This window comes from Methylobacterium sp. J-001 (assembly GCF_022829565.1).
In the GTDB taxonomy this organism is placed as follows: domain Bacteria; phylum Pseudomonadota; class Alphaproteobacteria; order Rhizobiales; family Beijerinckiaceae; genus Methylobacterium.
The window spans coordinates 168,516-209,181 of record NZ_JAKSYN010000115.1 but is presented as its reverse complement, the minus strand read 5'-3'; the positions used below and the strand labels follow the sequence as shown (position 1 = coordinate 209,181).

Genomic DNA, 40,666 nt, shown 5'->3' with positions numbered 1-40,666 from the left:
GATGCCGGGCGACAACGTGACCATGGACGTCACGCTGATCGTGCCGGTGGCCATGGAGGAGAAGCTGCGCTTCGCCATCCGCGAGGGCGGCCGCACCGTCGGTGCCGGCGTCGTCGCCGCCATCAACGACTAAGCCAGGACAGCATCCTTAGCAGGGCGCGGCGGGGATCCGTCCTCGCACTCCCCGCCGTCCCTCTCAAGGTTTCAGGATTATGAACGGTCAGAACATCCGCATCCGCCTCAAGGCGTTCGATCACCGCATCCTCGATGCGTCGACCAAGGAGATCGTCTCCACGGCCAAGCGCACCGGCGCGACCATCCGGGGTCCGATCCCGCTGCCGACGCATATCGCGAAGTTCACCGTGAACCGCTCGCCGCACATCGACAAGAAGTCGCGCGAGCAGTTCGAGATGCGCACGCACAAGCGAGTGCTCGATATCGTCGATCCGACGCCGCAGACCGTGGACGCGCTGATGAAGCTCGACCTCGCCGCCGGCGTGGACGTGGAGATCAAGCTCTAAGTCCCGCCGGGATTTAGAGCTTACCGTTTCATCGCGCGAGGGAGAGACCTATGCGCTCAGGCGTCATCGCACAGAAGGTCGGCATGACCCGCGTCTTCACAGACGCGGGGGAGCATGTCCCCGTCACAGTGCTTAAGATCGATCAATGCCAGGTGGTGGCCCACCGCACCGTTGAGAAGAACGGCTACGTCGCCCTCCAGGTCGGCGTCGGCAAGGCCAAGGTGAAGAACGTGTCAGCGGCCGAGCGCGGTCGCTTCGCGGTCGCCAAGGTCGAGCCGAAGAAGAAGCTCGCCGAGTTCCGCGTGTCCGAGGACGCGCTGATCCCGGTCGGCGCCGAGATCACGGCCGATCACTTCATCCCGGGCCAGTTCGTCGACGTGACGGGCACCACCACGGGTAAGGGCTTCGCCGGCGGTATCAAGCGCTGGAACTTCGGCGGTCTGCGCGCCACCCACGGCGTGTCGATCTCGCACCGTTCGATCGGTTCGACCGGCGGCCGTCAGGACCCGGGCAAGACCTTCAAGAACAAGAAGATGCCGGGTCACCTCGGTGTCGAGCGTGTCACCACGCAGAACCTGCGCGTCGTGCGCACCGATCCCGAGCGCGGCCTGATCCTGGTCGAGGGCGCGGTTCCGGGCGTCGCCGGCGGCTGGATCCAGATCCGCGATGCGGTGAAGCGCAAGCTTCCCGCCGACGTGCCGCTGCCGGGCAAGTTCCGCGAGAACGGCGCGTCCACCGAGTCCGCCCAGACTGCCCCCGAGGCCCCTGCGGCTGAGGAGACCGCCTGATGAAGCTCGATATCACCACTCTCGACGGCGCCGGCGCCGGCTCGGTCGAGCTGAACGAGGAAATCTTCGGCCTTGAGCCGCGGGCCGACCTCCTTCAGCGCATGGTCCGCTGGCAGCTCGCCAAGCGTCGCGCCGGCACCCACGCGGTGAAGAACCGCTCGGACGTGAACCGGACCCGCAAGAAGCTGTACAAGCAGAAGGGCACCGGCAACGCCCGTCACGGCGCCGCCTCGGCTCCGCAGTTCCGCGGTGGCGGACGCGCCTTCGGGCCGGTCGTGCGCGACCACGGCCACGACCTTCCGAAGAAGGTCCGTGCGCTGGCCCTGCGCCACGCCCTGTCGGCCAAGGCCAAGGCCTCGACCCTGATCGTCGTCGACGACATCAAGATCGAGGACCACAAGACCAAGGGTCTCATCGAGCGCTTCGGCAAGATGGGCCTCTCGAACGCGCTGATCATCGGCGGTGCCGAGGTCGACGTGAACTTCGGCCGCGCCGCGCGTGCCATCCCGCAGATCGACGTGCTTCCCGTTCAGGGCATCAACGTCTACGACATCCTGCGCCGTGACACGCTCGTCCTGACCAAGGCCGCCGTCGACGCGCTGGAGGAGCGTTTCAAATGAGTGCCGATCCGCGCCACTACGACATCATCGTCTCCCCGGTCATCACCGAGAAGGCGACGAACCTGACCGAGCAGAACAAGGTCGTCTTCCGGGTCGGCCCCAAGGCGACCAAGCCTCAGATCAAGGAGGCGGTCGAGAAGCTGTTCGACGTCAAGGTCACGGCGGTGAACACCATCGTGACCAAGGGTAAGAAGAAGATTTTCCGCGGTCTCCGCGGGCAGCGCTCCGACGTGAAGAAGGCGATCGTCACCCTGGCCGAGGGCCACACGATCGACGTCACGACCGGGCTCTGAGGACGGGTTTTAGGGATCCAAGCCGATGGCCTTGAAGACATTCAAACCGGTCACGCCGAGCCTGCGCCAGCTCGTGCTCGTCGACCGCCGTGAGCTCTACAAGGGCAAGCCGGTGAAGGCGCTGACGGAGGGCAAGAGCTCCTCCGGCGGCCGTAACAACCTGGGTCGCATCACGGTCCGCTTCCGCGGCGGTGGGCACAAGCGCGTGCTGCGCAACGTGGACTTCAAGCGCCGCGAGCAGCCGGGTGTCGCCGCGACCGTCGAGCGGATCGAGTACGATCCGAACCGCACGGCCTTCATCGCCCTGATCAACTTCCCCGACGGGAAGCAGAGCTACATCCTCGCTCCGCAGCGCCTGCAGCCGGGCGACAAGGTGGTGACCGGCGAGAGCGTCGACATCAAGCCGGGCAATGCCGGTCCGGTCGGCTCGATGCCGGTGGGCACGATCGTCCACAACGTCGAGCTGAAGATCGGCAAGGGCGGCGCGATCGCCCGCTCGGCCGGGAACTACGCCCAGATCGTCGGGCGCGACCAGGGCTACGTGACGCTGCGCCTGAATTCGGGCGAGCAGCGCCTCGTGCACGGCCAGTGCTTCGCGACCGTCGGTGCGGTGTCGAACCCGGACCACATGAACATTTCGCTCGGCAAGGCCGGGCGCAACCGGTGGCTCGGCAAGCGCCCGCATAACCGCGGCGTGGCCATGAACCCGGTGGATCACCCGCACGGCGGCGGCGAGGGCCGTACCTCGGGCGGCCGCAACCCGGTCACGCCGTGGGGCGTGCCCACCAAGGGGAAGAAGACCCGGTCCAACAAGCGGACCGACGTGTTCATCCTGTCCAGCCGCCACAACCGCAAGAAGTAATCGCTATGGCACGCTCTCTCTGGAAGGGGCCGTTCGTCGACGGCTACCTCTTCAAGAAGGCCGAAGCGGCGCGGGGCTCCTCGCGCTCAGAGGTCATCAAGATCTGGAGCCGCCGCTCCACGATCCTCCCGCAGTTCGTCGGGCTCACCTTCGGTGTGCACAACGGGCAGAAGCACATCCCGGTCTACGTCTCCGAGGAGATGGTGGGGCACAAGTTCGGCGAGTTCTCGCCGACCCGCACCTTCCACGGGCACGCGGCCGACAAGAAGGCGAAGAGGCGCTGAGATGGGCAAGCAAGCCACCCCCCGCGCGCTCCCCGAGAACGAGGCCAAGGCGGTCGCGCGCATGCTGCGCGTCAGCCCGCAGAAGCTGAACCTCGTGGCGCAGATGATCCGCGGCAAGAAGGTCGACACCGCGTTGGCCGACCTGCAGTTCTCGCGCAAGCGCATCTCGACCGAGGTCAAGAAGTGCCTCGAGAGCGCGATCGCCAACGCCGAGAACAACCACGACCTGGACGTCGACGATCTCGTCGTCTCTCAGGCGTTCGTGGGCAAGGCCCTCGTGCTCAAGCGCTTCCACGCCCGCGCCCGCGGCCGTGGTGCGCGCATCCTGAAGCCCTTCTCGAACCTGACCATCGTGGTTCGCGAAGTCCGCCAGGCCGAAGCGGCTTAAGGAGGATCTCATGGGCCAGAAAGTCAATCCGATCGGTCTCCGTCTCGGTATCAACCGGACCTGGGACTCCCGCTGGTTCGCCGGCAAGGGCGAGTATGCCAAGCTGATGCACGAGGACGTCGCGATCCGCGCCGCTCTCATGAAGCAGCTGAAGCAGGCCGCCGTCTCGAAGATCGTCATCGAGCGTCCGCACCGGAAGTGCCGCGTCACCATCCACTCGGGTCGCCCGGGCGTGGTGATCGGCAAGAAGGGTGCGGATATCGAGAAGCTCCGCAAGCTCGTCGGCACGATGACCAAGGCCGACGTGACGATCAATATCGTCGAGGTGCGCAAGCCCGAGATCGACGCCACCCTGGTGGCCGACTCGATCGCCCAGCAGCTCGAGCGCCGCGTCGCCTTCCGTCGCGCCATGAAGCGCGCCGTGCAGTCGGCGATGCGTCTGGGTGCCGAGGGCATCCGCATCAATTGCTCGGGCCGTCTCGGCGGGGCCGAGATCGCCCGCCAGGAATGGTACCGCGAGGGCCGCGTCCCGCTGCACACCCTCCGTGCGGATGTGGATTACGGAACCGCGACCGCATTCACGACCTACGGCACGTGCGGCATCAAGGTCTGGGTGTTCAAGGGCGAGATCCTCGAGCACGACCCGATGGCGCAGGACAAGAAGGCCCAGGAAGAGGGCGGCCGCTCCGGCGGGCGCCGTGAGCGCGATGGCGAGGGCGGCCGCGAGCGCGGACGCCGCGAGCGCGAGCACGCGTAAGGTAGGAAGCCATGCTGCAACCGAAAAAGACTCGCTTCCGTAAGCAGTTCAAGGGCCGCATCCACGGTGCGGCCAAGGGCGGCTTCGAGCTGAACTTCGGCCAGTTCGGCCTGAAGGCGGTGGAGCCCGAGCGCGTCACCGCCCGGCAGATCGAGGCGGCCCGCCGCGCGATCACCCGCGAGATGAAGCGTCAGGGCCGTGTCTGGATCCGGGTGTTCCCGGACGTGCCGGTCTCCTCGAAGCCGACCGAAGTCCGCATGGGCTCCGGTAAGGGCGCCCCGGATTACTGGGCTGCCCGCGTCCATCCGGGCCGGATCATGTTCGAGGTCGACGGCGTCGCCGAGGACATCGCCAAGGAGGCCCTGCGCCTCGGCGCCGCCAAGCTCCCGATCCGCACGCGGGTCGTCCAACGCATCGCCGACTGAACGGAGGCTATCGTGAAGTCGACCCAGAGAGTGTCTGATCTGAAGGCGTTGTCGCCGGATCAGCTGAATGACGAGTTGCTGAACCTCAAGAAGGAGCAGTTCAACCTGCGCTTCCAGGGGGCCACCGGCCAGCTCGAGAACGTCGCCCGCGTCCGTGAGGTCCGCCGCGACATCGCCCGCGTCCGCACCCTGCAGCGTTCGAAGACGCTGCAGGCGTCCAAGAGCTGACAGGGGCTTAGGAGAACACCATGCCGAAGCGCGTCCTGCAGGGCACCGTCGTCAGCGACAAGGGCGAGAAGACCATCGTGGTGAAGGTGGAGCGTCGCTTCACGCACCCGGTGATGAAGAAGACCGTGCGCCGCTCGAAGAACTACCATGCCCACGACGAGGCGAATGCCGCCAAGGTCGGGCAGACGGTGTTCATCGAGGAGTGCCGCCCCTTCTCGAAGACCAAGACCTGGAAGCTGGTCGAAGACCAGGCTGCTGCGGTCGCCGAGACCGGCGAAGCCGCCTGAGCTGTCTTCTCTCGACGGCCGCGGAGATGTCTGCGTCCGTCCGTTAGGCCAATCGGTCCTGTGCGGCGTGCCGGAGCGTGATGATCGTCACGATCTCCCGCCGCTCGTCGACCTGATAGTAGATCAGATACGACAGTCGGGGCACCGCGAAGACGCGCACCCCCGGTCGGACGCTTCGGCCCACGAAAGGCTGGCGCCTGAGAAGCCCGGTCGTATCGCGGATCGCACGCTCGATCTTGTTAGCGGCGCCCGGATTTCGCCCCCGGATATAGTCGGCGATCTCCGTTAGACGCCGGACCGCACGGCGCGCGTAGACCAGCTTCACGCTCTGAAACGGCGGAAGGCCGCCTCGACCTCCTCGGGCGACGCGATGTCTCCGTGAGTGATCTCGTCGAGGCCTTCCAGGACATCCTTCAGATGGTCGGGATCAATCTCGCTCGGCGCGCCAACCTGCGCCATGTCGAGCATGGCCTGTGCGATGGCATCCTGTGCCTTAGGCGCCATACGCCGGACTGTTGCGACGGCCTTTTCCAGAAGGTCGGTCACAGCCTGCTGCATCCTCAATAACGAACGGCCCCGGCGAATGCCTCGCCGGGGCCGTTGATTGTCGTCTGCGCGCGGAAGCGCGGCAAGGGTTGGAGCCGCGGGCGGCTTACGCCTCGCCCTCGTCCAGGTCGTCCTCGGTCGGCTTGGCGTTCTCAAGGATCTTCTCGGCGACGAGGCCGGAATTCTGGCGGATCGAGGCCTCGATCTTGCCGGCGATCTCGGGGTTGTCGCGCAGGAATCCCTTCGAGTTCTCGCGGCCCTGGCCCAGGCGCTGGCTGTTGTAGGAGAACCAGGCGCCGGACTTCTCGACGATGCCGGCCTTCACGCCGAGGTCGATCAGCTCGCCAACCTTCGACACGCCCTCGCCGAACATGATGTCGAACTCGACCTGCTTGAACGGCGGCGCGACCTTGTTCTTCACGACCTTGACGCGGACCTGGTTGCCGATCGCCTCGTCGCGGTCCTTCAGGGTCGAGATGCGGCGGATGTCGAGGCGCACCGAGGCGTAGAACTTCAGCGCGTTGCCGCCCGTGGTGGTCTCCGGGCTGCCGTACATCACGCCGATCTTCATCCGGATCTGGTTGATGAAGATCACCATGCAGTTCGAGCGCGAGATCGAACCGGTGAGCTTGCGCAGGGCCTGGCTCATCAGGCGGGCCTGAAGGCCGGGCTGGCTCTCGCCCATCTCGCCCTCGATCTCGGCCCGCGGGGTCAGCGCGGCGACCGAATCGACCACCAGCACGTCGATGGCGCCGGAGCGCACCAACGTGTCGGTGATCTCCAGGGCCTGCTCGCCGGTATCGGGCTGCGAGATCAGCAAATCGTCGAGATTGACCCCGAGCTTGCGGGCATAAATCGGATCGAGGGCGTGCTCGGCATCCACGAAGGCGCAGACGCCGCCCTTCTTCTGGGCCTCGGCGATGGTGTGCAGGGCCAGCGTGGTCTTGCCGGACGATTCGGGCCCGTAGATCTCCACGACCCGGCCCCGGGGCAGGCCGCCGACGCCGAGGGCGATGTCGAGCCCGATCGACCCGGTGGAGACCGTCTCGACCTCCTGCACCTTGTCGTTCTTGCCCAGCCGCATGATCGAGCCCTTGCCGAAGGCGCGCTCGATCTGGGACAGGGCGGCGTCGATCGCCTTGGACTTGTCCTTGTCCACCGGGGGCATGTCGACCACTTTCAATGCAGGCTGGGCCATCTGGCGGGCTCCTTATGAAGGTGTTGTGCGCAGTTCACAACGCGCGTGAGCACCCCGTTTGTGTACCTGTTTTGTTCTATTTTGACAAGGGCGCCGGATATGAGAACGCCGCCCCGAGGGGGCGGCGCGCAGGTTCTCCACCGGCATGATCGGCGGCGCGGTCAGTCGGCGGCCATCGTCTTCTTCACGGTCTCTACCAACTGCTTGAGGCTGAACGGCTTGGGCAGGAAGTTGAAGGCCTCGCCCTCGGGCAGGTTCTTGCGGAACGCGTCCTCGGCGTAGCCCGAGACGAAGATCACCTTCAGGTCCGGCTGGTGCTTGCGCACCTCGCGCAACAGGGTCGGGCCGTCCATCTCGGGCATCACCACATCGGAGACGACGAGGTCGATCGGCTGGCTGCCGTCGCGCACGATGGCGAGCGCCTCCAGGCCGGAGGCGGCCTCCAGCACCGTGTAGCCGCGGGCCGAGAGCGCCCGACTGTTGACCGCCCGGACGGGATCCTCGTCCTCGACCAGCAGGATCGTGCCCTGCCCGGTATGGTCGGCCGCGGGCTTGCGCGGGGCCGGCTTCGCGGATGCCTTCGACGTGCCGCTGCGTTCGGCGGCCTCACCCGTCCCGGCCGACTTGGCCGGCGCTTGGCCGGGCACCGGCATGTCGGCCCGGGGCAGGGCCGGGATCGCGGGCGCGGCTTCTTCCGGCTCCGCCACCGGGATGTGGCGGGGCAGGTAGATGCGGAAGGCCGTCCCCTCCCCGATCTTCGACTGCACGTCGATGGTGCCGCCGGATTGCTTGACGATGCCGAACACCGTCGAGAGGCCGAGGCCGGTGCCCTTGCCGATCTCCTTGGTGGTGAAGAACGGCTCGAAGATCTTCTCCATCAGCTCGGGCGGGATCCCCTGGCCGGTGTCGCGCACCTCGATCAGCACGTGGTCGCCCGCGGCCGCCCCGCCGCGTCCCTCCACGGCCGCCGTGGGCCCCGGATCGGTGACGTTCTCGGTGCGGATCATCAGCTTGCCGCCGTCCGGCATCGCGTCGCGGGCGTTGACCGCGAGATTCACGATCACCTGCTCGAACTGGTTGACGTCGGCCTTCACCGGCCAGACGTCGCGGCCGTGCTTCAGCTCCAGGGCGACGCGCTCGCCCAGCAGCCGCTTGAGCAGCAGGGTCAGCTCCGAGAGCCCCTCCCCGACATGCATCACCTCCGGGCGCAGGGTCTGGCGGCGGGAGAACGCCAGGAGCTGGCGGACGAGGCCCGCCGCCCGGTTGGCGTTCTGCTTGATCTGCATGATGTCCTGGAAGGCCGGATCGGTCGGCCGGTGGCTCGCCAGCAGCAGGTCCGAGTAGCCGATGATCGCCTGTAGGACGTTGTTGAAGTCGTGCGCGATGCCGCCGGCGAGCTGGCCCACCGCATTCATCTTCTGGGCCTGGGCGACCTGCTGCTCCAGCTGGCGCTGGGCCGTGGTGTCGAGGGCGTACAGGATGACGCGCTCGGCCTCGTCGGCCTTCTGGGTCGCGTCGCTGCTGTCGGCCGGGCTGAGCCAGAGCCGCGCCGAGCGGCCGCCGGGGCCGCTGAGCTGGACCTCGATCGGCTCCGGATCGGACAGGCCGCTGGCGGCCCGGGTAAGGCCCGCCTCCAGGGAGGCGCGGTCCACCACCGAATCGGCGACGTTGGGCTCGGCGCCCTGATGGCCCTCCCCCTCGGGGCCGCCCTCGTCGGCCTGGCGCGGCACCGTGCCGAACAGGCGGGTGAAGGAGGTGTTGGCCCGGGCGATCCGGCCCGACCGGTCGAGGGTCGCGATGGCGATCGGGGAATTATTGAGGAAGCGCGCGAGCCGCACTTCGGCGGCGCGCTGCGGCTCGTCGGTCTCGGCCCCGGCCGAACGGTTGATCACGAAGGTCCGCGATGAGCCGGGCTTGCCGTCCTTGCCGAAGGCGACCCGGTGGTAGAGCCGCACCGGCAGGGTGTGGCCGTTGCGGCGGCGCAGGTCGAGGTCGAACCGGTCGGTGCGGACCTCGCCGGGCAGGCCGGCGGTGCGCACCAGGACGTCGGCCTCCGGGGCGATCTCGGTGAGGTGCGGGCCGCCCGGGCCTACGCTGGCCAGATCGTAGCCGAGCCACGCCGCCAGCGTCGCGTTCATGTAGACGATCGCGCCGGCCGGATCGATCGACAGGAAACCCGCCGGGGCGTGGTCGAGATAGTCGATCGCGTGCTGGAGTTCCTGGAAGACGTTCTCCTGGCGCTCGCGCTCGGCGGTGATGTCGGCCACCGTCCAGAGCGAGGCGGCCCGCCGCGGGCGCGCTAAGGGACGCACCGAGACCCGGTACCAGCCGAAGCCGCGCTCGTGCGCCTGCGGCCCGAGCGGGGGCGACATCCGGATCTCCTCGGTATGCGCCCGTCCGTCGCGCGAGGCCTGCGACAGGCGGTAGACCGCCTCCGACACCTCCGGCGAGCCGACCAGGATGCGCTCCACCGGCACGAGGTTCGAGAAGGCGTCACCGCCGGCCACCCGCAGATAGGCCTCGTTGGCGTAGATCAGCCGGCCGCCATCCTCGACCACCAAAGCCCCGTCGGGGGAGGCATCGACGATGCCCTTGGTGATGTCGTCCCGGGTGGCGGTGCCGCTGAGCTGGAGCGCCCCGATGGCAAGCGCGAAGAGAAAGAACACGCCGGCCATCGCCAAGAGAGCGAGCAGCCAGACGATCAGCGATTGCGCCTGCTCGTTGGCCACGAAGGACAGGCCGATCGCGGCTCCGACCAGAAGGCCCGCGAGCACGAGCAGCAGCCCGACCCGGCCCGGCTGCTCCGAGCGGTCGATCGCGCCGTTCCCCTGAGAACCTGAGATCTGCGTGCCCGTCGCGGGCGCCGGAGGTCCAGTGACGTCGGCCATCGGCATCATTCCAGAACAATCACCCGGTTAGGCCCGCCGGCCATAGCAGGGCTCGGGCAGCACGGCATCACTCTCGTCGCGCCGGTCGTGTCGCGCCAAGCCTCGATGCAACCTCGCAAAAAAAGGTGGAGGAAGCGTGGCTTTTCTAGGCTTTGCCACGCGATCGGCGTGCTGAATACCAGCCCTCGCGCCTACGCCGCCCTCCGGCGCAGGCGCAGGACGAACCCGATGACTTCCGCCACCGCCCGGTAATGCTCGGCCGGGATCTCGCGGTCGATCTCCACGGTGGCGTGCAGGGCCCGGGCGAGCGGCGGGTTCTCGATCACCGCGACGCCGTGCTCGGCCGCCACGGTGCGGATGCGCAGGGCCAGGGCGTCGACGCCCTTGGCGACGCAGATCGGCGCCGCCATGCCGGCCTCGTAGCGGAGCGCCACCGCGTAGTGGGTCGGGTTGGTCACCACAACGGTGGCGGTCGGCACGGCGGTCATCATCCGCTTCTTCGCCCGGGCCATGCGGATCTGCTTCATGCGACCCTTGATCTCCGGGTTGCCGTCCGCCTCCTTCATCTCCTGCTTCATCTCCTCCTTCGACATGCGGTGGCGCTTGCGCCAGCGGAAGCGCGCGTAGAGCGCGTCGCCCAGCGTGATCGCCAGGTGCATGCACAGCATGCCGGCGAGCAGATGCAGGCTGAGGGAGAAGACTGCCGGCAGGCACCCGGCCGGATCGAGCCGCGCGAACACCTCCAGCCGGTCGCGGTCGTTCCACAGCAGCACGCCGCCGACGATGCCGACCGCGCCGATCTTGGCCAGCCCCTTGCCGAACTGGAACAGGGCCTCGATCCCCATCAGCCGCTTGACCCCGGCCATCGGCGAGATGCGGTCGAATTTCGGCATCAGGGTTTCGGTGGTGAGCACCAGCGGGTGCTGAAGGAGGCCGGCGGCGAGGCCGGCCGCCGCCGCCATCCCGACCGGCACCGCCACGGCCTCCAGCCACAGCCACAGGCCCCGGGTCGCCGCCTGCTTCATGCTGGTGGCGTCGTCCGGCAGGGTGTGGGCGTTGGCGAGGAAGGCCTTGAGGCCCTGGGTCAGGTTCTGGGCGATGGTGGGCGCCGCGATCAGTAGGGCCAGCGTGAAGGCGCCGAGGATCGCGAAGGTGTTGATCTCGGCGCTGGTCGCGACATCGCCGCGCTCGATCGCCTGGTCGAGGCGCCGCTGTGTCGGCTCTTCGGTCTTGTCTTCCTGCTCTGCGCCCTCGGCCATGGTGTTCGCTCGAGCTCAGTGCGCGTGAAGGCGGATCAGCGGCCGACGAACTCGCCGAGATACTGGCCGAGATCGTCCAGGAAGACGCCCATCATGACGCCGAGCGAGCCCATCAGGATCAGCATGCCGATGAGCACCGAGGCCGGGACCGCCAGGAAGAACACCTGCAATTGCGGCATCAGCCGCGACAGCACCCCGAGCCCGAGGTTGAACAGCAGCCCGAAGGCGATGAACGGCCCGGAGATCTGTACCGCCAGGGTGAAGCCCCGGGTCAGCGCCTTGAGCGCCAGCATCAGCGCGTCCGAGAAGGCCGGGACCCCGTCCGGGGGCAGCACCACGTAGCTCTGCGCCAGGCCCTCGATGGCGAGATGGTGCAGGTCGGCGGCGAAGATCAGCGTGATGCCGAGCAGCGACAGGAAGTTGCCCAGCGCCGCCTGCTGCCCGCCGTAGCTCGGGTCCACCGTCATGGCGTAGGCCAGGCCGAGCTGCTGCGAGATGATCAGCCCCGCGGTCTGCAGGGCGGCCAGCACCATCCGGACCGACAGGCCGAGAACCAGCCCGACGATCGTCTCCGCGAACAGGAGCCCGATCAGCCGGGGTCCGGCCAGGCCCTCGGTGCCGCCGAGCAGCGGGCGCACGGACGGGAACAGCACCAGCGTCGTCAGCAGCGCGAAGGCCAGCCGCATCCGCGGCGACACCATCTGCTCGCCGACGCCGGGCATCAGCATGATCAGCGTGCCGACCCGGGCGAAGGTGATCAGGTAGGCCGAGGCGATGCCGGGCAGGAGCAGGTTCATCGCCGCCCCTATGGCACGGGCGCGCGGCGCCTGTCGCGCAGGAGCCCGCCATCACCCACCCGTGGCGATGCGGGCGGCGATGCGGGTCATGTAGCCGGCCATGGCGTCGCCGATGAACGGCAGCATCAGCAGGAGCGCGGCGAACACCGCCACGATCTTGGGCACGTAGATCAGGGTCTGCTCCTGGACCTGCGTCAGCGCCTGGATCAGCGACACGATCAACCCGACCGCGAGCGCGACGAGCATCAGGGGCCCGGCGACCTTGAGGAAGACGAAGATGCCGTCGCGGGCGACGTCGAGGATGGCGAGGCCGGTCATGGGGCGCGTCTTGCTCAAAGAGTAGGCAGGTGCAGTCCGGAATCCTGCGAGAAATGCTCAGATCTGCATCCGCATGATCTCTTCGTAGGCAGAGATCATGCGGTCGCGCACCGCCACCATGGTCTGCAGGGCGGTCTCGCTCTCGGCCACCGCCGTGACCACGTCGACGACGTTGGCCTTCCCGGCGGCCGCCGAGATCGCCTGGCCGTCGGCCCGCCGCCCGGCATCCCCGACATTGTCCAGGGCGTTGCCGAGGAGTTGCATGAAGTTGCCGCCGGCCTCGCCGGTCGACTGGACCTTGGGCGCGGGCCGGCCGTTGGCCATGCCCTGGACGGCCGCGTAGGCGCCCGCTGCGAAATTGCTCGTCGCCATCGACTAGGCTTCCTTCGCGCTCACTTGAGGATCGACAGCGTTTGCGCGAGCATCTTGCGCGTGGACGTCACCATGTTGAGGTTCGCCTCGTAGGAGCGCTGGGCCTCGCGCAGGTCCATGTTCTCGATCAGCGCGTTGACGTTGGGCATCTGCACCTCGCCCCGGGCGTTGGCGGCGGGGTTTCCGGGCTCGTACTTGGTCCGGAACGGGGACGAGTCGCGCCCGACCCGCCCGGCTTCCACCAGCTTGGCCCCGGTCTCCGGGTCCATGTGGCTGGTGAAGGACGGGATCTTGCGGCGGTACGGCTCGGCCCCGGCCGAGGCCGGGGCGGAATCCGCGTTGGCGATATTCTCGGCGATGATCCGCATCCGGCCCGACTGCGCCTTGAGGCCGGCGGCCGCCACGGTGAGCGACTTGCTGAATTCCATGGCTCAGGGCCCCTTTTCCGCCGCGCGCTTCGCCGGCACGTCCGATCGATCGATGTCCGAAACAATCAGCTCTTGCCGATGGCGATCTTCAGGGTGGTCAGGCTGTGCTGGTAGAGCGAGGCGGCGAGCTGATAGTCCGACTGGTTGTCGCCGGCCTTCATCATCTCGTCCTCGAGATTGACCGCGTTGCCGCTCGGGCGGACCTCGAAGCCCTTGGCTCGCTTGGGATCGGCCCCGGCCTCGGACTGCCCGGGGGGCGCGATATGGGCGGAACTGGTCAGCGTCAGGCCGGGCGATGCGGTGACCGCGCTCCCGGTGGCCCGGTCGAAGCGCAGCTCCGCCAGGTCACGGGGCTTGAAGCCCGGCATGTCGGCATTGGCGACGTTCTCGGCGATCAGGCCCTGGCGCGCCTGCGCCCACTGCATCCGGGTGCGCAGCATCCCCAGGATGGGCAGGTCGGTCAGGGCCACGGTCGCCTCCGGTCTCGCGATGCCACGCGGGATCGGGCGGGCTCGGCAAAATCTGCCGCCTGCATAGTTAACGCACCGTTAAGTGCCGGCACCGCCGGCCCCTGCCCGGACCATCGTCGCGCGCGGGGCGGGTCACGTTCCTGGGGACAGCGGCGGGCGGTGCTTCACAACCTCTTGTCTTGATGGCGCTAAACTTAAGGGCCTGTTAACGAAGTCTTAACGTCGTTTGCCTTGCGGGGCCGCCGGCGTGGTATGAGCGAGGCTCGTGCCGGGCGCGGCCCTGCGGCGGCCGAAACGTGCGAGTGCGTAATCTTGCCATGGCTGCAATCCGTGTTCGGTTCTGAGGGCTCCCCCATCGTCCAGTATGTCGTGATCTTCGCCGTCATCTTCACGGCGTTGGCCGCGATCGTGTTCACGGTGCGGCGCCTGACCGGACGCAGCCTGGCCCTACCCGGGCGCACGCCCGCCCGCGGGCGCCAGCCCCGGCTCGGCATCGTGGACGTGTACGAGCTCGACCGAGCCCGGCAGCTGATCCTGCTGCGCCGGGACAATGTCGAGCACCTGCTGCTTGTGGGCGGCCCGAACGACGTCGTGGTCGAGCGCAACATCCAGCGCACGCAGCGTCCCCTCCCCGAGGCCGCCCTGCGCGCCGATACGGGGCCGGAGCCGATGGCCGAGCCGCTGCCGGATCCCCTGGCGCAGGGCGGACGCCTGACCGAGCCGCCCCGGGCGCTGGCCGAGATCGCCGGCCGCCGCTCGGAGCCGGTGTTCGATCCGGGCTTCGAGATGCCCGTCGTCGTGCCGCCGCCGGTCCCGCGCTCGGCCGCCGCGCCGCCGGTGAGTTTTCCCCTCGACGTCAGCCTGCTCGGCGGCGACGAGCCCGGCCAGGAGGTCTCGACCCCTGCGGTGCTGCAACCCCGCGCCGCGCCGCCTGCGCCGGCCCCTGCCCCGCCGCTGCGGGAGACGCTCTCGCCCCGTCGGATCCTGAGCCGCACCGCGCCGCCCCTGGCCGACCCGCGGCCCAATCCTGCCTCGGAGCGCAAGCCGGAGCCTGCGCCCGAGCGCGACGAGACCGTTCCGGTGGCGCCGAGCCTGACCGTCCCGTCCGAGCGCCGGTCCGTCGATCCGGTGGTGCTCTCCGACATGGCCCGGCAGCTCCAGGCCGCCCTGTCGCGCCCGTCCTCGGCGGTGACGCCCGCGCCGCCGCCCGCCCCCACGGCGGAGCCGGTGGATCCGGTGGCGGCGATGATGGCCGCTGCGCCTGCGCCCTCTCCGGTTCCCCCTGCCCCGCCCGAGCCGCCACCCGTTGCCGCGCCGGCGCTCGAGCCTCCGGCCCCCCGGCCCCCCGCGCCGCCTCCTGCAACGCCGGTCGCGCCCGTGCCCGCGCCTGCGCCCCCGGCTGAGCCGGCGCCCGCGCCGCGTGCGGAGACGAAGGCCGCCGGCAACCCGTTCTCGGTGGAGGAGATCGAGGCCGAGTTCGCGCGTCTGCTGGGCCGGCCTCTCGACAAGCGGACCTGACGTCGGGCGTTGACGGACGGTTAACCAGATGCCGGAAGGCTCGGGCCTCGAGGAGGACCCGATGCTCACCCTGGACGCACAGACCGCTCAGCGCAGCCGCGCCTACCGGGCATTCAAGCTCGACCGGGCCGGCCGCGTGTTCTCGGCCGAGGTCGTTCCGGCCGCGGACGACAGGCAGGCGCGCCGCCGCACCCGCGCCATGGTCGCGGATGCGGCGATCGAGCTGTGGGACCGGACCCGGTTCCTCGGCCGCTACGAGCCGGCGGCCCCCGACCGTGCCTGAGGGGCGAGCCCCTCAATCGTGCACGGTCTCGCGCATGGCCAGCACGGCGACGAAGCTCAGCACCGCCGCGGCCGCGAGATAGAATCCGACGAACCCGATGCCGCCATAGGATGCCAGCTCCTGGGCGATGTAGGGCGCCCCCGAGGCGCCCAGGATCCCGGCGAGGTTGTAGGTGACCGAAGCGCCCGTGTAGCGGACCCGGGTCGGGAACAGCTCGGGCAGCACGGCGCCCATGGGGCCGAACACCCAGCCCATCGCCAGCAGGCTGAGGCACAGGAAGCCCAGCACCGGCGGCCAGGTCCCGGCGGCGGCCGCGTTCCCCAGCATCGGCCCCATCAGGAAGCCGAGCGCGAACACCGCGGCCATGCCGGAGAGCAGCACGGGCTTGCGCCCGAACCGGTCGGCCGCCGCCCCGGAGATCACGGTCCCGAGGGCCATGAAGCAGACCGCGATGCACTCGAAGAGCAGGAAGGTCGGCCGGGTGTAGCCCAGCGTCCCGGTGCCGTAGCCCAGGGCGAAAACCGTCGAGAGGTAGAACACGGCGTAGACGGCCACCATGGCGAAGGTGCCGATCAGGACCGCGCGGCCGTGATGGGTCAGCATCGTGGCGAAGGGCACGCGCTCGGGCTTCGCCTCGGTCAGCGCCGCCTTGAAGGCGGGCGTCTCGGTGAGCTTGAGGCGCACGTAGAGCCCGACCCCGACCAGGGCGGCCGAGGCCAGGAACGGCAGGCGCCAGCCCCAGGCCTGGAAGCTCTCGGGCGAGAGGCCGAAGCTGAGGGCCAGGAAGCCGAGATTGGCCAGGATGAAGCCCACCGGTGCGCCGAGCTGCGGGAAGATGCCGTACCAGGCGCGCTTGCCCGGCGGCGCGTTCTCCACGGCCAGCAGGGCCGCCCCGCCCCACTCGCCGCCGAAGCCGATGCCCTGGCCGCAGCGCAGGACGCACAGGGCGGCGGGCGCCCACCAGCCGGCGGTGGCGTAGGTCGGCAGGCAGCCGATCAGGACGGTGGACAGGCCCATGATCAGCAGCGACGCCACCAGCGTCGCCTTGCGGCCGACCCGGTCGCCGAAATGCCCGAACAGGGCCGCCCCGACCGGCCGCGCGATGAACGCGATCGCGAAGGTCGCGAAGGCGCTGAGCTGCTGCACCCCGGGGGCGCCCGCCGGGAAGAAGACCGGGCCGATCACCAGGGCGGTGGCGGTGGCGTAGATGTAGAAATCGAAGAACTCGATCGCGGTGCCGACGAAGCTCGCGGCCAGGATGCGGCCGGGGCTGGCACTCGGTGCGGCGCCCCGCGGGCCCGCGGTCTCGACGGTTTGCAACATGATCTGTGGGACTCGGGCGGTACGGTGCCGCTTCAGGTGGAGCGCGGCGCTTTCGCACGGGCCGGCCCCCGCGGGAACCCCGAATCCGGCCCAGGGGCGGCGTAGCTGTGTGAGGGCTTCGCAGCGGCCTTGCGTTCGCCCGCCCCCTTCGCCAAGCTGATCGGCCTGTTTCTGTGAGGGATGCCGGCCGCGGCGCCCTCCCCCATCACTTGAGTACTGCGATGAGAGTCACCGTCGAGCGCGCGGCCCTGCTCAGGTCGCTCGGCCACGTGCACCGGGTCGTCGAGCGCCGCAACACGATTCCGATCCTGTCGAACGTGCTGCTGCGTTCGGACGGCTCGAGCCTGCAGCTGCGCGCGACCGATCTCGACATCGAGGTCACCGAGAGCGTGCCGGCCGACGTGGCCGATCCCGGCGCCACCACGGTCCCGGCGCACGTGATCTACGACATCGTGCGCAAGCTGCCCGACGGCGCCCAGGTCTCCCTCGAGACGGGCGGCGAATCCGGCCAGATGACGATCCGCTCGGGCCGGTCGCGCTTCGCGCTCGGCGCCCTGCCGGAGGGCGACTTCCCTGACCTCGCCGCCGGCGAGATGCCGCACGGCTTCGAGATCGCGAGCGCCGACCTCAAGCGCCTGATCGACAAGACGCAGTTCGCGATCTCCACCGAGGAGACGCGCTACTACCTCAACGGCATCTACCTGCACACGCTGGAGACCGAGAGCGGCCCCGTCATGCGCGCGGTCGCCACCGACGGCCACCGCCTCGCCCGGGTCGAGATCCCGGCTCCGCAGGGCAGCGTCGGCATGCCCGGCGTGATCGTGCCCCGCAAGGCGGTCGCCGAGATCCAGAAGCTCCTGGACGACGGCGGCGAGACCGTTGCGGTCGATCTCTCGCCCGCCAAGATCCGCCTGCGCTTCGCCGGCGGCCTGACGCTGATCTCGAAGCTGATCGACGGCACCTTCCCGGACTACCAGCGGGTGATCCCGGCCAACAACGACAAGCGCCTCACCGTCGAGCGCGACGTCTTCGCCAAGGCGGTGGACCGGGTCTCGACGATCTCGTCCGAGCGCGGCCGCGCCGTGAAGCTCGGCCTCACCGAGGGGCGTCTGGCGCTTTCGGTCAACAACCCGGATTCGGGCAGCGCCACGGAAGAGCTCGACGTCGATTACGAGGCGGCCGGCCTCGATATCGGCTTCAACGCCCGCTACCTGCTCGACATCACCGCCCAGCTCGAGGGCGACACCGCCCTGTTCAAGCTCGCCGACCCGGGCTCGCCGACCCTGATCCAGGATCGCGAGGGCGCGCCGGCCCTGTACGTGCTGATGCCGATGCGGGTGTAGGATCAGGCTGCCATGCCGAAAGCCGTCATCCTCGATCCGGTTCAGGAAGCCTCGCTCGATCGTCTGATCGCGGCAGGGCGCTACGGTTCGCCGGAGGAGGCGGTCGCCGCCGGTGTCGCGTTGCTGCTCCAGCACGAGGATCGCCTTGGGACGATGCGCGAGGCTTGGCGGGAGGGCGTCGAGAGTGGAGATTACGAACCGCTCGACGCCACGCTGGATGCCTTGGAGGCGCGCTATGCCGCCATGGAAAAGGCCGCCTCTTGAAGCCTGTCGTCTTGTCGCGACAAGCCCGAGCCGATCTGCGCGAGATCGGTGACTTCATCGCGGCTGACAATCCGACGCGGGCCCGCAGCTTCGTCTCTGAGCTGCGCACCCGATGTCAGGCGCTCGGTCGTCAGCCGATGATGGGCAGGCCCGCGCCGGAGATTGCTCTCACCGTACGGATCCTCATATTCCGATCTTACCTGATCCTCCATCGCATCCTCGACGACTGCATTTCGATCGATCGCGTGCTGCACGCGGCTCGCGACCGCTCCACCGTGCCGCCTTATGAGTGAACTCGACACGGCTGGATCCACACGCCTCACCCGGTTGATCGCCCGCGACTTCCGCAATCACATCGATCTCGAACTGAACCCCGGCGCCCGCTTCGTGGCCCTGGTCGGCGAGAACGGCGCCGGCAAGACCAACCTGCTGGAGGCGATCTCCCTGTTCGTGCCGGGGCGGGGCCTGCGCCGGGCCGAGTTCGCTGCCATGGCGCGCGTGGACGGCCCGGGGGGCTTTGCGGTCTCGCTCACCCTCGACCGGGACGGCGCCGAGCATCGCCTCGGCACCGGGCTGGAGCCCCCGGGGCCGGACGGGCGCACGAGCCGGCTCTGCCGGATCGACGGCGCCCCCGCCTCCTCGCCGGTGGCGTTCAGCGAGTTCGTCCGGGTGGTCTGGCTGACCCCGGATCTCGACGGGCTGTTCCGCGGTGCCGCCGGCGACCGGCGCCGGTTCCTCGACCGGCTGGTCCTGGCGGTGGATGCCGGCCACGGGGCGCGGGTCTCGGCCATGGAGCGCGCCCTGCGCTCGCGCAACCGGCTGCTGGAGGATCGGCCCGATGACGGCCGCTGGCTCGACGCCGTGGAGCGGGAGGTGGCCGAGCTCGGCGTCGCCGTGGCGCTCGCCCGCCGCGAGACCGCCGAGCGCCTCGACCGGCTGATCGCCGAGACCCGGGACGACGCGCAGCCTTTCCCCTGGGCGTCGATCCGGCTGGAGGGCGACCTCGACGACCTCGTGGCGGTCTGGCCGGCGATCGAGGCGGAGGACCGCTTCCGCCTGGCCCTGCGCAACGGCCGCAACCGCGACCGGGCGGCGGGCCGCACCCTCACGGGGCCGCAGACCACCGATCTCGTCGTTCGCCACGGCCCCAAGGACGTCCCGGCCGGAACCGCCTCCACGGGCGAGCAGAAGGCCCTGCTGATCGGTCTGGTCCTGGCCCATGCCCGCTTGGTTCGGGCGATGAGCGGCATCGCCCCGATGATCCTCCTCGACGAGGTCGCGGCGCATCTCGACCCCCGCCGCCGGGCCGGCCTGTTCGAAGCCCTCGACGCCCTGCCCGGCCAGGTCTGGATGACCGGCGCCGACCCGGCCGCCTTCGAACAGGCGGGCGACCGGACCGAGGTGCTGCGGATCGGGGGGTGACGGGGGGCGGGATATCGGCCGCCCCTCACAATCCGATCCGCGTCACGACCCGCGCCGCAGGGTGATCCGCGTCAGCTCGGACGGGCGACCGAGGCGAAGGGCGAAGCCGGGCCACAGCGCAGTGCCGTTGCTGACGTAGAGCAGCATGGCGCCGACCCGATACGCGCCGGAGACGAACCCCGCATTGCCGCGCGCCACCAGCCGGTCCAGGCCGCGGATCATGCCGCCGTGGGTATGGCCGGAGAGCTGCAGCGCCACACCGCGCGACGCGGCTCGGGCGGCCTGCGCCGGCTGGTGATCCAGCAGCACGATCGGCGCGCCCGCCGGGGCACCCGCCAGGGCGGCCTCGAGATCGGGGCCCGGATGCCCGGTGGCGGGCGCCGAGCGGTCGGTGACGCCCGCCAGCACCAGCGCGCCGCCGTCGCGCCTCAGGACCGTGTGGGCGTTGGCGAGGATGTGGATCCCCAGCCCCGCCAGGTGGCGCATCCAGGCATCGTGATCGAAGAAGTACTCGTGGTTGCCCGGCACCGCCCAGACGCCGTCCCGCGCCCGCAAGGCGCGCAGCGGCTCGACATCGTTCCGTCGGGACGCGAGCGAACCGTCGATGAAGTCGCCCGTCACCGCGATCAGGTCGGTGCCGAGGTCGTTGGCCCGCGCGACGACGGCCTGCGCCCAGGCGGCCGGGAACAGGCGGCTGATATGCAGGTCGGTGAGGTGCAGGATCGTGTAGCCGTCGAAGCCGGGGGGCAGGCCCGGGATCGCGACGCTGAGGTCCTTCAACGGCGGCACGCGCACGGCCCGCCACACGGCGATCGCCGCCAGGAGCGCGGCCGCGAGGGCCACCGCGTAGCGCCAGGTGGGGTGGATTGCCCAACCGCCCCCGGGCAGGATCAGGGAGGCCAGCGCCGCCATGTCGAGGGCGAGCAGCATGACAGCGGCCAGCGCGATCGCGCCGAAGGCCCCGTTGAACAGGATCACCACCGGGCGGGGGAACTCGGGTGCGAAGACCGAGCCGGAGGAGAGGCGGCTCCACAGGTGGAACTGGGATGCGACCAGCAGAACGCCGGCCACGCCGAGCTTGAGCGCGACTGGCCATGGCAGCGGCCACACCCCCCGCGCGATGACGTAGACAGCGGGCAGGCTGGGGATGAGGCGGATCATGGCCTCTCCATGGACCGGGCGACGCCTTGAAGGCAAAGCTTGCCGGTATCTGGACTGTGCGGGGCCGCGCTCGGATCCGTCGCCTGACCCGGACCCCGAACAGGTTCGGCCACACTCTCGACGTAAAAGCCGAGCTTGCCAGGGACGGGCGGTCTTGCCAATCTCAGCTTAGCCGTACGCGCGATTGCATAGAGGCCGGGGCGTTACCGCATTGGGCCGCGAGTCATAGGAAGTCCGGGATTATGATCAGGGACGGTTGGGACGCCGATGTCGGCGACAGGCGTGACGTCGCTCTGCGCGGGCACCGGGCGGGGCTTCTCAGCCGCCGGGCGTTTCTGGGCGGTTCGGTCGCGGGTCTCGGCGCGCTCGGCCTCGCCGGTTGCGCGACAACCGACGGCCTGCTCCTCGCCGAGGCGGCGACGGTGTACGGGCCGATGCCGGACGAGAAATTCCCGATCCCGGCGGTCGACATCAGCAAGGTCAATCCGAAATACTATCGTCGGACGGTTCGCTACGAGACCAAGGAAGCCGCCGGCACGATCATCGTCGATCCCGGCAATTACTACGTCTACCGGGTCGAGGGCGATGGATCCGCCACCCGGTACGGCGCCAATGTCGGCCGCGACGGGTTCCTGTGGAGCGGCGACGCCTATGTCGGTCGCAAGTCCGAATGGGCGACCTGGACGCCGCCGAGGGAGATGATCAAGCGCCAGCCCGAGGCGGCCAAATACGCCCGCGGCATGCCGGGCGGCCTCGACAACCCGCTCGGCGCCCGCACCCTCCATCTCTACCAGAACGGCGCCTATACGCTCTACACGATCTACGCCAGCAGCGATCCCGAGACGATCGGCTCGGGGATCACGAGCGGCTGTGTCGGCCTGCTCAGCCAGGACATGATCCACCTCTACGCGCGCACGCCGGTCAAGACGAAGGTGGTCGTCCTGCCGGCGTAGGGAGGTGACCTTCGGCGTCGCTTCCACCCAGTCGGGCTACGATCTCCAGACATCGCACGGCGAGCGGTGCAGCGCTCTCTCCTCCCCCTTGCGGGGAGGAGCCGGAGGTGGGGGTGGTTCAGAAGGCACCGTTGCGCGCAATCCTGCACCACCCCCACCCCTGCCCCCTCCCCGCAAGGGGGAGGGGAAAAGGCGCTATCTTTCAAGCGCTTGCCGCCGAACGTGATGTGTGACTCTGCAAGCCCGCTCGGGGTTCCGTAAAGGCGGCGCGGCTTACGCCGCCCGCACGGTGGCGAGGAAGCGCGAGACCTCGGCGCCGAGATGCTCCGACTGGCGCGACAGCTCGCCGGCCGCGTCGAGCACCTGGCTCGCGGCGGAGCCGGTCTGCTCGGAGGCCTGGGCGACGCCGGCGATGTTGCTGGTCACTTCGTTCGTGCCGGTGGCTGCCTGGGCGACATTGCGGACGATCTCCTGGGTCGCGGCGCCCTGCTCCTCGACGGCCGCTGCGATCGAGGTCGCCACCGAGTCGATCTCCCGGATGCGCGCCGTGATCCCTTCGATCGCCGTGACGGCCTGGCCGGTCACGCCCTGGATCTGGCCTATCTGCTGGCTGATCTCCTCGGTCGCCCGGGCGGTCTGGGCCGCCAGCTCCTTCACCTCGGACGCGACCACGGCGAAGCCGCGGCCCGCCTCCCCGGCCCGGGCCGCCTCGATCGTGGCATTCAAGGCCAGCAGGTTGGTCTGGCCGGCGATGGTCGAGATCAGCCCGACCATGTCGCCGATGCGGGTGGCCGCCTGGCTCAGGGCCTGCACCAGATGATGGGTCTGGTCCGCCTCGCCGACCGCCGTCTGGGCGAGGCTGGCCGAGCCGAGGACCTGCCGGCCGATCTCCTGCACGGAGGAGCCCAGCTCCTCGGCGGCGGCCGCCACGGTCTCGACATTGGTGGCGGCCTCCTCGGCGGCGGCGGCCACCGTGGTCGATTGGCTGGCGGTCTGCGTGGCGCTCGCCGTCATGGTCTGGGCGGTCGCCTGCAACTCCGTCGCCGAGGCCGAGACCAGGCCGACGATGCCGCCCACGGCGCGCTCGAACCCGTCGGCCAGCTCCAGCATGGTCCGCCTGCGCGCGGCCGCGGAGGCTTCCTCGGCGACGCGCCGGACCTCGGCCTCCTCGGCGGCCTTCCGGGCGACCATCGCCTTGATACCCTCGACCGCCCTGCCGACGGCGCCGATCTCGTCCCTGCGGGCCGCCTCCCTGATCTCGGCATCGATCTCGCCCTGGGCCATCCGCTGCAGGACGGAGACGAGGCGGTCGAGCGGGCGCGTGATGCCGAGCACCGAGATCAACACCGCCGCCACCATGCCTGCGAGCATCCCCAGGCCGCTGAAGGTCATCAGCCGCGTGCGCGTGGCGTTGGTCTGGTCCGTGAGGTCGTCGGACCCACGCTGCATGTAGGCGTTGATGTCGTCCGAGAGCGCGTTGCCGTCCACAACCAGGCTGGCGAAGGTCGGGTCGATCGCCGCATGGACCTGCGCGATCGCCTGGTCGTTCTGGTTGCTGGTACCGAGCCGGCGCACCTCGGTCACATCCTGCAGGAATCGGTCGACGCGCGTCTGCAGCTGGTCGATCCGGCTCGCGAATTTGGGCGCATGATCGCGCAGCGACCCGAGCGCCGCCTTCAGGGTCGGCGCGGCTGCCTCGAACCCGGCATTGGCGGCCTTGATCTGCGCCGCGTCGGTCTCCGCGATGATCCGATAGACGTAATAGTTGAGCTCGAAGATCACGCGGCTGACGCGCCGGCCGTCGGCCACGGCGACGGCTTCGTTGCTGATGAAGGCGCTGTAGGCATCGTCGATCTGGTTCATCCGCGACTGGGCGTACCAGACGCAGCCGCCGACGATGACGGCGATCAGGGAAACGATCGTCAGCAGCTTCGTAATGATCTTGAGATTCGACAGGCGCAGCATGTCTGTTCGGCTCCGGCAGGAAGATGGTTCGCGAATCGCGGGCCTGGTCTGGAAAGATGATGCCACGTTTCGGTTAAGCTTGCGCTAAAATCTATGTCGTTTCTTATTTGAAAATAACCTTTTTGATCTCGATGCGAGATATGAGTTTTCGATAGTATCATGCGGGCCTGACGGAGCGGGGTTCCGTTAGGAATGTCCTTCGAATGCATGAAATGCGGCGGCGCCGGATCGGGTCGCGTCGGAATACATCTATCGTTCAAGTTGAAATGCCAAATGGCAATGTTTTGGGCGAAGCTCGGCGGCCGTCCCACGATCGCGAGGCGCCGCGACGGGATGTCGGCCCTTCCCGCCGGGTGGGGACGGCGCCACATAGGCCGCGTCGAAAATTCTTCGCAGGAACCGGAATGTCCAAGCCCGTCCACGCCATGATCCGCGTTCGCGACGAAGAGCGCGCGCGGGATTACTACGCCCGCGCCTTCGGCTTCGAGGCCGCAGACCGCTACGACTTCGACGATTTCACCCTGATCTACCTGCGCGATCCGGCCTCGCCGTTCGAGCTGGAGCTGACGGTGAACAAGAGCCGCGACAAGCCCTACGATCTCGGCGACGGCTACGGCCACATCGCCGTCGTGGTCGACGATGTGGAGGCCGAGCACGCCCGCCACCGCCGCGAAGGTTTTTCGGCCACCGACGTGAAGACGCTGAAGCACGGCGAGACCGTGCTGGCGCGCTTCTTCTTCGCCACCGACCCGGACGGCTACAAGATCGAGGTCATCCAGCGCGGCGGCCGCTTCGCCTGAGCGTTCCGCCCTCCCGACACGCGACACATCCGAGCCTCATGTCCGAGACCACCCGCATCATCTGCATCCGCCACGGCGAATCGACCTTCAATGCCGCCCACCGGCTGGGCGGCGGCGATCCCGGCCACCGCGATGCCCGGCTGACCCCCCGGGGCCAGGCCCAGGCCCGGGAGGCCCGGCAGCGCCTGACGGACATCCCGTTCGAGCTGGTGGTGGTCTCGCCCCTGACCCGGGCGATCGAGACCGCCGCGATCGTGTTCGGCGCGCACCCCAGCCAGCCGCGGGTGCTGGTCGAGGTGCTGCACCGGGAGTGCCAGGAGAGCAGCTGCGACGTCGGCCGGGCGACCTCCGAGATCGCCGCCGAGTTCCCGCATCTCGATGTCGGGCACCTGCCCGAGATCTGGTGGCACGCCGAGCCCGGCTGCGAGGTCGGCGGCTACCCGGTGGAGCCGCGCCACCTGTTCGACGCTCGCGTCTCCGGCTTCCGGGAGTGGCTGCGGACGCGCCCGGAGTCGACCATCGCGGTGGTCGGCCACGGGACGTTCTTCTATCACCTCACCGGCACGTTCCTGGAGAACTGCGCCACCATCGAGCTGGACCTCGCCGCCGAACCCGTCCTGGCCTGATCAGGCCGGGATCCTGGCCCGGGCGGCATCGAGGCGTTCGCGGGCGCCGATGAGGTCGATCTCCGGCGCCTGCCGGCCGATCGCCAGGACGGCGTCGAGGATCGCGCAAGCCCGCGCCCAGGTATCCTGGACGAACGGGGCCGCGCCCTCGGCGACCTCGGCGGCGCACCGGGCATCCTCGGCGGCGCGCCGGGCCGCCGTCGCCGTGCGGGCGACCGCGGATTGCAGCGCGCCGTCCCGCCAGCGCCGTGCCCGCGCCGCCTCCTGGGCGAGCGCGCCGCCCTGCCACTCGGCCGCGAGAGCAGCGGCCAGTGCCAGGGTCAAGTCCGGCGCCCCGGCGCAGGCCTCGGCATGCTCGGCCATGCCGGCGCGGGTGCAGAGCGGGGCCAGGATCTGTCGGATGCTCTCCAGGGCGAGGCGCCGGGTGCGGGCAGCCTCGACCTCCGGCCGGTCGGCGCTGCCCGAGAGCCGCAGGACGAAGGCGATCAGCTGGGCCCGAGCCTCGTCCGGCATCGCGTCGTTGAGGCCCAGCGCATAGGCCGCGATCGGTCGCGAGAAACAGGGCGGACAATCGGCGCTGGAGCGGATCGTCCGGTAGGGCAGCCCCGCGGCGACGATCGCCGCCTCATTGATGCAGGTCCCGCCATCGGGGCCCGGGAAGGGATGCGATCCGGCCAGCAGGCGCCAGTTCAGGATCGTCTGGAAGTCGGCGTGCATCCGCGCTCCTCCGCCTCAAGAATGCAGCGTGACACGCCCAAGTCCCTTTGGCGAGACGCGATTTCGCGTCTGGCCTTCCGAGACGCCAGGGCTCCGCCCTGGACCCGCAAAAGGTCTCGACCTTTTGAATCTGAGATTCAGCCGCCGAGGTTCAGGGCGAGGCCGGACAGCATCGCGAGGCCCAGCACCAGCACGAAGGCGGCGGCCACGAGTTCCAGTCCGCCGATCGCCAGCAGGCCCCCCTGGCCGCGACCGCCGGCCAGGCGCAGGGCCGCGCGCTTGGCGAAGACCGCGAGGCAGGCCAGCGCCGTGGTGGTCAGCGCGGTGCCCAGCGCCATGGCCAGGACCGCCAGGATTCCCGCCCCCGGCACGCCCTGCGAGACCGCGAAGACCAGGACCAGCACGGCCCCGGCGCAGGGCCGCGATCCCGCCGCCAGGACCACGCCGGCGCGCGCACGCCATCCGTCGAGGGCGTCGAGCGTCCGGGCGTCGGGCAGGTGGGCGCAGCCGGGGCCGCAGGGCGTCCCGAGCTGGGCGAGCTGGCCGGCCTTGCGCCAGGTCAGGGCCAGCCCGACCAGGGCGACGAGGGCGAAGCTGACGGTCTCGATCAGGGTTCCGGCCCGGGTGACGCTCGCCGCGGTGGCGTTGAGCACCACGGTGCCGATCCCGACGATCGCCCCGGCGACCAGCGCTTGAAGCAGGGCCGCGCAGAAGCTCAAAGTGCAACCCCGGCGCAGGGCCCGCTCCCCGGCCAGGATGTAGCCGGCGATCACCGCCTTTCCGTGGCCGGGGCCGGCGGCGTGGAACACGCCATACGCGAAGGCCAGTCCGATCAGCGGCAACCAGTCGCCGCCGCCCTTGAGTGCTGCAACGGCGGCGTTGAGGCTGCGGGAAAAGCTCGCCTGGAGCGCCAGGATCACGCCACCCAAACCGGTGGCAGCCGGGGCCGCTTCACGAAAACCGATGCCGAAGGGCGAGCGCGGCGGCGGCGCGGCGATCCCGGGGGCGATCAGCCAGGCCAGCCCGGCAGCCACGCCGGCGGCCAGCACGATGGCGCCGGCCATCAGCCCCAGGCGCAGCCCGAGCCGCCCGAACCGGGGCGGCGCGTCGATGCCGATCCCTACGGACACGCGACGAGGACCCGGCTGGCGAACTGCACCCCGTAGGACGAGGCCGCCGTGAGCGCCTCGAAGAACGCCTCGGTCATGCCCGGGGAGCCGGCCTCGGCGGTCTTGGGCTGCTCGGTCTTCGGCCGGGTGACGGTCGCGGCGCAGCCCTGCGGCGCGCCCGCGAGGGTCGCGGCGTCCGAGCCCTCCGCGAACGAGAAGGCGACGAAGTAGGTCGGGTCGTAGACTTCCAGGGCGGCGACGCCCCTACCCTGCTGGATCGGCGTCTTGAGCGGCAGCAGGAAGCTCAGCTCCAGGGCCTTGCCCTCCAGGCGCATCGCCGGCTCCTTCGGGTCGGCGAAGGCCTGATCCTTGCCGCCGACCTTCAGCTTGGTGAAGTAGCCGAATTCGGCGAGGTTCGCGGTGTTTTCCGACGCGAGCCCGGCCAGCTCGTCGGGCGAAAGCGTGCCGTCCTTGTTGGCGTCGAGTCCCTGGGTGACGAAGGCGGTGTATTCCGGGTCGAAGCTCCAGGTATCGCGCACGCCGACGAGCTTGCCGTCCTGATAGACGAGCTGCGCCTTCGCGGTGACCCAGACATGGGGATGGGCGGACGCGGCCGTGGCGGCGCAGGCGAGGCCGGCGGCCAGCAGCAGGGCGGCGGTCTTGGGGAGAGGCGCGGCGATCGGCATGGGGCGGGGGCACGCTCGCGGCAGCGGAAGACCAAGGGAAACGCGATCCCTTCCTCATCCCCTGGTTGGGCGAAAGCGAGGCGCCGCGGCACGCCGATCATTCCAAAAAGATCACTCCTGCGCGTCGAGGCCCATCAGCTGGAAGCTCGTCCGCAGGTCGTTCGACATCGGGATGTCGAGGCGCTCGCCGTTGGGCAGGCGCTTCAGGAACCAGCGCTCGTAGGTCCAGCGCAGTTCGCGCGATTCGGCGAGCCGGGTGAAGGTCTGGGCGACGATCCCGGCGAGTTCCGGGTCGTCCTTGCGGTACATGATGCCGTAGGGCTCGTAGGAGAGCTTGTCGGGCAGGACCGTGTAGTTCGCCCCGTCCTGACCGTCGGTGGCGATCAGCCCGTAGAGCAGCACGTCGTCGGTGGCGAAGGCATCCGCTTGCCCGGCCTTCACCAGGGCGTAGGAGGCCGCGTGGTCGGGGGCCGTCACGATCTCCGCCTGGAGCTTGAGCTTGGCCAGGAGGTCGCGCACCGCCTTCTCGTTCGTGGTGCCGGCGGTGACCACCACTTTCTTGCCGGCGAGGTCCCGGTAGGAGGCGATGCCGGACTCCTTCTTCACCAGCAGCTGCGTCGCGCTGATGTAGTCGACCGGCGAGAACGCGACGCTCCGCCGCCGCTCGGCATTGGCGGTGGTCGAGCCGCATTCGAGGTCGATCTTGCCCGACGTGAGCGCGGGAATGCGCGTCTCGGCGGTGACCGGCTCGTAGCGGACCGTCACCTTACGGCCGATCGCCGCCTGGACGTCGTCGGCGATCTCGCCGCAGAGGTCGATGGCGTAGCCGATCGCCCGGGGGCTGCCGTCCCGGTGCTTGCCCTCCACGAAGGAGAACGGCACCGAACTCTCCCGGTAGCCGAGCACGATCTCGCCGCGCTCAGCCACGCGCTTCAGGGTGCCGGTGAGCACCTCGATGGCCGCGGCGGGGCGCGGGACGCCCGCCAGCGCGAGCACCGCCCCCAAGACCGCGCCGAACCGCATCGCCGACATGCCGTGTTCTCCGAGGAGCCGTGCGCTGCCTTACTCGGCGGGCGAGGGAACCGTGCCGACATGGTCGAGGCGCTGGTCGCTCTCCGTGAGCTGGCCCTCCCACTTGGCCACCGCCACGGTGGCGATGCTGTTGCCGAGCACGTTGGTCGCCGAGCGGCCCATATCCAGGAACTGGTCGATGCCGATGATCAGCAGCAGGCCCGCTTCGGGGATGTTGAACTGGGCCAGCGTCGCCGAGATCACCACCAGCGAGGCCCGCGGCACGCCGGCCATGCCCTTCGAGGTGACCATCAGCAGGAACAGCATCGTGAGCTGCTGACCCCAGGACAGCGGGATGTTGTAGGCCTGGGCGATGAACATCACCGCGAAGGTGCAGTACATCATCGAGCCGTCGAGGTTGAACGAGTAGCCCATCGGCAGCACGAACGAGGTGATGCGGTTGGGCACGCCGAACTGCTCGAGGTTGGTCAGCATCTTCGGGTAGGCCGCCTCGCTCGACGCGGTCGAGAAGGCGAGGACGAACGGCTCCTTGATCAGGTTGAACAGCCGCATGATGCCGTTGCCCCCGAGCATCAGGAAGCCGACGCCCATCAGCAGCGCCCAGAGCACCGCGAGCCCGGCATAGAACTCGACCAGGAACTTGCCGTAGGTGATCAGGACGCCGATCCCCTGCGTGGTGATCGTCGCGGCGATCGCCGCGAACACCGCCACGGGGGCGAACAGCATCACGTAGCCGGTGACCTTGAGCATCACGTCGGCCAGGCCCTCGATGCCCTGGGCCAGGAAGTGCCCTTTCTCGCCCAGCGCCGCGAGCGCCACGCCGAAGAAGATCGAGAACACGACGATCTGCAGGATCTCGTTGTTGGCCATCGCCTCCACGGCGCTCTTGGGCACCAGGTGGGTGACGAATTCCTTCAGCGACAGCGACGCTGCCTTGAGGCCGGTGCCGGCCCCGACATCGGGCAGCGGCAGGTTCAGGTTGTGGCCCGGCTGCATCAGGTTGACCAGGACGAGGCCCAGCATCAGCGAGCAGAACGAGGCGCCCACGAACCAGAGCAGCGCCTTGCCGCCGACACGCCCGACCGCGGCGGTGTCCCCGAGATGCGCGATGCCGACCACAAGGGTCGAGAACACCAGCGGGGCGATGATCATCTTGATCAATCGCAGGAAGATGTCCGAGACCAGGGCGATATATCCGGCGATTTCCTTGGCCGTCTGCGGATCCGGCCAGGTGATGCTGCAGGCGTAGCCCACCGCGATCCCGAGCAGCATGCCAATGAAAATCAACGTCGTGAGCCGTGAACCCGACATCGGTACTGCTCCTCGTTGCCGCCCGGGATGGACAAGCATTGATTTTCGTTAACGTGAAGCAGGAACTACGCCAGACGCAACCCCATTCGCGGGGTGTTACTGAGCCGCCCGACTGTTTTCCCGGGACGTTCGCCCGGGGTTGAAACCTGTGGCCGGACGGCCGCAGCTGCGGTACGGGACTTGCTCTCCCGGCTCGCCTGCCGTCTCTGCAGGCTGGACGAAAACCTTACGCCCGCGAGAGTACATGGACGTCTTCGTACAACAGCTGATAAACGGGCTTACGCTCGGCTCGATCTACGGTCTGATCGCGATCGGTTACACGATGGTGTTCGGCATTATTGGAATGGTGAACTTCGCCCACGGCGATGTGTTCATGGTGTCATGTTTTATCGCATTGATAACCTTCCTTCTTCTGACGACCTGGCTGGGTGTTAGTTCGATCGCCCTGGCGTTCCTGGTCGTCCTCGTGGTCGCCATGGTGCTGACCGCCCTGTGGGGCTGGGCGATCGAGCGGATCGCGTACCGGCCCCTGCGCGGCTCGTTCCGGCTCGCGCCGCTGATCTCGGCGATCGGCGTCTCGATCTTCCTGTCGAACTTCGTCCAGGTGGTGCAGGGCGCGCGCAACAAGCCGACGCCGCCGATGCTCTCGGGCGGCATCACGCTGTTCGAGCGCGACGGCTACGCGGTGTTCCTGGCCTACAAGCAGATCCTGATCATGGCGGTCACGGCGGTGCTGCTTACCGGCTTCTGGTATCTCGTGCAGCGGACCCCGTTCGGCCGGGCGCAGCGCGCCTGCGAGCAGGACCGCAAGATGGCGGCGCTGCTGGGCATCGACGTCGACCGGACGATCTCCCTGACCTTCGTGCTCGGCGCCGCGCTGGCGGCCGTCGCGGGCGTCCTCTACCTCATGTATTACGGCGTCGTGTCCTTCTCGGACGGGTTCGTGCCCGGCGTGAAGGCGTTCACCGCGGCGGTGCTCGGCGGCATCGGCTCGCTCCCCGGCGCCGTGCTCGGCGGGCTGATCATCGGGCTGATCGAGACGTTCTGGTCGGCCTACTTCTCCATCGAGTACAAGGACGTCGCCGCGTTCTCGATCCTGGCCATCGTGCTGATCTTCATGCCGTCTGGCATCCTGGGCCGGCCGGAGGTCGAGAAGGTCTGATGGCGAACTCCAAGCCCGCGACCCAGGCCGCCATCCCCGAATCGGCGATGGCGGGCATCCTGCGCGACGCCGCGCTCTACGCGCTCGTCGCCTTCGGCCTCTGCGTGCCGATCATCGCGTACCGGACCGATCCCGGCCCGGGCAGCGACCTCCTGCTCACCCCGCGCTGGGGCCTGGTGGCGTGCCTCTGCGCGGCGATCTTCGTCGTCCGCCTCCTGCAGCGCCTGATCCTCCTGCGCCGGGACGCCCGCCGTGCCCTGACCCCCTCCCCGGCCCAGGCCACCGAGGCGGTCCATGGCGAGCCCGCTGCCGGCCAGAAAAGCTCCAAGATCGGCATCCGGCTGTTCGTCGGCATCGCCCTGACCCTGCCGATCCTCGCAGCGCTAGCCACCGGCGGCCTGTCCTCGGCCCGGTACTGGATCGATCTCGGCATCCTGATCCTGACCTATGTGATGCTCGGCTGGGGCCTGAACATCGTGGTCGGTCTCGCGGGCCTCCTCGACCTCGGCTACGTCGCCTTCTACGCGGTCGGCGCCTATTCCTACGCGCTCCTGTCGACCACCTTCGGCCTCTCGTTCTGGATCTGCCTGCCGCTGGCGGGCGTGTTCGCCGGCCTGTGGGGGATGCTGCTCGGCTTCCCCGTGCTGCGCCTGCGCGGCGACTACCTCGCCATCGTGACGCTCGCCTTCGGCGAGATCATCCGCCTGGTGCTGATCAACTGGACCGACGTGACCGGTGGCGGGGCCGGCATCTCCTCGATCCCGCGGGCGACCTTCTTCGGCATCCCGTTCAGCGCCGGGGAGGACGGCTTCGCCGCCCGGTTCGGCATCCCGTACGATTCGATGCACCGGCTGGTGTTCCTCTACTACCTCATCCTCGGGCTGGCGCTGTTCACCAACTTCGTGACCCTGCGCCTGCGCCGCCTACCGATCGGGCGGGCCTGGGAGGCTTTGCGCGAGGACGAGATCGCGTGCCGGTCGCTCGGCATCGACACGACGGCCACCAAGCTCACGGCCTTCGCCCTCGGGGCGGCGTTCGGCGGCATCGCCGGCTCGTTCTTCGCGGTGCGCCAGGGCTTCATCAGCCCGGAGAGCTTCAACTTCCTGGAGAGCGCGATCATCCTGGCGATCGTGGTGCTGGGCGGCATGGGCAGCCAGGTCGGCGTCGCGATCGCGGCGGTGGCCATGGTCGGGGGCCCGGAGATGCTACGCAATCTCGGCTTCCTCAAAGCCGTGTTCGGCGAGGGCTTCGATCCCAACGAGTACCGCCTGCTGCTGTTCGGCCTCGCCATGGTGGCGATGATGGTCTGGCGCCCGCGCGGGCTGATCTCGGAACGCCTGCCCTCGGTATCGCTGGGCGAGCGCCGCGCCGTCTCGGGCGCGCATGTGAGCGAGGGGCACGGCTGATGGCGCTTCAACCGGATCCCCGGGCGGCGGCGCAGGCCCCCGCCCCGTCGGTGCTCGCCGTCGAGCACCTGACCATGCGGTTCGGCGGCCTGACCGCCGTCTCCGACCTGTCCTTCGAGGCCAGGCGCGGCGACATCACCGCCCTGATCGGCCCGAACGGGGCCGGCAAGACCACCGTGTTCAACTGCATCACCGGCTTCTACAAGCCGACCGAGGGCATGCTGCGGTTGAGCCACGCCGACGGCACCACGCACCTGCTGGAGCGGCTGCCGAACCACGCGGTCAACCGCACCGCCCGGGTGGCGCGGACCTTCCAGAACATCCGCCTGTTCCAGGGCATGACGGTGCTGGAGAACCTGCTGGTCGCCCAGCACAAGCCGCTGATGCGGGCCTCGGGCTACACCCTGTTCGGGCTGCTCGGCCTCAAGGGCTACCGGGACGCGCAAGGGGAGGCGATCGAGCGAGCCAAGGCTTGGCTCGACCGGATCGACCTGATGGACCGGGCCGACGACCCGGCGGGCGCCCTGCCCTACGGCGCCCAGCGCCGGCTGGAGATTGCCCGGGCGATGTGCACCGACCCGGTGCTGCTCTGCCTCGATGAGCCGGCGGCGGGCCTCAACCCGCGCGAATCCGCCGAGCTCAACGCGCTCCTGCGCCACATCCGAGACGCGCACGACACGTCGGTGCTGCTGATCGAGCACGACATGTCGGTGGTGATGGAGATCTCGGACCACGTGGTCGTGCTGGATTACGGCCAGAAGATCGCCGACGGCACCCCGGCCGAGGTGCGGGCGGACCCAAAGGTGATCGCCGCCTATCTGGGCGTCGAGGACGACGAGGTGGAAGCCGTGGAGGCGGAGGTCGGCATCACCGTGCCGCATGGAGACGTGACGCATTCGGAGGCGTCGGTATGAGCGTGGCCGGCATCAACGTCCTGGTCGAGGAGACCCGGGCGATCCAGGCGAGGGGCAAGCCCCCGCTCCTCGCGGTGCGCGACGTCTCCACCTATTACGGCAGCGTCGCCGCTCTCCGGGGCGTCGACATCGACGTGGCCGAGGGCGAGATCGTCACCCTGATCGGCGCCAACGGGGCCGGCAAGTCGACCCTGATGATGACGATCTTCGGCAGCCCCCAGGCGCGCACGGGGACGATCACCTATGACGGGCGCGACATCACCCGGCTGCCGACTCACGCCATCGCCCGGCTGGGCGTCGCCCAGTCGCCGGAGGGCCGCCGGGTCTTCCCGCGCATGAGCGTGTTCGAGAACCTCCAGATGGGCGCCTCGCTCCACGGCGAGCGCTATTTCCAGGAGGATCTCGAGAAGGTCTGCACCCTGTTCCCGCGGGTGAAGGAGCGCCTGCACCAGCGCGCCGGCACGATGTCGGGCGGCGAGCAGCAGATGCTCGCCATCGCCCGCGCCCTGATGAGCCGCCCGCGCCTGCTGCTGCTGGACGAGCCGTCGCTCGGCCTGGCGCCGCTGGTGGTGAAGGGCATCTTCGACGCGATCCGCGAGCTGAACCGCACGGACGGCATGACGATCTTCCTGGTCGAGCAGAACGCCTATCACGCTCTGAAGCTAGCCCATCGCGGCTACGTGCTGGTCAACGGCCGGGTCACGATGAGCGGCACCGGGCGGGCGCTGCTCGACGATCCGAACGTCAAGGCCGCCTATCTGGAGGGGGGCCATACCGGCCCGGTCGGCGCATGAGCATGCTGCAGGGAATTCTGTACGAGGAGGAATCGGCCTGGCTGTTCCTGCTCGTCACCGTGGTGATGGGCGGCTGGGCCGGCTGGATGGCCGCCCGCGCGGTCGCCCGGGGCTGGCGGCCGTTCTGGCAATGCCTGGGGGCCTTGCTCCTCGTGGCAGCAGCCGTGCGCTTCATTCATTTCGCGCTGTTTTCCGGGACGCTGGTCTCGCCGCACTACTATGCGGTCGACGCGATCGTGGTCATGATCATCGGCACGGTGGGCTTTCGGGTCACGCGCACGCGCCAGATGACGAGCCAGTACCGCTGGCTCTACGAGAAGACCTCTCCGCTGACGTGGCGCGAACGGGCGCCCGTCTCCGGTGAGGTCGGGTAAGTTCGGCCGGATCCACCGGGCCGGACCAACGATCGAAGGGGATGTTCGCGATGAGATCGATTCTGCTGGCCGGGCTTGCCCTCGGCACGATGATCGCTGCGGCCCAGGCCGCGGAGGTCAAGCTCGGCATCGCTGCGCCGATCACCGGCAACAGCGCCGCCATCGGGGCGCAGATCAAGAACGGCGCCAGCCAGGCCGTCGAGGACCTCAACAAGGCCGGCACCCTGAAGGGCACGACCCTGTCGGTCACGGTCGGCGACGACGCCTCCGATCCCAAGCAGGGCGTCTCGGTGGCCAACAAGTTCGCCAGCGACGGCGTGAAGGTGGTGGTCGGCGACTATAACTCCGGCGTGTCGATCCCGGCCTCCGACGTCTATCTCGACGCCGGCATCATCCAGGTCACCCCGGCCTCCACGAACGTGAAGTTCACCGAGCGCGGGATGTGGAACACGTTCCGCACCTGCGGCCGCGACGACCAGCAGGGCGCGGTGGCGGGCGCGTATCTCGTGGCGAACTACAAGGACAAGAAGATCGCCTTCGTCCACGACAAGACCCCCTACGGCAAGGGCCTGGCCGACGAGACGCTGATGGTGCTCAAGGCCAAGGGCGTGAAGCCGGTGATGTTCGAAGGCATCAACCCGGGTGAGAAGGACTATTCGGCGCTGGTCTCCAAGCTGAAATCGGCCAACGTCGATATCGTCTATTTCGGCGGCTACTACACCGAGGCCGGGCTGATCCTGCGCCAGATGCGCGACCAGGGCCTGAAGGCTCCGGTGATGGGCGGCGACGGCATGGTCGACCGCGAGCTGGTGGCGATCGCCGGCCCGGCCGCCGAGGGTACCCTGACCACCTTCCCGCCGGATGCCCGCAAGAACCCGAACGCCAAGGCGGCGCTCGCCGCGTTCAAGGCCAAGAACATCGATCCCGAGGGTTACACCCTCTATTCCTACGCGGCGGTCCAGGTGCTGGCCAAGGCGATGGCCGAGACCGGCTCCAGCGACGGCAAGAAGCTCGCCGAGTGGCTGCACCAGGGCAAGCCGGTCGACACCGTGGTCGGCCCGATCGCCTACGATAAGAAGGGCGACATCACCCGGCCGGACTACGTCCTGTACGAGTGGAAGAAGGGCGCCGACGGCAAGATCGATTACACCGGTAACGAACTGACCAAGTAAGACGCACCCTCTTCCGGACCGACGCCGCCCCGCGCGACCGTGCGGGGCGGCGTCGCCGTATCGGAAGCCGTGGAATCGTCAGCCTTAATCGCCGTCACAACCGCGCCACCCCGTGCGTACGCTCAAGAATTGTGCATGATGCCGTCGGCGCGAGCGGGTCGGCGACTCGACGTGCCGGAGGAGGCCGGATGACGGGAGCGGAACAGCCGACCGTGGACGCTCGCGCGACGGTGGCGCTTGTTCTTCCGTCGTCCGCCGCGGTCCCGTGTGGCGCCGCTGCCAGCCTCCCGGCACCATCATTGCAAAGGCGTCGCCCGAACGGGCGAGCCCGAGCGCCGAGCCGCCAGCCGATCCCGTTCGGCCTGATCCAGGAGTTCCGTACCGATGCAGTCTGATATCGCTCGCCGCGGCCTTGCCGCGGCGCTCGGCCTGAGCCTCGCCCTGGCCCCCCTCAGCCTGCGGGCCGAGGAACTCACCGGTACCCTCAAGAAGGTGAAGGATAGCGGAGCCATCGTCATCGGCTACCGCGACGCCTCCGTGCCGTTCTCCTATCTCGGCGGCGACCAGAAGCCGGTCGGCTACGCCCTCGACATCTGCTTCAAGATCGCCGACGCCGTGAAGGCCAATCTCGGCCTGCCGAACCTCGAGGTGAAGCTCAACCCGGTCACCTCCGCCACCCGCATCCCGCTGATGGCGAACGGCACGATCGACCTCGAATGCGGCTCGACCACGAACAACGCCGAGCGCGAGAAGCAGGTGAACTTCACCAACTCGCACTTCCTGACCGCGACCCGCTACGTCTCGAAGAAGTCGGCCAACCTGCACACGATCGAGGACCTGAAGGGCAAGACCGTCGTGTCGACCTCGGGCACCACGAACATCAAGCAGATCAACGAGGCCAACACCGAGCGGAAGCTCGGCCTGACGATCCTGCCGGCCAAGGACCATGCCGAGGCGTTCCTGATGGTCGAGACCGGCCGCGCCGTGGCCTTCGTGATGGATGACGTGCTGCTCGCGTCGCTGGCCGCCTCCGCCAAGGATCCGTCGGCCTACGAGATCTCCACCGAGGCCCTGTCGAAGCCCGAGCCCTACGGCATCATGCTGCGCAAGGACGATCCGGCCTTCAAGAAGGTCGCCGACGAGGCGACCGCCAAGCTCTACACAAGCCCCGAGGGTAAAGCCCTCTACGACAAGTGGTTCACCAAGCCGATCCCGCCGCGCAACATCAACCTGAACCTGCCAATGAGCGCGGAGATGAAGAAGCAGTTCACGACGCCGATCGCCAGCCCCGATCCGGCAGCCTACTGAACGTTCGCCGAGGATGCTGCGCACCGCGGGTTCGCGCCCGCGGTGCGTCTTTTAAGGTCAGGGTAGAAGCGGCACGATGAACTACAATTGGAACTGGCGGATCTTCTTCGACGCCTCGCCGGAAGGCAACGGCACCTATCTCGACATGCTGCTCTCCGGGCTCATGTGGACGATCGCGACCGCCCTGTGCTCGTGGTTCATCGCGTTCTTCCTCGGCTCCCTGATCGGGGTGCTGCGGACCCTTCCGTCGAAGACCGCCAACGGGATCGGCACGGCCTATGTCGAGCTGTTCCGCAACGTGCCGCTGCTCGTACAGATGTTCCTCTGGTACTTCGTGCTGCCCGAGGTGGTGCCGACGCAGCTCGGCGACGCGATCAAGCAGATGCCCGACGCGCCGTTCTACACCGCGGTCGTGTGCCTCGGCTTCTTCACCGCCTCGCGGGTGGCCGAGCAGGTCCGGGCCGGCATCCAGTCGCTGCCGCGCGGCCAGGGCATGGCCGGCACCGCCATGGGCTTTACGGTCTACCAGACCTACCGGTACGTGCTGCTGCCGAACGCCTACCGGATCATCCTGCCGCCGATGACCTCGGAATTCCTGAACAATCTCAAGAACACCTCCGTGGCCCTGACCATCGGCCTCCTCGAACTGACCGCCCGGGCCCGGTCGATGCAGGAATTCTCCTTCCAGGTGTTCGAGGCGTTCACCGCCGCCACCCTGCTCTACGTGATCATCAATCTCGTGGTGGTCACCGCAGCGACCTACCTGGAGCGCGCCGTCGCGATCCCGGGCCAGCGCTGAGGCGCCGGCCCGCCCCTCGATTTCCCCGCTCCGCCGGCACCCGGCCACCGCGAACAGGCCCCGATGCTCTCGAATTTCGATTTCAATGTCATCCTCTCCTCCCTGCCCTACCTGTTCGGGCAGGGCATGGTCTTCACGGTGACCCTCACCGCCATGGCGGCGGTCGGCGGCGTGGTGATCGGGACCCTGCTGGCGATGGCCCGGCTCTCGAGCGTGCCGGGCCTCAGCCACGTGGCCAAGGGCTATGTCGAGCTGTGCCGCTCGCTGCCGCTGGTGCTGGTGATCTTCTGGTTCTACTTCCTGGTGCCGTATATCGGCGCTTACGTGACCGGCGCCTCGACCCCGATCCAGGTCGGCGCCTTCCCGTCGGCGCTGATCACCTTCATGGCCTTCGAGGCGGCCTATTTTTCCGAGATCATGCGGGCGGGCATCCAGTCGATCCCCAAGGGGCAGACGGGCGCGGCCTTGGCGCTCGGGATGAACTACTGGCAGACGATGGCGAACGTCGTCCTGCCCCAGGCTTTCCGCAACATGCTGCCGCTTCTGCTGACCCAGACCGTCGTGTTGTTCCAGGACACCTCTCTGGTCTACGTGCTGTCGCTCACCGATTTCATGGGCGCGGCCTCGAAGGTGGCGCAGCGCGACGGCCGCCTGGTCGAGATGTATATCTTCGCCGCCATCGTCTACTTCGTGATCTGCTTCACGGCCTCGTTCCTGGTGCGTCGCCTGCAGCGCCGCGTTGCCATCATCCGCTGACCGACACTGGAGTCCGCGCCATGACCTCGACCCCGATGCCGGCCCCGTCCGTCAAGGAGCCCGTCGCCGACGCCGCCCACGCCCCCCGGGATGCCGGGCTGCAGCCGGGAAGCCTCGTCTCCGGCGTGCCGGCGGCGGCGCCCGGCGAGACGATGATCTCCATCGACAACATCAGCAAATGGTACGGCGACTTCCAGGTGCTGACGAACTGCACCACCAAGGTCGCCAAGGGCGAGGTCGTGGTGGTCTGCGGCCCCTCGGGCTCGGGCAAGTCGACCCTGATCAAGTGCGTCAACGCCCTCGAGCCGTTCCAGAAGGGCCAGATCACGGTCGCCGGCACCAAGGTCGTCGACAAGACGACCAACCTGCCCAAGCTCCGCTCCCGGGTCGGCATGGTGTTCCAGCATTTCGAGCTGTTCCCGCACCTGTCGATCACCGAGAACCTCACCATCGCCCAGCGCAAGGTCCTGGGGCGCGGCGCCGAGGACGCCAAGAAGCGCGGCCTCGACCTGCTGGCCCGCGTAGGCTTGAGCGCCCAGGCGGACAAATTCCCGGGGCAGCTCTCGGGCGGCCAGCAGCAGCGCGTGGCGATCGCCCGGGCGCTCGCCATGAACCCGGTGGTGATGCTGTTCGACGAGCCGACCTCGGCGCTGGACCCGGAGATGGTCGGCGAGGTGCTCGACGTGATGGTCGAGCTCGCCAAGGAGGGCATGACCATGATGGTCGTGACCCACGAGATGGGCTTCGCCCGCAAGGTCGCCGACCGGGTGATCTTCATGGATCGCGGCGAGATCGTCGAGGACGCCAAGAAGGAGGACTTCTTCGGCAGCCCCCGCTCCGAGCGCGCCCAGACGTTTTTGTCGAAGATCCTGCAGCACTGATTTCTGGGACTTGGTCGGGGGCTCTCCGTCATCGCGGCGCGACGAAGGCGCTACCCGCCCGCGTCACGCCGTCCGCTTGAGGCCGGCGGCGAGAACCTCCCCCATCCGCATCTGCCATCCAGGGCCGGTCGCTTGGTAACCCGCGATCACGTCCGGCGGCAGGCGCAGGGTGACCAGCTTCTTGCGGGTCTCCGATCGCGGGCGGCCGCGCTGCGTGAGCCTCGCGAAGAGTGCCGGATCCAGGACCTCGGAGGCCGGGCGCATCTGCGCAGCCTGTTCGTCGGTGACGTCCGGTGCGTCCGGATCGCGCGCGATCGCGGCCTGGATCCGGGCCTCCTCGTCATCGCTGATCGGGCCGGCCTTACGCTTGGTCATAGAGGCTCCTCTCCTTGCGCGTGGCCGGCCGAAGGCTGAGCGGCGTCGGTGGACCTAGACGATCCCCGCCTGCGCCGCCCGATACTCACGCCCGTGCTGGCAATAGCCCTCGACGATGCGGATCATCATCGCGCGCTTCTCGGCGTCCAGCGGCGACAGGATCCGGGCCGGGCGGCCGCCCCAGAGATAGCCGGCCTCCAGGATCTGCCCCGGATCCGTGGTGGCCCCCGCCGCCAGCATGACGTCGTCGGCGATCAGCGTGCCGGGGGCGATGCTGGCGCCGATGCCGATCAGCGCCCGGGCGCCGATCCGGCAATCGGCGATCCGGACGTTGTGGGCGATGGTGGTGTCGCGCCCGATCACCACCCCCTCCCCCCGGGTGCGGATCGTGGTGTTGTCCTGGATGTTGGTGTCGGCCCCGACCACGATCGGCCCGACCTCGGCGTTCAGATCGCAGCAGAACAGCACGCTGGCGCCGGCCCC

General features: G+C 69.0%; 50 protein-coding genes and 1 pseudogene (1 of these 51 running past the window's edge). 31 read left to right on the top strand and 20 right to left on the bottom strand.

The genetic code is table 11. The features are described from left to right. The 12 genes and pseudogenes from tuf to rpsQ all read left to right on the top strand — a co-directional run. Positions 1–133, top strand: a pseudogene (gene tuf, locus MKK65_RS13535) (elongation factor Tu); the annotation flags it as partial. A 79-nt stretch (positions 134–212) separates the two neighbouring features. Further along, on the top strand, positions 213–521 hold the full coding sequence (rpsJ, locus tag MKK65_RS13530) for a 30S ribosomal protein S10 (RefSeq protein WP_007569268.1): 309 nt from the start codon (positions 213–215) through the stop codon (positions 519–521). Positions 522–571: 50 nt separating this feature from the next. Next, positions 572–1,309, top strand: coding sequence for a 50S ribosomal protein L3 (rplC, locus tag MKK65_RS13525; protein ID WP_058194332.1), 738 nt, complete (start codon positions 572–574; stop codon positions 1,307–1,309). After that, positions 1,309–1,929: a 50S ribosomal protein L4 gene (gene rplD, locus MKK65_RS13520; RefSeq protein WP_058194331.1), complete on the top strand. Its 621-nt coding sequence runs from the start codon at positions 1,309–1,311 to the stop codon at positions 1,927–1,929. Before rplC ends, rplD begins: the two co-directional genes overlap by 1 nt. Continuing rightward, positions 1,926–2,222, top strand: coding sequence for a 50S ribosomal protein L23 (locus MKK65_RS13515; protein WP_243958207.1), 297 nt, complete (start codon positions 1,926–1,928; stop codon positions 2,220–2,222). Before rplD ends, MKK65_RS13515 begins: the two co-directional genes overlap by 4 nt. 25 nt (positions 2,223–2,247) lie before the next feature. Continuing rightward, positions 2,248–3,084 (top strand): 50S ribosomal protein L2, encoded by an 837-nt coding sequence (gene rplB, locus MKK65_RS13510; protein ID WP_243958206.1) that lies wholly within the window; start codon positions 2,248–2,250, stop codon positions 3,082–3,084. 5 nt (positions 3,085–3,089) lie between these two features. Then, positions 3,090–3,368, top strand: a complete 279-nt coding sequence (rpsS, locus tag MKK65_RS13505; protein WP_007569276.1) for a 30S ribosomal protein S19 — start codon at positions 3,090–3,092, stop codon at positions 3,366–3,368. 1 nt (position 3,369) lies between these two features. After that, positions 3,370–3,756 carry a 50S ribosomal protein L22 gene (gene rplV, locus MKK65_RS13500; protein WP_058194329.1) on the top strand — a complete coding sequence of 129 codons (387 nt, stop codon included), beginning with the start codon at positions 3,370–3,372 and terminating at the stop codon, positions 3,754–3,756. Between the two features lie 10 nt (positions 3,757–3,766). Then, the gene (gene rpsC / locus MKK65_RS13495) at positions 3,767–4,513 is read left to right on the top strand and encodes a 30S ribosomal protein S3 (RefSeq protein ID WP_007569278.1); all 747 of its coding nucleotides are present in this window, start codon (positions 3,767–3,769) and stop codon (positions 4,511–4,513) included. Between the two features lie 11 nt (positions 4,514–4,524). After that, positions 4,525–4,938, top strand: a complete 414-nt coding sequence (rplP, locus tag MKK65_RS13490) for a 50S ribosomal protein L16 (protein WP_007569280.1) — start codon at positions 4,525–4,527, stop codon at positions 4,936–4,938. 12 nt (positions 4,939–4,950) lie between these two features. Continuing rightward, positions 4,951–5,166, top strand: coding sequence for a 50S ribosomal protein L29 (gene rpmC / locus MKK65_RS13485; protein ID WP_058194328.1), 216 nt, complete (start codon positions 4,951–4,953; stop codon positions 5,164–5,166). A gap of 20 nt (positions 5,167–5,186) precedes the next feature. Next, positions 5,187–5,453: a 30S ribosomal protein S17 gene (gene rpsQ / locus MKK65_RS13480; protein ID WP_058194327.1), complete on the top strand. Its 267-nt coding sequence runs from the start codon at positions 5,187–5,189 to the stop codon at positions 5,451–5,453. Positions 5,454–5,496: 43 nt separating this feature from the next. Here rpsQ and MKK65_RS13475 read toward each other — a convergent pair whose 3' ends face one another. The 10 genes from MKK65_RS13475 to flgB all read right to left on the bottom strand — a co-directional run bounded on the left by MKK65_RS13475 (position 5,497) and on the right by flgB (position 13,729). Beyond that, positions 5,497–5,778 carry a type II toxin-antitoxin system RelE/ParE family toxin gene (locus MKK65_RS13475; protein WP_243958205.1) on the bottom strand — a complete coding sequence of 94 codons (282 nt, stop codon included), beginning with the start codon at positions 5,776–5,778 and terminating at the stop codon, positions 5,497–5,499. Continuing rightward, positions 5,775–5,999: a hypothetical protein gene (locus MKK65_RS13470; RefSeq protein ID WP_243958204.1), complete on the bottom strand. Its 225-nt coding sequence runs from the start codon at positions 5,997–5,999 to the stop codon at positions 5,775–5,777. The genes MKK65_RS13475 and MKK65_RS13470 overlap by 4 nt, the downstream gene beginning before the upstream one ends. Positions 6,000–6,105: 106 nt before the next feature. Then, complete coding sequence (gene recA / locus MKK65_RS13465; protein ID WP_409565429.1) at positions 6,106–7,167, bottom strand: recombinase RecA; 1,062 nt, start codon at positions 7,165–7,167, stop codon at positions 6,106–6,108. A gap of 191 nt (positions 7,168–7,358) precedes the next feature. After that, on the bottom strand, positions 7,359–10,085 hold the full coding sequence (gene cckA, locus MKK65_RS13460; RefSeq protein ID WP_243958203.1) for a cell cycle histidine kinase CckA: 2,727 nt from the start codon (positions 10,083–10,085) through the stop codon (positions 7,359–7,361). A gap of 191 nt (positions 10,086–10,276) precedes the next feature. Further along, entirely contained in the window at positions 10,277–11,344 is a 1,068-nt protein-coding gene (flhB, locus tag MKK65_RS13455) for a flagellar biosynthesis protein FlhB (protein ID WP_243958202.1), read from the bottom strand. A gap of 35 nt (positions 11,345–11,379) precedes the next feature. Next, positions 11,380–12,141, bottom strand: coding sequence for a flagellar biosynthetic protein FliR (gene fliR, locus MKK65_RS13450; protein ID WP_243958201.1), 762 nt, complete (start codon positions 12,139–12,141; stop codon positions 11,380–11,382). Positions 12,142–12,192: 51 nt separating this feature from the next. Next, positions 12,193–12,459, bottom strand: a complete 267-nt coding sequence (gene fliQ / locus MKK65_RS13445; protein WP_243958200.1) for a flagellar biosynthesis protein FliQ — start codon at positions 12,457–12,459, stop codon at positions 12,193–12,195. 57 nt (positions 12,460–12,516) lie between these two features. Further along, on the bottom strand, positions 12,517–12,831 hold the full coding sequence (gene fliE / locus MKK65_RS13440) for a flagellar hook-basal body complex protein FliE (RefSeq protein WP_243958199.1): 315 nt from the start codon (positions 12,829–12,831) through the stop codon (positions 12,517–12,519). Positions 12,832–12,851: 20 nt separating this feature from the next. Further along, positions 12,852–13,259 (bottom strand): flagellar basal body rod protein FlgC, encoded by a 408-nt coding sequence (flgC, locus tag MKK65_RS13435; protein ID WP_058194321.1) that lies wholly within the window; start codon positions 13,257–13,259, stop codon positions 12,852–12,854. 65 nt (positions 13,260–13,324) lie between these two features. Then, on the bottom strand, positions 13,325–13,729 hold the full coding sequence (gene flgB / locus MKK65_RS13430; RefSeq protein WP_058194320.1) for a flagellar basal body rod protein FlgB: 405 nt from the start codon (positions 13,727–13,729) through the stop codon (positions 13,325–13,327). A gap of 330 nt (positions 13,730–14,059) precedes the next feature. Here flgB and MKK65_RS13425 point away from each other — a divergent pair, with 330 nt between their 5' ends. Both MKK65_RS13425 and MKK65_RS13420 read left to right on the top strand, forming a co-directional pair. Next, positions 14,060–15,247, top strand: coding sequence for a hypothetical protein (locus MKK65_RS13425; RefSeq protein WP_243958197.1), 1,188 nt, complete (start codon positions 14,060–14,062; stop codon positions 15,245–15,247). Positions 15,248–15,275: 28 nt separating this feature from the next. Continuing rightward, the gene (locus MKK65_RS13420; RefSeq protein WP_243958195.1) at positions 15,276–15,530 is read left to right on the top strand and encodes a hypothetical protein; all 255 of its coding nucleotides are present in this window, start codon (positions 15,276–15,278) and stop codon (positions 15,528–15,530) included. A gap of 12 nt (positions 15,531–15,542) precedes the next feature. Here the strand turns inward: MKK65_RS13420 and MKK65_RS13415 are convergent, their stop codons facing one another. Then, on the bottom strand, positions 15,543–16,853 hold the full coding sequence (locus tag MKK65_RS13415) for an MFS transporter (protein WP_243958194.1): 1,311 nt from the start codon (positions 16,851–16,853) through the stop codon (positions 15,543–15,545). Positions 16,854–17,074: 221 nt separating this feature from the next. On the opposite strand from MKK65_RS13415, the gene dnaN reads away from it, so the two are divergent. The 4 genes from dnaN to recF are packed head-to-tail and all read left to right on the top strand — an operon-like array spanning position 17,075 to position 19,882. Beyond that, on the top strand, positions 17,075–18,196 hold the full coding sequence (gene dnaN, locus MKK65_RS13410; RefSeq protein ID WP_058194317.1) for a DNA polymerase III subunit beta: 1,122 nt from the start codon (positions 17,075–17,077) through the stop codon (positions 18,194–18,196). Between the two features lie 12 nt (positions 18,197–18,208). Beyond that, positions 18,209–18,460, top strand: a complete 252-nt coding sequence (locus tag MKK65_RS13405; protein WP_058194316.1) for a type II toxin-antitoxin system ParD family antitoxin — start codon at positions 18,209–18,211, stop codon at positions 18,458–18,460. Then, positions 18,361–18,753 carry a type II toxin-antitoxin system RelE/ParE family toxin gene (locus MKK65_RS13400; RefSeq protein WP_313902040.1) on the top strand — a complete coding sequence of 131 codons (393 nt, stop codon included), beginning with the start codon at positions 18,361–18,363 and terminating at the stop codon, positions 18,751–18,753. The genes MKK65_RS13405 and MKK65_RS13400 overlap by 100 nt, the downstream gene beginning before the upstream one ends. After that, complete coding sequence (gene recF, locus MKK65_RS13395) at positions 18,746–19,882, top strand: DNA replication/repair protein RecF (protein ID WP_243958192.1); 1,137 nt, start codon at positions 18,746–18,748, stop codon at positions 19,880–19,882. The genes MKK65_RS13400 and recF overlap by 8 nt, the downstream gene beginning before the upstream one ends. 42 nt (positions 19,883–19,924) lie before the next feature. Here the strand turns inward: recF and MKK65_RS13390 are convergent, their stop codons facing one another. Next, positions 19,925–21,043: a metallophosphoesterase gene (locus tag MKK65_RS13390; protein ID WP_243958191.1), complete on the bottom strand. Its 1,119-nt coding sequence runs from the start codon at positions 21,041–21,043 to the stop codon at positions 19,925–19,927. 242 nt (positions 21,044–21,285) lie between these two features. Here MKK65_RS13390 and MKK65_RS13385 point away from each other — a divergent pair, with 242 nt between their 5' ends. Continuing rightward, positions 21,286–21,996, top strand: coding sequence for a L,D-transpeptidase (locus tag MKK65_RS13385; protein ID WP_243958190.1), 711 nt, complete (start codon positions 21,286–21,288; stop codon positions 21,994–21,996). Between the two features lie 273 nt (positions 21,997–22,269). On the opposite strand, the gene MKK65_RS13380 is transcribed toward MKK65_RS13385, so the two are convergent. Then, positions 22,270–23,961 carry a methyl-accepting chemotaxis protein gene (locus MKK65_RS13380; RefSeq protein WP_243958189.1) on the bottom strand — a complete coding sequence of 564 codons (1,692 nt, stop codon included), beginning with the start codon at positions 23,959–23,961 and terminating at the stop codon, positions 22,270–22,272. A 404-nt stretch (positions 23,962–24,365) separates the two neighbouring features. Here MKK65_RS13380 and MKK65_RS13375 point away from each other — a divergent pair, with 404 nt between their 5' ends. Together MKK65_RS13375 and MKK65_RS13370 are read left to right on the top strand one after the other, a co-directional pair. Beyond that, positions 24,366–24,761: a VOC family protein gene (locus MKK65_RS13375; RefSeq protein WP_243958188.1), complete on the top strand. Its 396-nt coding sequence runs from the start codon at positions 24,366–24,368 to the stop codon at positions 24,759–24,761. 38 nt (positions 24,762–24,799) lie between these two features. After that, positions 24,800–25,387: a histidine phosphatase family protein gene (locus tag MKK65_RS13370; RefSeq protein WP_243958187.1), complete on the top strand. Its 588-nt coding sequence runs from the start codon at positions 24,800–24,802 to the stop codon at positions 25,385–25,387. Here MKK65_RS13370 and MKK65_RS13365 read toward each other — a convergent pair whose 3' ends face one another. From MKK65_RS13365 to MKK65_RS13345, 5 genes are all read right to left on the bottom strand, one after another. Beyond that, entirely contained in the window at positions 25,388–26,104 is a 717-nt protein-coding gene (locus MKK65_RS13365) for a hypothetical protein (protein ID WP_243958186.1), read from the bottom strand. It lies immediately after the preceding gene. Between the two features lie 137 nt (positions 26,105–26,241). Next, the gene (locus MKK65_RS13360) at positions 26,242–27,234 is read right to left on the bottom strand and encodes a nickel/cobalt transporter (RefSeq protein WP_243958184.1); all 993 of its coding nucleotides are present in this window, start codon (positions 27,232–27,234) and stop codon (positions 26,242–26,244) included. Further along, positions 27,225–27,899 carry a DUF1007 family protein gene (locus MKK65_RS13355; RefSeq protein WP_243958182.1) on the bottom strand — a complete coding sequence of 225 codons (675 nt, stop codon included), beginning with the start codon at positions 27,897–27,899 and terminating at the stop codon, positions 27,225–27,227. Before MKK65_RS13355 ends, MKK65_RS13360 begins: the two co-directional genes overlap by 10 nt. 111 nt (positions 27,900–28,010) lie before the next feature. Next, positions 28,011–28,931, bottom strand: a complete 921-nt coding sequence (locus MKK65_RS13350) for an amino acid ABC transporter substrate-binding protein (protein WP_409565428.1) — start codon at positions 28,929–28,931, stop codon at positions 28,011–28,013. A gap of 30 nt (positions 28,932–28,961) precedes the next feature. Next, positions 28,962–30,242 (bottom strand): dicarboxylate/amino acid:cation symporter, encoded by a 1,281-nt coding sequence (locus MKK65_RS13345; RefSeq protein WP_243958180.1) that lies wholly within the window; start codon positions 30,240–30,242, stop codon positions 28,962–28,964. A 244-nt stretch (positions 30,243–30,486) separates the two neighbouring features. On the opposite strand from MKK65_RS13345, the gene MKK65_RS13340 reads away from it, so the two are divergent. From MKK65_RS13340 to MKK65_RS13295, 10 genes are all read left to right on the top strand, one after another. Next, entirely contained in the window at positions 30,487–31,404 is a 918-nt protein-coding gene (locus MKK65_RS13340; RefSeq protein WP_050732899.1) for a branched-chain amino acid ABC transporter permease, read from the top strand. Then, positions 31,404–32,810: a high-affinity branched-chain amino acid ABC transporter permease LivM gene (gene livM / locus MKK65_RS13335; protein WP_058194582.1), complete on the top strand. Its 1,407-nt coding sequence runs from the start codon at positions 31,404–31,406 to the stop codon at positions 32,808–32,810. The genes MKK65_RS13340 and livM overlap by 1 nt, the downstream gene beginning before the upstream one ends. After that, entirely contained in the window at positions 32,810–33,724 is a 915-nt protein-coding gene (locus MKK65_RS13330) for an ABC transporter ATP-binding protein (protein ID WP_243958178.1), read from the top strand. The genes livM and MKK65_RS13330 overlap by 1 nt, the downstream gene beginning before the upstream one ends. Continuing rightward, on the top strand, positions 33,721–34,518 hold the full coding sequence (locus MKK65_RS13325) for an ABC transporter ATP-binding protein (protein ID WP_243958177.1): 798 nt from the start codon (positions 33,721–33,723) through the stop codon (positions 34,516–34,518). Before MKK65_RS13330 ends, MKK65_RS13325 begins: the two co-directional genes overlap by 4 nt. A gap of 5 nt (positions 34,519–34,523) precedes the next feature. Then, entirely contained in the window at positions 34,524–34,892 is a 369-nt protein-coding gene (locus MKK65_RS13320; protein WP_058194592.1) for a DUF6867 family protein, read from the top strand. Between the two features lie 50 nt (positions 34,893–34,942). Continuing rightward, on the top strand, positions 34,943–36,064 hold the full coding sequence (locus MKK65_RS13315; protein ID WP_243958175.1) for a branched-chain amino acid ABC transporter substrate-binding protein: 1,122 nt from the start codon (positions 34,943–34,945) through the stop codon (positions 36,062–36,064). Between the two features lie 384 nt (positions 36,065–36,448). After that, positions 36,449–37,372 (top strand): amino acid ABC transporter substrate-binding protein, encoded by a 924-nt coding sequence (locus MKK65_RS13310; protein ID WP_058194579.1) that lies wholly within the window; start codon positions 36,449–36,451, stop codon positions 37,370–37,372. A gap of 76 nt (positions 37,373–37,448) precedes the next feature. Then, positions 37,449–38,171 carry an amino acid ABC transporter permease gene (locus tag MKK65_RS13305; RefSeq protein ID WP_058194578.1) on the top strand — a complete coding sequence of 241 codons (723 nt, stop codon included), beginning with the start codon at positions 37,449–37,451 and terminating at the stop codon, positions 38,169–38,171. Positions 38,172–38,234: 63 nt separating this feature from the next. Further along, entirely contained in the window at positions 38,235–38,927 is a 693-nt protein-coding gene (locus MKK65_RS13300) for an amino acid ABC transporter permease (protein WP_092039022.1), read from the top strand. Between the two features lie 152 nt (positions 38,928–39,079). Continuing rightward, on the top strand, positions 39,080–39,808 hold the full coding sequence (locus MKK65_RS13295) for an amino acid ABC transporter ATP-binding protein (protein ID WP_243958215.1): 729 nt from the start codon (positions 39,080–39,082) through the stop codon (positions 39,806–39,808). A 63-nt stretch (positions 39,809–39,871) separates the two neighbouring features. On the opposite strand, the gene MKK65_RS13290 is transcribed toward MKK65_RS13295, so the two are convergent. Both MKK65_RS13290 and MKK65_RS13285 read right to left on the bottom strand, forming a co-directional pair. After that, positions 39,872–40,183: a BrnA antitoxin family protein gene (locus tag MKK65_RS13290; RefSeq protein WP_243958173.1), complete on the bottom strand. Its 312-nt coding sequence runs from the start codon at positions 40,181–40,183 to the stop codon at positions 39,872–39,874. Between the two features lie 54 nt (positions 40,184–40,237). After that, positions 40,238–40,666, bottom strand: partial view of a gamma carbonic anhydrase family protein gene (locus tag MKK65_RS13285; protein WP_243958171.1) — the 3' portion only. The gene runs 591 nt beyond the window's last position; the window shows 429 of its 1,020 coding nt (coding positions 592–1,020); the start codon falls outside the window, past its right edge; its stop codon occupies positions 40,238–40,240.

Excerpts from the sequence above, each read along its gene's own strand:
- MKK65_RS13420 (WP_243958195.1), top strand. The coding sequence starts at position 15,276 with ATGCCGGAAGGCTCGGGCCTCGAGGAGGACCCGATGCTCACCCTGGAC.
- MKK65_RS13365 (WP_243958186.1), bottom strand. The coding sequence starts at position 26,104 with ATGCACGCCGACTTCCAGACGATCCTGAACTGGCGCCTGCTGGCCGGA.
- MKK65_RS13350 (WP_409565428.1), bottom strand. The coding sequence starts at position 28,931 with ATGTCGGCGATGCGGTTCGGCGCGGTCTTGGGGGCGGTGCTCGCGCTG.
- rpsC (WP_007569278.1), top strand. The coding sequence starts at position 3,767 with ATGGGCCAGAAAGTCAATCCGATCGGTCTCCGTCTCGGTATCAACCGG.
- rplV (WP_058194329.1), top strand. The coding sequence starts at position 3,370 with ATGGGCAAGCAAGCCACCCCCCGCGCGCTCCCCGAGAACGAGGCCAAG.
- rpsJ (WP_007569268.1), top strand. The coding sequence starts at position 213 with ATGAACGGTCAGAACATCCGCATCCGCCTCAAGGCGTTCGATCACCGC.
- livM (WP_058194582.1), top strand. The coding sequence starts at position 31,404 with ATGGCGAACTCCAAGCCCGCGACCCAGGCCGCCATCCCCGAATCGGCG.
- rplD (WP_058194331.1), top strand. The coding sequence starts at position 1,309 with ATGAAGCTCGATATCACCACTCTCGACGGCGCCGGCGCCGGCTCGGTC.
- MKK65_RS13380 (WP_243958189.1), bottom strand. The coding sequence starts at position 23,961 with ATGCTGCGCCTGTCGAATCTCAAGATCATTACGAAGCTGCTGACGATC.
- MKK65_RS13315 (WP_243958175.1), top strand. The coding sequence starts at position 34,943 with ATGAGATCGATTCTGCTGGCCGGGCTTGCCCTCGGCACGATGATCGCT.
- recF (WP_243958192.1), top strand. The coding sequence starts at position 18,746 with ATGAGTGAACTCGACACGGCTGGATCCACACGCCTCACCCGGTTGATC.
- MKK65_RS13385 (WP_243958190.1), top strand. The coding sequence starts at position 21,286 with ATGATCAGGGACGGTTGGGACGCCGATGTCGGCGACAGGCGTGACGTC.
- recA (WP_409565429.1), bottom strand. The coding sequence starts at position 7,167 with ATGCCCCCGGTGGACAAGGACAAGTCCAAGGCGATCGACGCCGCCCTG.
- rpsS (WP_007569276.1), top strand. The coding sequence starts at position 3,090 with ATGGCACGCTCTCTCTGGAAGGGGCCGTTCGTCGACGGCTACCTCTTC.
- fliE (WP_243958199.1), bottom strand. The coding sequence starts at position 12,831 with ATGGCGACGAGCAATTTCGCAGCGGGCGCCTACGCGGCCGTCCAGGGC.
- MKK65_RS13415 (WP_243958194.1), bottom strand. The coding sequence starts at position 16,853 with ATGTTGCAAACCGTCGAGACCGCGGGCCCGCGGGGCGCCGCACCGAGT.
- fliR (WP_243958201.1), bottom strand. The coding sequence starts at position 12,141 with ATGAACCTGCTCCTGCCCGGCATCGCCTCGGCCTACCTGATCACCTTC.
- MKK65_RS13390 (WP_243958191.1), bottom strand. The coding sequence starts at position 21,043 with ATGATCCGCCTCATCCCCAGCCTGCCCGCTGTCTACGTCATCGCGCGG.
- rplP (WP_007569280.1), top strand. The coding sequence starts at position 4,525 with ATGCTGCAACCGAAAAAGACTCGCTTCCGTAAGCAGTTCAAGGGCCGC.
- MKK65_RS13340 (WP_050732899.1), top strand. The coding sequence starts at position 30,487 with ATGGACGTCTTCGTACAACAGCTGATAAACGGGCTTACGCTCGGCTCG.
- MKK65_RS13370 (WP_243958187.1), top strand. The coding sequence starts at position 24,800 with ATGTCCGAGACCACCCGCATCATCTGCATCCGCCACGGCGAATCGACC.
- rplC (WP_058194332.1), top strand. The coding sequence starts at position 572 with ATGCGCTCAGGCGTCATCGCACAGAAGGTCGGCATGACCCGCGTCTTC.
- fliQ (WP_243958200.1), bottom strand. The coding sequence starts at position 12,459 with ATGACCGGCCTCGCCATCCTCGACGTCGCCCGCGACGGCATCTTCGTC.
- MKK65_RS13290 (WP_243958173.1), bottom strand. The coding sequence starts at position 40,183 with ATGACCAAGCGTAAGGCCGGCCCGATCAGCGATGACGAGGAGGCCCGG.
- MKK65_RS13300 (WP_092039022.1), top strand. The coding sequence starts at position 38,235 with ATGCTCTCGAATTTCGATTTCAATGTCATCCTCTCCTCCCTGCCCTAC.
- rplB (WP_243958206.1), top strand. The coding sequence starts at position 2,248 with ATGGCCTTGAAGACATTCAAACCGGTCACGCCGAGCCTGCGCCAGCTC.
- dnaN (WP_058194317.1), top strand. The coding sequence starts at position 17,075 with ATGAGAGTCACCGTCGAGCGCGCGGCCCTGCTCAGGTCGCTCGGCCAC.
- flhB (WP_243958202.1), bottom strand. The coding sequence starts at position 11,344 with ATGGCCGAGGGCGCAGAGCAGGAAGACAAGACCGAAGAGCCGACACAG.
- rpsQ (WP_058194327.1), top strand. The coding sequence starts at position 5,187 with ATGCCGAAGCGCGTCCTGCAGGGCACCGTCGTCAGCGACAAGGGCGAG.
- MKK65_RS13310 (WP_058194579.1), top strand. The coding sequence starts at position 36,449 with ATGCAGTCTGATATCGCTCGCCGCGGCCTTGCCGCGGCGCTCGGCCTG.
- MKK65_RS13515 (WP_243958207.1), top strand. The coding sequence starts at position 1,926 with ATGAGTGCCGATCCGCGCCACTACGACATCATCGTCTCCCCGGTCATC.
- cckA (WP_243958203.1), bottom strand. The coding sequence starts at position 10,085 with ATGGCCGACGTCACTGGACCTCCGGCGCCCGCGACGGGCACGCAGATC.
- flgC (WP_058194321.1), bottom strand. The coding sequence starts at position 13,259 with ATGGAATTCAGCAAGTCGCTCACCGTGGCGGCCGCCGGCCTCAAGGCG.
- MKK65_RS13405 (WP_058194316.1), top strand. The coding sequence starts at position 18,209 with ATGCCGAAAGCCGTCATCCTCGATCCGGTTCAGGAAGCCTCGCTCGAT.
- MKK65_RS13355 (WP_243958182.1), bottom strand. The coding sequence starts at position 27,899 with ATGCCGATCGCCGCGCCTCTCCCCAAGACCGCCGCCCTGCTGCTGGCC.
- MKK65_RS13345 (WP_243958180.1), bottom strand. The coding sequence starts at position 30,242 with ATGTCGGGTTCACGGCTCACGACGTTGATTTTCATTGGCATGCTGCTC.
- MKK65_RS13295 (WP_243958215.1), top strand. The coding sequence starts at position 39,080 with ATGATCTCCATCGACAACATCAGCAAATGGTACGGCGACTTCCAGGTG.
- MKK65_RS13375 (WP_243958188.1), top strand. The coding sequence starts at position 24,366 with ATGTCCAAGCCCGTCCACGCCATGATCCGCGTTCGCGACGAAGAGCGC.
- MKK65_RS13330 (WP_243958178.1), top strand. The coding sequence starts at position 32,810 with ATGGCGCTTCAACCGGATCCCCGGGCGGCGGCGCAGGCCCCCGCCCCG.
- MKK65_RS13305 (WP_058194578.1), top strand. The coding sequence starts at position 37,449 with ATGAACTACAATTGGAACTGGCGGATCTTCTTCGACGCCTCGCCGGAA.
- MKK65_RS13325 (WP_243958177.1), top strand. The coding sequence starts at position 33,721 with ATGAGCGTGGCCGGCATCAACGTCCTGGTCGAGGAGACCCGGGCGATC.